Origin of the sequence: Acinetobacter sp. AM (assembly GCF_003105055.1) — a bacterium.
Taxonomy (GTDB): domain Bacteria; phylum Pseudomonadota; class Gammaproteobacteria; order Pseudomonadales; family Moraxellaceae; genus Acinetobacter; species Acinetobacter tibetensis.
The window spans coordinates 1-57,671 of sequence record NZ_QETG01000020.1 but is presented as its reverse complement, the minus strand read 5'-3'; the positions used below and the strand labels follow the sequence as shown (position 1 = coordinate 57,671).

The 57,671-nt window shown below is 40.2% G+C and carries 53 protein-coding genes, 1 other RNA gene and 1 pseudogene (1 of these 55 running past the window's edge); 22 read left to right on the top strand and 33 right to left on the bottom strand.

Translation table 11 applies throughout. The features are described 5' to 3' along the window. The 8 genes from DCO44_RS11735 to DCO44_RS11690 form a co-directional block, all read right to left on the bottom strand. Nucleotides 1-246, bottom strand: partial view of a TnsA endonuclease N-terminal domain-containing protein gene (locus DCO44_RS11735; protein WP_116762093.1) — the 5' end (the start) only. 2,469 nt of this gene lie to the left of the window's left edge; the window shows 246 of its 2,715 coding nt (coding positions 1-246); it begins with the start codon at nt 244-246; the stop codon falls past the left edge of the window. After that, nucleotides 239-2,179, bottom strand: coding sequence for a site-specific DNA-methyltransferase (locus DCO44_RS11730; protein ID WP_116762091.1), 1,941 nt, complete (start codon nt 2,177-2,179; stop codon nt 239-241). The genes DCO44_RS11735 and DCO44_RS11730 overlap by 8 nt, the downstream gene beginning before the upstream one ends. Further along, nucleotides 2,180-5,059, bottom strand: coding sequence for an ATP-dependent helicase (locus tag DCO44_RS11725; RefSeq protein ID WP_116762089.1), 2,880 nt, complete (start codon nt 5,057-5,059; stop codon nt 2,180-2,182). A gap of 106 nt (nt 5,060-5,165) precedes the next feature. Further along, entirely contained in the window at nt 5,166-7,007 is a 1,842-nt protein-coding gene (locus DCO44_RS11720) for a DUF262 domain-containing protein (protein WP_116762087.1), read from the bottom strand. Nucleotides 7,008-7,424: 417 nt separating this feature from the next. Next, a complete protein-coding gene (locus tag DCO44_RS11705) occupies nt 7,425-7,655 on the bottom strand; it encodes a helix-turn-helix transcriptional regulator (RefSeq protein WP_016167128.1) in 231 nt (76 codons plus the stop codon). 67 nt (nt 7,656-7,722) lie between these two features. After that, nucleotides 7,723-8,652, bottom strand: a complete 930-nt coding sequence (locus DCO44_RS11700; RefSeq protein ID WP_116762085.1) for a hydrolase or metal-binding protein — start codon at nt 8,650-8,652, stop codon at nt 7,723-7,725. Between the two features lie 142 nt (nt 8,653-8,794). After that, nucleotides 8,795-9,838, bottom strand: coding sequence for a YqaJ viral recombinase family protein (locus DCO44_RS11695; RefSeq protein ID WP_116762083.1), 1,044 nt, complete (start codon nt 9,836-9,838; stop codon nt 8,795-8,797). Nucleotides 9,839-9,982: 144 nt separating this feature from the next. Beyond that, the gene (locus DCO44_RS11690; RefSeq protein WP_116762081.1) at nt 9,983-11,029 is read right to left on the bottom strand and encodes a DUF932 domain-containing protein; all 1,047 of its coding nucleotides are present in this window, start codon (nt 11,027-11,029) and stop codon (nt 9,983-9,985) included. 674 nt (nt 11,030-11,703) lie between these two features. Here DCO44_RS11690 and DCO44_RS16860 point away from each other — a divergent pair. The 4 genes from DCO44_RS16860 to DCO44_RS11670 are packed head-to-tail and all read left to right on the top strand — an operon-like array spanning nt 11,704 to nt 12,875. Then, complete coding sequence (locus tag DCO44_RS16860) at nt 11,704-11,961, top strand: hypothetical protein (protein ID WP_116762079.1); 258 nt, start codon at nt 11,704-11,706, stop codon at nt 11,959-11,961. A 3-nt stretch (nt 11,962-11,964) separates the two neighbouring features. Then, nucleotides 11,965-12,096: a hypothetical protein gene (locus DCO44_RS16945; RefSeq protein WP_265735817.1), complete on the top strand. Its 132-nt coding sequence runs from the start codon at nt 11,965-11,967 to the stop codon at nt 12,094-12,096. Continuing rightward, nucleotides 12,093-12,317: a hypothetical protein gene (locus DCO44_RS11675; RefSeq protein WP_116762077.1), complete on the top strand. Its 225-nt coding sequence runs from the start codon at nt 12,093-12,095 to the stop codon at nt 12,315-12,317. The genes DCO44_RS16945 and DCO44_RS11675 overlap by 4 nt, the downstream gene beginning before the upstream one ends. 27 nt (nt 12,318-12,344) lie before the next feature. Continuing rightward, nucleotides 12,345-12,875: a hypothetical protein gene (locus DCO44_RS11670; protein WP_116762075.1), complete on the top strand. Its 531-nt coding sequence runs from the start codon at nt 12,345-12,347 to the stop codon at nt 12,873-12,875. Nucleotides 12,876-13,019: 144 nt separating this feature from the next. Here DCO44_RS11670 and DCO44_RS11665 read toward each other — a convergent pair whose 3' ends face one another. Both DCO44_RS11665 and DCO44_RS11660 read right to left on the bottom strand, forming a co-directional pair. Further along, complete coding sequence (locus tag DCO44_RS11665) at nt 13,020-13,325, bottom strand: hypothetical protein (RefSeq protein ID WP_116762073.1); 306 nt, start codon at nt 13,323-13,325, stop codon at nt 13,020-13,022. Between the two features lie 102 nt (nt 13,326-13,427). Then, nucleotides 13,428-14,297, bottom strand: coding sequence for a YagK/YfjJ domain-containing protein (locus tag DCO44_RS11660; protein WP_116762071.1), 870 nt, complete (start codon nt 14,295-14,297; stop codon nt 13,428-13,430). Between the two features lie 581 nt (nt 14,298-14,878). Between DCO44_RS11660 and DCO44_RS11655 the strand changes: the two genes are divergently transcribed. Next, nucleotides 14,879-15,853 (top strand): hypothetical protein, encoded by a 975-nt coding sequence (locus tag DCO44_RS11655; protein WP_116762069.1) that lies wholly within the window; start codon nt 14,879-14,881, stop codon nt 15,851-15,853. A gap of 83 nt (nt 15,854-15,936) precedes the next feature. Here DCO44_RS11655 and DCO44_RS11650 read toward each other — a convergent pair whose 3' ends face one another. Both DCO44_RS11650 and ssrA read right to left on the bottom strand, forming a co-directional pair. After that, nucleotides 15,937-17,073: a tyrosine-type recombinase/integrase gene (locus tag DCO44_RS11650; RefSeq protein WP_116762111.1), complete on the bottom strand. Its 1,137-nt coding sequence runs from the start codon at nt 17,071-17,073 to the stop codon at nt 15,937-15,939. Between the two features lie 182 nt (nt 17,074-17,255). Then, nucleotides 17,256-17,614: a transfer-messenger RNA gene (gene ssrA, locus DCO44_RS11645) on the bottom strand. A 129-nt stretch (nt 17,615-17,743) separates the two neighbouring features. Here ssrA and glpK point away from each other — a divergent pair. After that, the gene (gene glpK, locus DCO44_RS11640) at nt 17,744-19,228 is read left to right on the top strand and encodes a glycerol kinase GlpK (protein WP_116762067.1); all 1,485 of its coding nucleotides are present in this window, start codon (nt 17,744-17,746) and stop codon (nt 19,226-19,228) included. A gap of 46 nt (nt 19,229-19,274) precedes the next feature. Here glpK and DCO44_RS11635 read toward each other — a convergent pair whose 3' ends face one another. From DCO44_RS11635 to DCO44_RS11625, 3 genes are all read right to left on the bottom strand, one after another. Further along, nucleotides 19,275-20,798, bottom strand: coding sequence for a DHA2 family efflux MFS transporter permease subunit (locus DCO44_RS11635; protein WP_116762065.1), 1,524 nt, complete (start codon nt 20,796-20,798; stop codon nt 19,275-19,277). 6 nt (nt 20,799-20,804) lie between these two features. Next, the gene (locus tag DCO44_RS11630) at nt 20,805-21,938 is read right to left on the bottom strand and encodes an HlyD family efflux transporter periplasmic adaptor subunit (RefSeq protein WP_116762064.1); all 1,134 of its coding nucleotides are present in this window, start codon (nt 21,936-21,938) and stop codon (nt 20,805-20,807) included. A 274-nt stretch (nt 21,939-22,212) separates the two neighbouring features. Beyond that, entirely contained in the window at nt 22,213-22,710 is a 498-nt protein-coding gene (locus DCO44_RS11625) for a thioesterase family protein (RefSeq protein WP_116762062.1), read from the bottom strand. A 108-nt stretch (nt 22,711-22,818) separates the two neighbouring features. Between DCO44_RS11625 and hemB the strand changes: the two genes are divergently transcribed. Both hemB and thiO read left to right on the top strand, forming a co-directional pair. After that, nucleotides 22,819-23,832 (top strand): porphobilinogen synthase, encoded by a 1,014-nt coding sequence (gene hemB, locus DCO44_RS11620; RefSeq protein WP_044738220.1) that lies wholly within the window; start codon nt 22,819-22,821, stop codon nt 23,830-23,832. A gap of 16 nt (nt 23,833-23,848) precedes the next feature. Then, nucleotides 23,849-24,967: a glycine oxidase ThiO gene (thiO, locus tag DCO44_RS11615; protein WP_116762060.1), complete on the top strand. Its 1,119-nt coding sequence runs from the start codon at nt 23,849-23,851 to the stop codon at nt 24,965-24,967. A gap of 14 nt (nt 24,968-24,981) precedes the next feature. Here thiO and DCO44_RS11610 read toward each other — a convergent pair whose 3' ends face one another. Both DCO44_RS11610 and DCO44_RS11605 read right to left on the bottom strand, forming a co-directional pair. Further along, nucleotides 24,982-25,878, bottom strand: coding sequence for a TIGR01777 family oxidoreductase (locus DCO44_RS11610; RefSeq protein WP_116762058.1), 897 nt, complete (start codon nt 25,876-25,878; stop codon nt 24,982-24,984). Between the two features lie 67 nt (nt 25,879-25,945). After that, nucleotides 25,946-26,392, bottom strand: coding sequence for an ABZJ_00895 family protein (locus DCO44_RS11605; protein WP_116762056.1), 447 nt, complete (start codon nt 26,390-26,392; stop codon nt 25,946-25,948). Between the two features lie 307 nt (nt 26,393-26,699). Here DCO44_RS11605 and DCO44_RS11600 point away from each other — a divergent pair, with 307 nt between their 5' ends. The 3 genes from DCO44_RS11600 to DCO44_RS11590 all read left to right on the top strand — a co-directional run bounded on the left by DCO44_RS11600 (nt 26,700) and on the right by DCO44_RS11590 (nt 32,043). Further along, a complete protein-coding gene (locus tag DCO44_RS11600) occupies nt 26,700-27,077 on the top strand; it encodes a VOC family protein (RefSeq protein ID WP_116762054.1) in 378 nt (125 codons plus the stop codon). Nucleotides 27,078-27,183: 106 nt separating this feature from the next. Continuing rightward, a complete protein-coding gene (locus DCO44_RS11595; protein ID WP_116762052.1) occupies nt 27,184-28,437 on the top strand; it encodes an exonuclease SbcCD subunit D in 1,254 nt (417 codons plus the stop codon). A gap of 9 nt (nt 28,438-28,446) precedes the next feature. Then, on the top strand, nt 28,447-32,043 hold the full coding sequence (locus DCO44_RS11590; protein WP_116762050.1) for an AAA family ATPase: 3,597 nt from the start codon (nt 28,447-28,449) through the stop codon (nt 32,041-32,043). Nucleotides 32,044-32,149: 106 nt separating this feature from the next. Here the strand turns inward: DCO44_RS11590 and fur are convergent, their stop codons facing one another. Next, nucleotides 32,150-32,587, bottom strand: coding sequence for a ferric iron uptake transcriptional regulator (fur, locus tag DCO44_RS11585; RefSeq protein WP_116762048.1), 438 nt, complete (start codon nt 32,585-32,587; stop codon nt 32,150-32,152). A 114-nt stretch (nt 32,588-32,701) separates the two neighbouring features. Between fur and DCO44_RS11580 the strand changes: the two genes are divergently transcribed. Continuing rightward, a complete protein-coding gene (locus DCO44_RS11580; protein ID WP_116762046.1) occupies nt 32,702-33,100 on the top strand; it encodes an outer membrane protein assembly factor BamE in 399 nt (132 codons plus the stop codon). A 45-nt stretch (nt 33,101-33,145) separates the two neighbouring features. Here DCO44_RS11580 and DCO44_RS11575 read toward each other — a convergent pair whose 3' ends face one another. From DCO44_RS11575 to DCO44_RS11530, 10 genes are all read right to left on the bottom strand, one after another. Further along, on the bottom strand, nt 33,146-33,469 hold the full coding sequence (locus DCO44_RS11575) for an RnfH family protein (RefSeq protein ID WP_116762044.1): 324 nt from the start codon (nt 33,467-33,469) through the stop codon (nt 33,146-33,148). After that, complete coding sequence (locus DCO44_RS11570; protein ID WP_116762042.1) at nt 33,469-34,551, bottom strand: hypothetical protein; 1,083 nt, start codon at nt 34,549-34,551, stop codon at nt 33,469-33,471. Before DCO44_RS11570 ends, DCO44_RS11575 begins: the two co-directional genes overlap by 1 nt. A gap of 173 nt (nt 34,552-34,724) precedes the next feature. Beyond that, complete coding sequence (locus DCO44_RS11565; RefSeq protein WP_116762109.1) at nt 34,725-35,180, bottom strand: bacteriohemerythrin; 456 nt, start codon at nt 35,178-35,180, stop codon at nt 34,725-34,727. Between the two features lie 261 nt (nt 35,181-35,441). Continuing rightward, the gene (locus DCO44_RS11560) at nt 35,442-36,290 is read right to left on the bottom strand and encodes a class II glutamine amidotransferase (RefSeq protein ID WP_116762040.1); all 849 of its coding nucleotides are present in this window, start codon (nt 36,288-36,290) and stop codon (nt 35,442-35,444) included. A gap of 99 nt (nt 36,291-36,389) precedes the next feature. Next, on the bottom strand, nt 36,390-37,172 hold the full coding sequence (locus tag DCO44_RS11555) for a GNAT family N-acetyltransferase (RefSeq protein WP_116762038.1): 783 nt from the start codon (nt 37,170-37,172) through the stop codon (nt 36,390-36,392). 145 nt (nt 37,173-37,317) lie between these two features. After that, nucleotides 37,318-38,217 carry an acetylglutamate kinase gene (gene argB, locus DCO44_RS11550; protein WP_116762036.1) on the bottom strand — a complete coding sequence of 300 codons (900 nt, stop codon included), beginning with the start codon at nt 38,215-38,217 and terminating at the stop codon, nt 37,318-37,320. Nucleotides 38,218-38,229: 12 nt separating this feature from the next. Beyond that, the gene (locus DCO44_RS11545; RefSeq protein WP_116762034.1) at nt 38,230-39,654 is read right to left on the bottom strand and encodes a phosphomannomutase/phosphoglucomutase; all 1,425 of its coding nucleotides are present in this window, start codon (nt 39,652-39,654) and stop codon (nt 38,230-38,232) included. A 206-nt stretch (nt 39,655-39,860) separates the two neighbouring features. After that, the gene (gene dut, locus DCO44_RS11540) at nt 39,861-40,313 is read right to left on the bottom strand and encodes a dUTP diphosphatase (RefSeq protein ID WP_116762032.1); all 453 of its coding nucleotides are present in this window, start codon (nt 40,311-40,313) and stop codon (nt 39,861-39,863) included. Between the two features lie 34 nt (nt 40,314-40,347). Then, nucleotides 40,348-42,387, bottom strand: coding sequence for a UvrD-helicase domain-containing protein (locus DCO44_RS11535; protein WP_116762030.1), 2,040 nt, complete (start codon nt 42,385-42,387; stop codon nt 40,348-40,350). A gap of 147 nt (nt 42,388-42,534) precedes the next feature. Then, on the bottom strand, nt 42,535-43,182 hold the full coding sequence (locus DCO44_RS11530; protein ID WP_116762028.1) for an OmpA family protein: 648 nt from the start codon (nt 43,180-43,182) through the stop codon (nt 42,535-42,537). Between the two features lie 268 nt (nt 43,183-43,450). On the opposite strand from DCO44_RS11530, the gene DCO44_RS11525 reads away from it, so the two are divergent. The 6 genes from DCO44_RS11525 to DCO44_RS11500 all read left to right on the top strand — a co-directional run bounded on the left by DCO44_RS11525 (nt 43,451) and on the right by DCO44_RS11500 (nt 47,831). After that, nucleotides 43,451-44,389 carry an acyltransferase gene (locus tag DCO44_RS11525; RefSeq protein ID WP_116762026.1) on the top strand — a complete coding sequence of 313 codons (939 nt, stop codon included), beginning with the start codon at nt 43,451-43,453 and terminating at the stop codon, nt 44,387-44,389. Between the two features lie 4 nt (nt 44,390-44,393). Then, entirely contained in the window at nt 44,394-45,443 is a 1,050-nt protein-coding gene (locus tag DCO44_RS11520) for a preprotein translocase subunit SecA (protein ID WP_116762024.1), read from the top strand. A gap of 122 nt (nt 45,444-45,565) precedes the next feature. Next, nucleotides 45,566-46,294, top strand: coding sequence for a septum site-determining protein MinC (minC, locus tag DCO44_RS11515; RefSeq protein WP_116762022.1), 729 nt, complete (start codon nt 45,566-45,568; stop codon nt 46,292-46,294). Between the two features lie 65 nt (nt 46,295-46,359). Further along, nucleotides 46,360-47,172: a septum site-determining protein MinD gene (minD, locus tag DCO44_RS11510; RefSeq protein WP_016167269.1), complete on the top strand. Its 813-nt coding sequence runs from the start codon at nt 46,360-46,362 to the stop codon at nt 47,170-47,172. Nucleotides 47,173-47,174: 2 nt separating this feature from the next. After that, nucleotides 47,175-47,447, top strand: a complete 273-nt coding sequence (gene minE / locus DCO44_RS11505; RefSeq protein ID WP_116762020.1) for a cell division topological specificity factor MinE — start codon at nt 47,175-47,177, stop codon at nt 47,445-47,447. A gap of 96 nt (nt 47,448-47,543) precedes the next feature. Further along, complete coding sequence (locus DCO44_RS11500; RefSeq protein WP_116762018.1) at nt 47,544-47,831, top strand: PA4642 family protein; 288 nt, start codon at nt 47,544-47,546, stop codon at nt 47,829-47,831. A gap of 52 nt (nt 47,832-47,883) precedes the next feature. Here DCO44_RS11500 and DCO44_RS11495 read toward each other — a convergent pair whose 3' ends face one another. After that, the gene (locus DCO44_RS11495) at nt 47,884-48,774 is read right to left on the bottom strand and encodes an AEC family transporter (protein WP_228157551.1); all 891 of its coding nucleotides are present in this window, start codon (nt 48,772-48,774) and stop codon (nt 47,884-47,886) included. A 119-nt stretch (nt 48,775-48,893) separates the two neighbouring features. On the opposite strand from DCO44_RS11495, the gene DCO44_RS11490 reads away from it, so the two are divergent. After that, nucleotides 48,894-49,775 carry a LysR family transcriptional regulator gene (locus DCO44_RS11490; RefSeq protein ID WP_116762014.1) on the top strand — a complete coding sequence of 294 codons (882 nt, stop codon included), beginning with the start codon at nt 48,894-48,896 and terminating at the stop codon, nt 49,773-49,775. Between the two features lie 52 nt (nt 49,776-49,827). Here DCO44_RS11490 and DCO44_RS11485 read toward each other — a convergent pair whose 3' ends face one another. After that, the gene (locus DCO44_RS11485) at nt 49,828-52,905 is read right to left on the bottom strand and encodes a DNA translocase FtsK (protein ID WP_116762107.1); all 3,078 of its coding nucleotides are present in this window, start codon (nt 52,903-52,905) and stop codon (nt 49,828-49,830) included. Nucleotides 52,906-53,157: 252 nt separating this feature from the next. Between DCO44_RS11485 and trxB the strand changes: the two genes are divergently transcribed. The 3 genes from trxB to DCO44_RS11470 all read left to right on the top strand — a co-directional run bounded on the left by trxB (nt 53,158) and on the right by DCO44_RS11470 (nt 55,763). Beyond that, complete coding sequence (gene trxB / locus DCO44_RS11480; RefSeq protein WP_116762012.1) at nt 53,158-54,111, top strand: thioredoxin-disulfide reductase; 954 nt, start codon at nt 53,158-53,160, stop codon at nt 54,109-54,111. 82 nt (nt 54,112-54,193) lie between these two features. After that, on the top strand, nt 54,194-54,928 hold the full coding sequence (aat, locus tag DCO44_RS11475; protein WP_116762010.1) for a leucyl/phenylalanyl-tRNA--protein transferase: 735 nt from the start codon (nt 54,194-54,196) through the stop codon (nt 54,926-54,928). A 19-nt stretch (nt 54,929-54,947) separates the two neighbouring features. Then, entirely contained in the window at nt 54,948-55,763 is an 816-nt protein-coding gene (locus tag DCO44_RS11470) for an arginyltransferase (protein ID WP_116762008.1), read from the top strand. A gap of 49 nt (nt 55,764-55,812) precedes the next feature. Here DCO44_RS11470 and rimI read toward each other — a convergent pair whose 3' ends face one another. The 3 genes and pseudogenes from rimI to DCO44_RS11455 all read right to left on the bottom strand — a co-directional run. Continuing rightward, nucleotides 55,813-56,274, bottom strand: coding sequence for a ribosomal protein S18-alanine N-acetyltransferase (rimI, locus tag DCO44_RS11465; RefSeq protein WP_116762006.1), 462 nt, complete (start codon nt 56,272-56,274; stop codon nt 55,813-55,815). A 110-nt stretch (nt 56,275-56,384) separates the two neighbouring features. Next, nucleotides 56,385-57,260, bottom strand: coding sequence for a metal-dependent hydrolase (locus DCO44_RS11460; protein WP_116762005.1), 876 nt, complete (start codon nt 57,258-57,260; stop codon nt 56,385-56,387). Nucleotides 57,261-57,573: 313 nt separating this feature from the next. Beyond that, a pseudogene (locus DCO44_RS11455) lies at nt 57,574-57,671 on the bottom strand (elongation factor Tu); the annotation flags it as partial.

Here is a 57,671-nt window from a genome sequence, read left to right as displayed (position 1 = left end):
AATTTGTTCGACTTTTGCGTTATTCAGAAACTCCTTTAAAAATACATAAGTTTCCAATGCTTCAAACTGCGGTCTACGTAAAAATGCATCTTGACGATTATTTGGATCATTATAATCGAGGAATTTTTTACTGAGTTCACGATAACTTTTTCTGATCGCTCCCTTATTTTCTTCGTAAAATGCCCATAGATAATTAAAGAATGCAAAATCTAAAGCAGCAGAAGAGGTTTGTTTAGACTTAGCCATTAGCCAACTCCTCAGCGGTTAAATCTCGTTCTAACGACTCAGAAAGAAGGTCAGTAATTTTGATTCGAATCGTTCCCGCATCTTTAGGAATGTAATAACTACGTTGTACAAGTTCATTCTTAGCTGGGATGTCCGTGAGTGCTGGTTGGAATACAGCGCCATCATAGTTCCAATCAATCATGATACTTTCAACCATTTCTCGCCAATCAGAAACGGTATCCTTGGTTTGAGATAGCTTTTGCAGTAAATTCATCGGATAGAACTTATCTACGATGAGTTTCCCTTCTTCAACTTTAAATAACGCTTCTGAGTCACGTTTAAATTGAAGATCAGAGCGATCACGCAGAATATCAACAACTTCGACATCAAGTTTATAGCCAATCTCATGCTGAACAAATGCGGCCAAGTCTGGCTCATGCCCCATACAGATTAAAGTAATTTTTTCGACAGGTTGATTTGGCTTTTCTTCTTTACGTTTTTCAAAAGCTTTGTAATCTACGCCGTGAATTAGATCTGCCACGTCTGCTTTAGTGGCAATATGATTGACTGGCATAAGCTTAACCATACGGCCATCTTTTTCACCATCGTAAACACTGTTAGGTATTGGCTGAATATCCAAAGCTTGAATGAGTAATTCTTTTGCTTGAACAGGATTACGGAATACATCATAGTGATTGACGTTATAAACCTCAAAATTCATATATTTGTTATATTTATCTGATCTACCATTCAGTTCTTTGAAAATATTTAACAATCTTTTAGTAGTAATCTGAACTGCACCTAAATTAATATCTGCACCAATAAAACGTCTACCAAGTTTCATAGCCACAGCTTGTGTAGTTCCTGACCCCATAAAACAGTCAAAAACAATGCTTTCAGGATTTGAAGATGTCTTGATAATCCTTTCTAATAATGCTTCGGGTTTTTGAGTTGGGTATGATAGTCGCTCATTAATAGAAGCCCCCATTCCTGCAAGACTATTAATATCATCCCATACATCTTGTACAGGCCTGCCAGGCATTTCATCCAAGAATCTTTTGTATTTTGGTACAGTTCCTGACGCAGTTTGAACGATTCGACCTTCTGCAATCAGTGCTTCCATTTTTTGCTTACTGTATCTCCAGTATCTTGAAACTCCCATTACCTCATAGAATGGGTTACCTTTTGAAGCTCCACCTGGTCCTTGAATATTATCCAACCAATACCTTCTTCCAGTAACTTCATCAATAAACTTATAATATTTATTAATATATTCTTCTGAATAAGGAGTGTACTGTTGATTAAAAATTACTGCTTCCGTCTTCTTATAATGTAATAAATATTCATGTAATCGACCTAAGTGTTTTGAACCTTGTTTCGAGTCACTATGAGCATGTCCTCTTTTCCATACTATCTGATTAATAAAATTATCTGCGCCAAAAACTTCATCCATGATAGATCTTACGTAGTGATTTTTATGCCAGTCACACTGAACATAAACTGATCCTTCTTTTGATAATAATTCTTTAATTAAAATTAATCTGTCATAGAGAAACTGTAAATATCCATCGTTATGCCAAATATCAGTATATTGCTTTTCTTCAAATGCACTCTGATCATTTTCAGCATTAGCTGATTTCAATGTAATTTTTTTCTTATAATCGGCTTTAGAGTCAAATGGTGGATCAATATAAATCAAATCTACTTTGCCACGAAACTCTCGTAACAAATGTGACATCACCTGAAGGTTATCTCCCCAAAAAATCTTATTTAACCAACCATTGACCGATTCACCATGCTGTTCTTTTAATTGTGCTGGGTAATAACGAGTTGAAGTAAAAGGTCGCTTACCTTTCCAATTCAACATCGGATAGCCTTTAATTGGCTCGAACTTAAATACACCTTCTTGAGAGTTTTCTTCAGGCAAATCTAAAGTAATATTTTCAGTCGTCATTTAAAGACTTTCCTTCACAAAATTCCAATTCTTACGGTCGCAGTAAAAGCGCATGTCACAGTTAGGGCAAAGCTTATCAGGTCTACAACTCATCCCATAATCTTTAGATTCAATACGAGCTACAACTTGATCAAACTGTTTTACTGTTTTCTCAATTTGATCTGTTTTCTTTTCAAAACTAACATACGGAGATCCATCTGATTCACCCGTATAGTACAAGTGCATCCGACTTACAACCTGACCTGTCTTTTCTTCTAATAAATGTGCATAGAGTTGAAGCTGACGCTGATAAGTTTCCAATCTAGATTTTTCTTTTTCTAAATCTGGCTTACGTTCAGATTTAAAATCAATAATCTCAACAGTTCCATCTTCTCCTCGAATCAGATCAATACTCCCTTTTAGAATGTACCGATCCTTCACCAAGGAAATTTCAACTTCAGCTTCCTGCAATCGATGCAAATGTTGCTTTTCACGATCGTAGTAATTCAGTACATGTTTCTCAATAGCCTTAATCGTACTCGGCGCCAAGAACTGTCGTTCTTTTTTAGACAGATAAATATAGTTTGTATTCAACCAGCTTTGAATTTGCTCATGCGTAACCAAATGGCTTTCATTACGCAAAACTGCTTTATGAATATCTTCAATCGTTTGATGTACGAGCGTACCGAAAATCTGAGCACCCGCACGAACAGGGTGAAACTCTAATTCTTTAAAAAATCGATATTGCTCAGGACATCCTTCAAATAAAAGAATATGAGAGGTGAACGCATACTCTCTCTTTAAATTCATCTCCTTCACCTGAGCAAACTTAATTTTAGAAAGATCTAACTCGGGATGTTTCCAACTCACCAAGCCATCAACCACTGATCTAAAATATTTCGATGGCGAACTACCTGCACCTTTTTTTATTTCCGCTGAAAGTACTAATAAATTTTGAGCACGTGAAAATGCTGTGTAATACAAACGCCAAAAATCAAAGTTCTTGATCAGATCGAATGGCTCATAAGGTGGCTTACTGAAATAATTATTTTCGAGTATTTCATCAAGATGATCATGACTCTTTCTAGGAACACCTTCCAAGCTACATGTCACCACAACTGGATATTCCAATCCTTTAGATTGGTGAATCGTCAGGAATGATACACAACCAATCGGTGCAAATTCAGAGTCATCTTCATACTCGCCAATCCCTCCATCCTTCAAGAATCTGAAATACTGGTTAAACAAATCTGTTAAGTATTTATCTATAAACTCTTTAGAAATGATCGTCACATAATGCAGATGCTCGAACTTCGCCAACAATGATGAAAACTTTGATAAGTTACGTGCCGCACGCCCCTTATCTAGACCATTTAAAGCTTCATCTGAGAAATATCGGCTAAACAACGGAAATTGTAAGGCTTGATAAAATAAAGCGGTAAAGCCATAGTCAGTGTTTTCAACTAACTGATGGTGTGTTCTCGCACGCTCTTGTGCCCACTTCAATAGATCTTGGTTTTCTACCTTTTTGAGTTCTTCCGAGATGAAAGGAATACACTGCTGATCGTAATAGTCCCAGATAGCTAGTTTTAGATTGTCAGTCCACTTACGGATTGCAAAATATTGAGGGAACAAAAAGATGAATAGACCAATAATCAGTTTAATCTCTTCACGGTCAAAAAATTGGTTCGAACGCGGTGAATAAACTGGAATACCCTTTTCTTCTAAATAATTTGCAAGTCCTACTGCACGATCACTTTGTACTGAACGAAATAAAAGTGCGACCTGATTCCAATCTTCTAGCCCATCATTTTTCAAAGACAATAGAAATTGGTAGTTTTCCTCATACCACTCTTCACGACCTTCAGCTGTCACTTTAATTACAGAAGGCACTTCTGGAAAATCATCCTCACGTGCTCGAATGTTCTTATCATAGCGGTATCGGTTTACGCCTGTTCCCCATTCCAATCTCTGCATCCATTGGCCAAAGAAATTCACGATATCAGGATGAGATCGATAGTTGGTGGTCAGTTGAATCTGCTTACACTTGCCTGAGTCAAAGTTTTTAGGAAACTCTAAAATATTTCGAATCGTCGCACCACGGAAACGATAAAGACCTTGGTCATCATCACCAACCACACAAAGGTTCTGTGCATCTCCCATGAGTAATTTTAGAATTTTTTCCTGAATAGTATTCGTATCTTGATATTCATCCACCATCAGATACTTCAGTTTAGATTGAAGCTCTTGCAATACTTCAGGCTGATTTTCTAAAAGCTTCAAGGTCTCATATTGGATAGTAGCGAAATCTAAAGCATTATTTTCTTCAAGCAATTCATGATATTTTTTCAAGCAATAGCCTAGAATAGAAACTTGTATATCTCTCGCTTCTATCAACTCGTCAGTAGTCAAGGCCTCCTCTGTGACCTTATTTAATAGACCAAGCAACTGATTTGCCTGATTCCATCTTGATTGCTCTTCTTTGATGAGCAAGTGAAAATTTTCAAGCTCGGCAAACTCTTTCATCTTTTTGTAGAGTAAGAATTGCTGATCAAACTGATCATACAAAGTAAAGCTACGCTTAAGACGGGTATATTGTTGGTTCTCTTCTAATATTCTTAAGCAAATTGAGTGAAATGTACCCAAGTACATTTCATTAAGATTGAGATCAATCTTAAGTTCTAAAAGTCTATTTGAAATACGTGTTGTTAATTCTCTTGCCGCCTTTTCAGTAAAGGTAACAACAAGAATTGATTCAGGTTGAACCCCTTTCACTTGAATGAGCTTCACAATACGCTCAACTAGGGTAAATGTCTTACCTGAACCAGGACCAGCGATAATTAGTACTGGCCCATCTAGCGTGTTAAGAGCTTCTTGTTGAGCTTTGTTAATGTTGGACATTTTCCCTCATCTTGCTTTTAAGGCATTCTTATTTATATTTTCATAGCTTTATAAGACCATCTTGAATGGCCTTATATAAAGTATCTGGCTAATCTAATCGCTATAATCATGCTACTTCTGATTCCTCAATCATCTCCTGAGCCTCATCTTCTACAAGATTATCCTGAGGTTGATAATATGTTTTAGGATTCCAAGTACCCTCAATAAACTCAATAAGTACTTTTTGACGTTTTTGAATTGACTCTATTGTCCAATAAAACACTTCTTCCTTTTTAAGAGCATACTTAGTTAACTCTCCTTGACTAAGGAATGTAGAGTTCGTACTAAGGGCTTCTAACTTGTCAGAAAAATCATAACAGCCTTTAGAAGAGTTAGCTGAAATAGAATCAATCACTAAATTTCCAATTCTGTGAGTCGCAACTTCGTAAAAGTGTTTAGGTTCACCCTCATCCCACTCAACTACCATTTCACTGATAGGATTTTTTCTTGCTGCAATATGCTCTAAACTCAATTTAGTCGCATTATCTTTAGGCTTTAAGTAGTGCTTCCAAGAAAGATGCTCCACTTTACGACCCGTTTGTGAGCGTAAATAGTTTTCATAACGCCAAAGAATATACGTAGCATCAATACGGTTTTGATTATAAAAAGTAGGGCTTTCTATACTATTACTAAATCGATTTTCCATATCCCACCACGAGGACATCGAGAATAATAAATCTTGCAATTCTATATAGTCACCATCGAAATCTCTTGCCTTAGCATAGAGTGTTGATAAGCCAGCATCTGAGCGAATACCACTCAAAGCATATCCTCTCACTGCAAACACTTCCATAAGACGCGTAGCTAAACAAAATTGATCTTTCATAGCTGTTTTATCCAACACAAATGTTTTAATCACAAGTGGCCAGAATACTGCCATCTTTTTGACCATCAGCAGGTGTGTAAATTCAGTATAGGTATCAAGACTATTAAATAGTTTTGTGAAAACTTTGTATGTTTCTTCAAGGTTCGATACAAACTCTATTACCCAATCTTGAATGAGTTCAGGCTCCATCTTTTGAATAATTTTTTTGACTAATTCTTTAGGGTGTCGCCATTCATCTGAGTGCCAATTCAAATAGCTTACGGCATGATATGAAAGAATTGAGTCTTCATTCGGAATAAGCTTATTTTCCAACTGCGTTTCAATGTGGCGATAAATGTTAGAAAAATGGGTTTGTACTACAGACAGACTATCATTGGGATTTTTAGCATGCAGATATACTAAATGCATTAGATAGCTTTTAAGCGCTTCTAAATCAGTTAAACGTTTACCTCTATCATTTTGTAGTTCAAAAATAAGCGTTGCATCTGCTGAATCCTGTACCGAATAGACCATTACTTTTGCATTGATTAAAACTTTGAGCAACCTGATCCATTCACCTGCTTCTACTTCATTTGTAAAATAGTCATAAGCATCTTTTAATCTTCTAGATGAAGGGGAGCTTTCTGTGATAGCCCCTTTAGTCGTTCTCAGAATAGCCGTTCTAAAAAACGAATTGTCCTCTTGAATTGTATTGAATTTATGAACTTCTTCATCATCATCAAAGATAAAGTTTCTATATAGCGATTTAATTTTCAATGATGGATCATCAATAAATTCTTTATTGTTTTCTAAAAAATTTAAGGCAGCGGCAATAAAAATTACTGAAGTTGTCAATCGTTGTTGACCATCAACTACATGAATGTTTTTATCATTATTGAGTGGATCAACTTGATGAAGTAACAGCGTTCCTAAAAAATAACTCTTATCTTTATTACGTTCTGTAGCAAACGCCTGTTGTCTTAGGTCATCTAAGTAAGTGGGTAATTGCTTATCTTTTTCCCAAGCATAGGCTCTCTGATACTGAGGTATACTAAACACAGAAATTTTAAAAATATTTTGCAATGTATGGATGGTATTTTCCATTATGATTTTGCTCGTTCAAATACAAAGTTTTAAGTAATAAAGATTTATTATACAGCCCAATAACTTCAATAATGTCTTTAAAATTTATGAATAAAAATTTACCATATCTTAAATTAATATTTTGTATTCCCTTAACTTTTCCAAAATAAAAAGTTGTTTTTCACCGAATGGATATAAGCCTACTCTACCACACCATACGACCGCTCTTTGTCTGTCAGGAACCCAAGCACAGAAACTCGCTCTACAATAACTCTGCTAGAAAGGGTTGATAAAGTGTATATCTACATGTAACGTAGCTTGACTAAATTCTTCTGCATATTGATTATAATAATCTATTGTTTTCATATTTTAGGCTTAGGCTAAAGACTAAGATCAGTCTACTAAAAAACAAAAAACAAGGGAGCGAAAGCTCCCTTCCTATTCACGGCTAGCCAACTTACTTTCAATCCATTGATTAATCTCGTAAGCTGACCAGCCGATACGGTTTTGAGTAATTTTTACTTTTTTGGGAAAAGTCGGATCATAGTAGGGGGAATATTCATCCATCATCTCATATATTGTCGATCTACCTACACCGACAAATTTAATGACTTCTTTTATACTAATAAGTTGATTCATTTGAAAAGTTTGTCCAACAAACGCATTCATGAAATTTACTCCAAATCAATAATGCGAGCGTTACTGCTCAAATAATCAGGAGGTCTGTAAAAATTAACTAATTCACTACCCTCACACTCCCCTGTAACCCTTTCTGTATTTCCTGTACAAATCCATCATCTTGATTGAGCTTAGCTTTAATTTTGGCTTTCGAATCAATAGGCTGTTGCTCAGCTTCAGAGGATTTTTCTACGAAAAACTCCTCCACCAAATCCAACCCTTCCTCCGCATTCACCTCAAACTGTGCATTCGCATAACCCTGCCGAGCTACCTGATCTAAAGCCACTTGATTAAAACCACACAATTTACTTTTCTGGTCAATCTCCTTAGCGGTTAGAATCTCTTCTTGTAAATGAACGCCATCCCGTAGCGTTAAATCCACGTAATACACAAGCGTACGATAGCTTTGTGTGGTGCTTTTACCTCTTAAAGTGAGTTGCAATGGCAAACATGACAACAAACCGTTGGATGCAGCATGGTAGTAAGACAATCGAGCAGCCAAAGTTCGAATACTGTTAAAGCCTGTAGTTCTAAAGATGAATGTGCCAAGTTCATCTGACTCATCCAAATTCACATACAAACGCCCATACGCTTTACACAGTCCACCTTGCGCCAATGGACAGAGATCAGGCGATGGGCATGGATGATGTTCTACCCCTTGATTGGTCAGTCGTTGGCAAGTTTCACCATTACCCACACAGACATGGCGTCCTGTCTGACGATCAAATAAACTGTACTCTGCTCGTAGATTGAGTTCAGGATCATTAAAGATCATACGGACTGGGATTGAACGGAGCTTTTGATTCGGTGCTTTGGCTCGAAGTTGTTCATCCAGTGGATGTTTCACCCAACCCTCTTTATTTTGGATTTGACTGGTAATAGTAAATTGATCGTCTTTTTCAGGGATACGCTTACCATTCTTTTCCACCATCTTACCGATACTGATTCGCCCTAAAATAGGCGGTGTGATGGCTAAGCCTTTGATCATGGTGATTTCCTCTTCTGTTTAAATGAGTTTCGGTATTTGCTTAAAATGAAATTGCTATAAAAAAATCCCATGTGCTGAGGCATGGGATTGCTGAGTGGAGCTTGATGTTCTGCTTGTGAATTACACTTAGGCTAAAGCAGCTTCAATCATCCTTGCTATAGATATTGAAACGTCTTGAACCTTGCTTAGTTTGTGGGAACTGATTCAGATATTCAGGATGTGATTTGAGTAAAGCCTTGCTGTCTAAGCTGGTCGAATCTTTAGCCTTTTTCCACGTCACTGAACCTGTTAAGAATGTTGCTCTTTCAGCATCTTGCATCTTGGCTTGTAGCTGATGCTTCAGCAGATCGAACTGCTCTTGATGCTTTTCAATTTGGCTTCGAGCTTGAAGCAATTGCTCAAATTGTTGATTGGCTTGCCCATCCTCTGATAGATCCGTGGTACTGAGAGGCACATGTTCAGGATAGAGGAGCTGTAAGGCTTTAGCTGCCGATTCACTGGCATCAGCTTCAGGCGGCGTATCATTTTCAACACACTCCCAGAAGTAACGCTCTGCATTGACGATATGCTGGATCACCGATTCAGAACGAGTGACTTTAAAAATCTTTGTTTCATGCCCACAAAGTAAGACACAAATATGCGCTGCTTGCTTGCCTGTGACTGCCAGTTGGTGTTGTACCTGACAGAGGACGTATAAAGGCACGCCATCTCGCCACAGTTTGGCCCCATATTCCCCTGCAGTTTTACATTCCAGAATTTGAACATCTGCACTCCCCACGACTGAGTAATCCAAGTTGGCCAACATGAAATGCTTGTCAGGTTCAGGGTGTTGTAGCACAGCATTGACTCGACGTACTTTATAGTTGGTGTGCATGCTGTAGTATTCAGCCACTAAAGGTTCAAGCTGTTTACCCCAGTACAAGGGTGCATATCCCTCGCTTTCATCTTCAATCGATTGTTGAATCCGTCCTGTTTTAATCATCCACAGTTCCAACATCGACATATAAGGATTGAGTCCACAGGCTGCGGCACAATCACTGCTACCGATACCTTGTCGACGTACTTCGAGCCATTCGGCTTGAGTCATATTCTTAGTCTCGACAAAACGTTTTGCTGTAAATAGTTTCGGACGGTCAGCATGAAGGTTTGGTCTGGTATGAGTTGGGTGAATCAATGCTGAGTTCATAAATAATTTCCTGTAATTGTTAAATTTTGGGCATAAAAAAAGCCACATCTGGAGATGTGGCAAAGAGGTGTCTGGATTGAGAGGGTTTTACAGGATCATATTGATCTCATGTCCTCATGTTAAATCTGGAATCTGAATCTAAACTTAAACAACTAAACGGAGTGCTTGTTCGAGTCCGCGTTGCTTAAGCCCTGCGCCTGCACCGAACCATGCAGAGTCCAATCGATGATCCTGACTCATAGCACGACGTTCGTGATCAGCAAATTCGGTGATACTGCATAGCAAACCATAAGCGGTATCTTTAGCTGAACTCAGTTCTGCCCCACGACCCTGTCCATTAAACATGCTCATGACTTTAGACATGGCACGTCCATTCGGTTCAGTTTTGTTTTCAGCTTTGATTGTGTGGTTGGCTTGTGATGCTACATTACGGTAGAACTGAATAATGCCTTCGTCCTGTTCGATTGGACTCAGGCTGGTATTGTTAAACACAGCATCGAAATAAGCTGCGGCTTCAGTCTGTGTAACTTTACGCTGACTGAGTTGTTTCATTTCATACATGTGTTCATCCCATGCACGGACTGAAATACCCAATTGCTGTTTGATCTTCTGGGCATCGAACTTGGTGCTGTGTGGCACTTTGACTACCCCTGCACTTGAGTTTTGTCCCTTTAAAGCAATCGCTAAAGTGTTATTACAAACCACGCGAATACTGGTGAATTGTGCTGTTGTAGCTAAGGTGCCATCGCAGGCAGTGGCTAAGAGAATGTAGCCATTGCTCACATCTTTACCTTTTAAGGCTGAGCTTTGTCCCGTTTTAGCCAATGCCCAGAATTTCTTCCCGCCTTTCAGTACCCCTGCGGTTTCTAATTCAAAACCTGATTGCTCAGTAAGATCACGATAGAATTCTAAAATCTGTTTCGGTTGCACTTCCTGATAACGCTGACTCACTACCGATAATGGTGCATGAGTATCAGAACGATAGAGTACTCGCTGTTCTTCATAAGGCATGATGATGCTTTGTCCACGATCATTTTTAGCCATATAACTGACATCTGACGATTCAATCCGCCAGTCCATACCCGCTTGTTGTGCCCAGACTTCAATGGGTTGGTTTTGGGTGAGTTGATTACCTAAGCCATGCCAAGGGGTTGCACCGACATAAGCCATTTGTTCAAGTTGATGTGCCATGATGTTTTCCTTTAAATCAAATGAATGCTGAACGTTCTTCAAACTAAATTTTGGGGCATAAAAAAGGCCTGCTGAGGGAGCAGGCCAAAGGGTTAATCCATTTCACTTGTAAAGTAAGATGGAGATTCATGTGGATGTTATATATCTGAAATTTATTTAATTCATGTCCATAAATTTTGACATCTTTTAATCGAAATCTACGACCAATCATTGACCCCTTTAAACTCTACGATTATGATTTGGGTGCTGGCCTACATTGCCAGTCGGTTTTAGCAGACCGTTTCCTAAGTGCACTAAAAGATTTTTTCTTTTGGTGTGTGCCCTCGTGCTCCCCTCTGCGGTAGGACGGGAGGGGGACACCTTCGGGTGTGCTGATTCTTAGGTTCAGTCTGCTAACCCCTTCTCGTTCTGCCACCATTATTTAGCAGTAATTTGGTAGAACTTCTTAAATACCTAAGGAGTCATAACCATGACTAAGCAGTACCTCTCACTTTTATTTTCTCTTAAGCCTTTGAATACCATCCCTTGGTCCTCGGCCTAAATTATAGATCCTATTTCAGCTTAATTTGCGCTAAAGACAGTTCCGTCCTTTGGATGGTCTACACTCGCCTTTTCTTTATGCAATCGGCTGAATCGATCTATTTCAAAACAGAACAATAAATTTGGGGGAACAAATGAAAACCTCGTTACTCATTACATCCATCACTTTCTCAGCACTCTTATTCTCAGGTTGTGCCAGTAAATCTGAACGGCAATTTATTAGTGGTTGCCAATCCACAGGAATGGAGCGTTCTACCTGTAAATGCGCGTATAAGAAGCTTGAAAGTAAATATGGTGAGGATGAACTCAAGAACAATCTTTACACCCTTCACCAAAGTGAAGCCTTTCAATACGACCTACTCCAAAGTGGTTTGCAATGCATGAAGGAGTAAGTCATGAGAACACTCGCTGGCATCATCTGCATCATCGTAGTCGTCTGTTTTTTAGGTCTGCCCTTTATTGCAATGATGATTGTATTTGGGTTGTTTTGTTTACTGGCTCAATTTGCATTTGGGGAAAATAAATGAATCCATCCATTAAGAGTTGGCTGATCCGTGGATACTTCATCATTGGTCTGCTCTTCACGCTCTATCAATCCATTTGGGGACAATACAGCTATAAGTCATTTGCCTATCACTTAGGGCAAGGTGTCATTTGGCCTGCTGTCATGTTTCCGTCGGTGGGCAAATTGATCGGTGGCATTTTGCTTCTATTAATTATCGGCGGTCTCGCCTTACGTTCCAAATAATGAAATACCTTTAAAATGAGAAACATCATGAATAAACATATCATCGCTATATTACTCACAACTTTTACAACTTCTGTTTTTGCTACTGATCACATGAGCATTAATGGAAAAACCGTAACCACGAGTGATACACGCTCAACACTCATTCAGAAATTTGGTCAACCTGAATCAGGAACAGCGCAATTCAGCAACTGGACCATCGGAAATCTAAGCCTTTATGCTAACTATAGTAAGCAAGGTCTAGCCCAGTTCAGCGTCAATCAGCTGAATACCTCACCAAGCAAAAATTTCATTAATATCGAAGGCAAAACGGTTTATCTAGGTAAGGACACCATCAAAACAGCAACGAGCAAATTTAAACACGCTTGTTTCAATTTTGATGAAGGTCGCCAAGGCTCAACCTATACCATGACACCTAAGACTACGGTAAAAAATAAACTCAATATTGTTCTTGAAACTACGGGCGATGCTTATGATGTTAAGACAATTTCCAATTTACCAATCAATGGGTTCTCGTTCACTCAAGATGCTGTAGCAGCGAATCATGGCTGTAAGTAAGTTAACATCGCTCTTTGATGAATTCTGAGTTAAAAAAGAAGTTGGTTGCTTTACCACTCACAATAATTTTACTTAGCTCATAGATAGGCCGATGAGAAATCATCGACCTATTTTTCTATTTGCCTAGAAAATCAACCTGCCTGCTTAATGATTAAAGCTACGTTGGCATTGTTCGCAATAAAACCCAATGGCAATTCCCGAATCAGAATGAGCCCGTTGCGTTTCCATCCAATATAAATACATCCCCTTCATTAAAATTTCAGCCAGTCCCAACCACCATGGCACAAAAGGTGGTCTTTTACAGAGTTGTTTAAACACTTGTATACCTAGCCCAAATTGAGCAGTAAACAAAGGTTGAGTATTCAACTGAGATGAAGGCTCTTTCGGGTGAGAGATAAACATACGATGTACGCGAGTAGACTGACAATAAGGACAATGCTTAAGCATCATTTACATCTCCAATGAAAAGTAAAAAAGGGCCTATATTCATAAGCCCCTGATCATTTGAACCATGATCTTCATGTGGATGATGTATGCCTGTATTATTTTCTATTAGCTAAAAGTCCGCATACGCTTTTTAGTTTTCACTCTTAAATGCTGCGATTCTTTTTCAGGGCGTACCAAATACTTCACGGTATTCAACATATTATTCACTTCATCCGAGTCTTTACGATGAATCATCCCAATGCCTAAACGGTTTCGATCTGAGAACTGCTTAAGGTACTCTGATGTGTGACAGTTAAAATGACAACCTAAACCCTCTGTAATATCACTCCAAAGCTTTCCAACTTGATCAGCAATCCAATATGCATTGCGATAGTCACTCCCCTTATAAACCAAGAGCAAATGACAATGATAGCCTTTGTCCTCTCCCTGCTCTAATGCCCATGCGGATGCAATCAATTTTTTAAAAACTGTATCCTGATCACGAAGTCGAGTGCGCAGTACATCCATATCATCCTTAAAATCCAAGATACCAACCTGATCTTGGAATTTAAGCGGATAAGCTAAATCAACACGGACCACTAAAATTCGTGAATATTTATCACTGATTTCTTGCATACGCTTAACAAGCGTCTTGGTATTTTCTGACTCACTATAACGATGATGACGTAATTGACGTTTATGTCTACGATAATGCCACTTGAAATCACGTTGAATATCTTTAAAAGAGATTTTTATTAAGCGCTCATATAAGCATTCAGGCTCATCTAAATACTCACCTAAATCCAATAACAGTTCACTCAGAGCCTCTATTGCAGGTACATAAGAATAATCAGGATTATAAATTTGATTTAACTGAATAAGCAGTTCTGTTAACTGATTATAAAAATTACGAGGCTTACGTTTCCTGATAGAGATATTTTCAACAAAATTTTCAATTTCGATCAAGATCTTTGATTCATTTACTGTATGGCACATGAGTGTTCCTTTTAATGGTTTAAAGCATAAAAGGAACTCTTCTGTAATTATTTACCATCAAGCAAATAAGTTAAATATAAATAATATTAATAACCACCAAAAAAATAACCAAAAAACCTAAGACTACCATATCAAAGATTTAAAAAAAATAATTAAATTGAAGCAATTTTTATCCGCACAAAATCAAAAATTAAAACCACATGGCTTAAATTCTATTAGATTATATAGTTCTTGAATTTTAAAGACCCATTTTTTCCATCCAACACATTTAACTCTTTATGAAAATAAGCATTCAAGAATATTTACTGTAAGTCATGAATTTTGTAGTTTCATCATACCCAGATCCTACCCTCCAAAACTGAGTAGTTCCGTTATCACATCCTCTAGCACTTCAAAGAGTACAAGAAACTTACTGTTAATCAGGAATTACTAAGAAATTTTAACAAAAAAAAGAGCAATTTTATCCATAAACTACTATTGAATATGCACTCATTCAAAATTTAAAACACTTAAAACACCACAAAAATTTATGTATAATTACTCTAAAAATACTACAAGATTTGCTACACAAGGAGATATAAATGTCAGGTTTTGAGTTAGATATTCACGAAGTTAAGGGTCTAGATATTCAGGATGAGGACGTTGAAAAAACTATTGATAAAATACCAGACGAAGAATTGACGAAATCGATTAAGGCAACCCTAGGAAAATATCGTGATGAAGATCTTATTTGGATTTCTATAGAATTTCTGCGCTTTAAAGAAGACATTAAACATGGCCCCCAAAAAAAATATACTAAGCTTAATGATTTAAAACACTTTTCTAGTTTCGATGAAATTAAAAATAATCTAATTAACTCAATAAAAAAATTAAAATCAAAAGAAAATATCGAGAATTTTCTAGAAAAAATTAATAATAAGAAAGATACATTCTCAAAAATACTCACTGACATCAAAAAAAATCAAAGATTATGTATGTTCGCATTCAATTATGTAAAATCTGATAAAAAAGATTTTTTTAATTTTGAATATGAGAAACCAATATATCTCCATCTCGCACACTGGTATTTTACAAACAATCTCAACACATATAGGAAAGATCGAAAACTCGAAAATGCTATTGAGTATTTCAACAATGAGATTTTAATAAAAGAAAAAAACTGCTCAAAAAAATTCCAAGATGAAACTTTCCTCAGTTGGGCATACTTATATTTAAAAAGAGTTGATTATTATTTTAAAAATATAAATTACATACCGACAAATAAAAACCATTACCAACTGTTAATAACAGCATATCTTGATTATTTATTCTTCTATGATTATATCCTACATGAAAATACAATCAATAAACTTAATAAGGCATGGAGTCAAAAAAAATTTAGAGACGGAGATAAAGTAAGAAAACCTCACCATCTACCTCTAACAAAGAAGGCTAAGGCAGAACTTGAAGAACTATCAGCTTTCAAAAAACTGTCAGAATCTGAGATGTTAGAGCAACTCATCCACCAAATATTTCTTAAGGAAATGTGTGACGAGAAAGAGAATTGTAAATATTAAGTGTATATTTGATTTGGTAAAATTTTCAAAATATGTAGAGACTTTTATGTTCAAAGAGAGTCTCTACATGAATTTCATCCTTATTAAAAACACCACTTTCTTACTTGTTCCCCATACCACTCCATAATTTTTATACGTTCATCCCAATATTGCGCACGATTATAGGCTGATCGAATTCTATTTTGAGGGACATGGGCAAGCTGACGCTCAATCGCGTCAGGATTAAACAAATTAGACTCATTTACGACTGTACTAAATAGTGATCTAAATCCATGTGTAGTCATTCGACCGGCATAACCTGAACGCTTAATAACTGCCAAAATAGATTCACTACGCATCGATTCTTTATTACTTAGACGATGAGGAAAAAGTAATTCCTGATTATGGGTAAGTCTTAAAGCTTTCAGTACCTCAATCATCATGTCTGTCAACGGCACACGATGCGGAAGACGATTCTTCATACGTTCTTCAGGGATATCCCACTTACGGCCTTCCAGATCAAATTCTTCCCAGCGTGCTTGCAGTAACTCACTTACTCGAACGCCTGTAAGCATAATTAGGACAATGGCATGGTGTGTTTGAGCATCAGCAGGATAAGCCTTAATACGTCTGAGAAACTCAGGCATTTCAGCGGCAGATAAAGAGGCTAAGTTTTTAACCCTTTTATTCTTAAGGGCATAAACCAAATCACCGGCAGGATTATCGTAACGATAGCCATGAGCAATGGCATATTTCATCACCATCCCACAACGAGATAAAGTACGTTTGGCTACTTCAAGTGAGCCTCTCGCCTCAATCTTTTTTATGATCTGCAAAATTTCAGGTGCTTGAATTTGATTAATACGCTTATTTTCTAATGAAAGATATAATTCATCCAGAGATGCTCTGACATTGCTAATATGTTTTGGTGACCACGTTTCCTTCTGATTCTCAAACCAATCTTCAGCTACTTCTTTAAAGAAAGGCTTTATATCCTCATGAAGTACTGATTTTGAATGTTTATACTTAAGTTCATAAGCCATTTCTCTAGCTTTTTTCAAACTAAGTTCTGGGTATGGTCCTAGTGACTCAGATTGACGCTGCCCATGAACGGTATAGCGGACATTCCAATACTTCTGACCTTTAGTTGTAATAATCAGTGATAAACCATGTGAATCTGATAGACGATATTGCTTGTCTTTCGGTTGAGCTTTTCTACATTCTGCATCTGTGAGTGACATATCTTTAACCAGAATTTGTTGTGTTAATTTCTGGGTAAATTTTGCCAATTTTTACCCACACAAAGCAAAAATAGGATCAAATCGCTTAGGACAGTATCGGACAATACAGCCAATAAAAAAGCCCTTAAACATTGAGTTTAAAGGCTTTTTTAGATTCCGACGGATTACTTCGGAAAGAATTTTGGTGGAGGTGGCGGGAGTTGAACCCGCGTCCGCCAGCACTACGCTCGAGAATACTACATGCTTAGATATCGTCTATTGTTTTAACTCTTTGTGACCCGACGAACAGGGTACAAATCGCGATCCTCTTAATTTAGTACAAAACCCCGAGGCTTGGTTTTATACGGACTTGTGTGCGTGCGCTTCAGTCGGACTCTCTAACCACAAGTATTCGGAGAGGCGGACAAGCTGCCCTTAGGCAGCTAGAGCGTATGATTCGTCGTTTGCGACTAAAAAATGCAAATTTGATTTACGAGAGAAAATGCGCTCTCGACATGCATCTATGAGTTTCATCACCAGCGTCGAAGCCAGAAACACCCCCAAAGTGTATAGCAATCATAACATAAATATCGAAAATTACGAGGTAATTTCACAGTATTTACAGAAGCAACTGCGTTCTATTACATTATTGCGGTAATCTTTCATATTTCAAGAGTTAAAAAATAAAAACATGAGCTATTTACTTGCACTTGATCAAGGAACAACCTCGAGTAGAGCCATTATTTTTGATGAACAAGGAAAAATCTACGCAACAGCTCAACGTGAAACTCAAATTCGTACCCCTCATTCAGGTTGGGTCGAGCAAGATGCCCAAGAAATCTGGAGCACTCAAATTGCTGTGGTGCAACAAGCCATCGCCTCGGCACATCTCTTTGCAAAGGATATTAAAGCCATTGGGGTAACTAACCAACGTGAAACGACTGTGGTTTGGGACAAACGTACTGGCATTCCACTTGCACCAGCCATTGTTTGGCAAGACCGTCGTGCAACTGCATGGTGTGATCAACTCACCAAACGCAACTTGTTAGCCATCATTCACAAAAAAACAGGCTTAAGAATCGATCCGTATTTTAGTGCAGGTAAACTGGTTTGGTTACTTGAAAATGTCGATGGCTTAAGAACTCTGGCAAATCAAGGACATGTTGCTTTTGGCACGATTGATAGTTGGCTGGTTTGGAATCTCACGCGTGGCGCAGAACATGTGATTGAAGCCAGTAACGCCTCGCGTACCATGCTCATGAATTTGGCAAGCCAACAATGGGATGAAGAGTTATTAGAATTATTCAACATCCCTGCTTCAGTGCTTCCAACCATCATTTCGTCAGATCGTTACATTGCCAATACTGCCTCAGGATTATTGGGTGCAGAAATTCCAATTGCAGGAATTTTAGGGGATCAGCAATCGGCACTGTTTGGACAATCTTGTTTTGAGGCAGGCACTGCGAAGAATACCTATGGTACAGGTTGCTTCATGTTGTTTAATACGGGTGACCAAATTCAATACAGCCAAAATCAATTGCTCACCACACTGGCTTGGCAATGTCACCAACAAAATACCTTTGCACTGGAAGGCAGTGTATTTATGGCAGGCGCGATTGTGCAATGGCTCAGAGATGGGCTCGGGATTATTCAGCACAGTTCAGAAGTTGAAAAACTTGCCTGCCAAGTACAAGATTCTGACGGCGTCGTGTTGGTTCCTGCATTCACAGGATTAGGCGCGCCACATTGGGACAGTAATGCGCGTGCATTGCTCTGTGGTATGTCACGAGGAACCTCAAAGGCACATATCGCCCGAGCTGCATTAGAATCCATTGCCTTTCAGGTTTCTGATGTTCTAAATGCCATGCAAGCTGATATCACACATCCCTTAAAAGAGTTAAGAGTTGATGGTGGTGCCAGTCACAATGATATGTTGATGCAATTTCAAGCCGATATGCTCAATGTCCCTGTGCTACGCCCTAAAATGCTGGAATCTACGGCATGGGGTGCGGCTGCAATGGCAGGATTGAAGATGGGGATTTTTTCTAATGTTTCTGAGGTTGCTGCATCTTGGCAATTGGATCGAATGTTCGAGCCTAAAATGTCGGAAGATCAGCGTCAGCAACATTTACATCAATGGCGTACAGCATTAAAACGAGCAAAATCTGAAATTTAGATTTTTGAGCACCGCGAATATTCTATTGCGGTGCTCGGGCTAAAGCTTAATGACTCGGTCCTGTGACTTTGGTTTTCGGTTTAGGTGCAAGCCAAATCAATAAACTTGCCACAACAAACACCAAGGTTAAGATAAAGAAAACATGATCGACCGACATGGTCATGGCTTCTTTGTCGACCAAGTTAGAAATTACTCCTAAAGCCGTTTCATGAGTCATACCATTTTGTATGAGCGTATTTTGGACTTCACTGGTGTGCAAATTTGCGACCATTTCAGTCCGTGCCACTTTGGCATGGTCATCCCAAATGGTTACGGCGATGGAAGCCCCAATGGCACCTGCCATGGTTCTTAAGAAGTTCATTAAGCCGGCAGCCGAAGCCATTTCTTGTGGCAAGACTGAACCCAGTGCAATATTCGACAATGGAATAAAGAAGAATGGTACAGCAAAACCTTGTAATATCTGAGGCATTGCCAAAGTCATAAAGTCGGCATCGGTCACCCAAAAGGCACGCATCAAGGTTACAATCCCCATCAGCAGCAAGCCAAAACTGGCTAAAGCACGCGGATCATGCTTGTTTGCCAGTTTTGCCACAATCGGTGACATGGTCAAACTACCAAAGCCCATGGTGGCAGTCAGATAACCCGCCCACGTCGCGGTGTAGCCCAAATTCATCTGTACCCACTGTGGAATTAAGACAATACTGGCAAAAAAGCCACCAAAAGCAAACGCCAAGGACAACACTGAAACGCTAAAACCGCGATAACGGAAAATTGCAATATTCACAATCGGGTGCTGCTCAGTCAGCTCCCAGATGATAAATGCGATTAAACCAATGACCGTAATGACTGCAAGGAAGCAAATAAAAGTACTGTTAAACCAGTCATTTTCATGCCCCAAATCGAGCATGAGCTGTAAAGCCCCAATCCAGAGCACCAATAAACCTAAACCTATGGCGTCAATCGGCAAACGGAATTTATCTGTTTCTGCAGGTTTTAATAAACGTATTGCCGCTAAGGCACAAATAATACCGACGGGAATATTGATAAAGAAAATCCAGTGCCATGACCAATTATCACTAATCGAACCGCCCAGAATTGGACCTAAAATTGGACCGACGACCGTAGTCATGGCCCACATACCCATCGCCTGAGATTGTTTTTCAGGTGGGAAAATACGCATGAGCAAGGTCTGACTGAGCGGCATAATCGGACCACCAAACAGCCCCTGACCAATACGGCAAAACACCAACATTTCTAAACTGGTGGATAATCCACACAAAACTGAAAAAGTGGTGAAACCAATCAGGCTAATCACAAATAATCGTACTGTTCCGAAACGTCCTGCCAGCCAACCAGTCAAAGGCACACAGATTGCTTCTGCAACTGCATAAGAGGTAATCACCCAAGTGCCCTGCGAGCTTGAAACGGCCAAACTCCCAGTAATATGCGGAACCGAGACATTGGCAATGGTCATGTCGAGCACCACCATAAAGTTCGCCAATGCCAGTACAAAGGCAGCGAGCATTAAGCGGCTACCTTGTAAATCACCAAAAGGACGATACTGGTTCATAAGAAATTACTTCGAACGCAAATCGATTTTGGCTTCCATTGAAAGTCCAACACGTAGCGGATGTTTCGCCAACTCTTGTGAATCAAGGGCAATTCGGACAGGTAAACGTTGTACCACTTTAATCCAGTTACCCGTCGCATTTTGCGCAGGAATGAGGGCAAAAGCAGCACCCGTTCCGCCAGAGAATCCCTGAACCGTACCGTGAAACTCAACAGCATCCCCATACAGGTCAGAAACTAAACTGACTTTTTGCCCTGCACGAACTTTTTCTAACTGGCTTTCTTTGAAATTGGCATCGACATAGAGTTGTGACACAGGTACGACCATCATCATCACAGTACCAGGGGCAACACGTTGACCCACTTGAATATTTCGGCGTGTCACTACCCCATCAAGCGGAGCTTTAATTTGAGTACGCTCTAAATCCAGAAGAGCTTGTTTTAATTTGGTTTCGGCAATCAATACATCAGGGGTTGAGTTCTCATTACTGTCCTGAATCAAGGCATCATTAGCCGCCAAAGTACTTTGTGCTGCTTTTTGATTTGATTTTGCTTGGGCCAAAGTCGCTTGTGAAACCACCAAACTTGCTTGTGCATTTTCTACTGCAATTTGTGCCGTACTTAATTCTTCTTTAGAAATAGCACCCGAAGTACTCAGTTGTTGACGGCGTAGCAATTCTTTTTCCGCCTTGCCTAAATCCACTTGTGCCTTTTGCACCTGTGCCTCAGCGCTGTGAATACCATCATCACTCACAAAGACTTGTGAATTCAATGCACTACTGTTGGCGCGGGTTTGCTTGTATTGACGTTTGGCTTTGGTGAGTTCTGCCTGTGCTGCGGCAACTGCGATTTTGGCATCGCGATCATCAATTTGAACCAGCACATCACCTTGTTTAACAGTTTGTGTATCTTTAACCAAAACTTGTTGTACTTGACCATTCACCATTGAGGTAATTGAAGCTGTTTCTGCACCAACATAGGCATTGTCCGTACTGACAAAATGGTTTAAAAATAATGCCCAAACTGCATAAACCACGGCAATAATCGCCAGTATTGTTCCAAATATCGCAAAGGACTTTTTACGTTTAGCTTGCATATTTGCGGCATTCGATTGTGGTGGAATCGTTGAAGCTTCTGTCATCGTTTCTTCCTTCAGCCAGACAGACTTGGTCACCACAAAATCTACAACTCAAACAGTTTTTTACTTATTTTTAAAAACTGAAGATTCGTGTCGATGAGAAAGTCATTTCTTTAATATAAATTTGGCTGGGAATTTTAAATAAAAAACTCATGATATGAGAAATGATTTTTTAGACTGATTGGTTTATTAATTGATTTAAGCCACCATTATCATGGCAGCTTAAAACTTATTTTGAGAGAACTGTTCAAACAAAATAATTTACTTTTCAACTACTTTAGAACGCATAAGACGCTATCGCCGTCGCAATTTCTTTATCTTCATCGTTTACCAAAGTCATACGCATGGTGCAGCCTTTACGCCCTAAGCGTAAGGTTTCTGCACGGGCAACAAAGAATTTACCGCGCCCAGGGGCTAAATAATCGACTCGCATATCCACAGTTGCCAAACGCGTCACTTTCTTAATGGTGTCAGGCAATTGCTCAGGTTCAGCGCGTTTATACAGCTCACCCATTGCCACGATTCCCCCAACGCTGTCTAGAATTGTCGCGGCAACACCACCATGTAGAATTTGAAAAGCGACATTTCCAATCATGTACGGCTGCATTTCAATATAGCCTTCAATCTGCTGATCGACCACGCGCATCGTCATACCATTATGGGAGAAAAATGGCGAACTATTAAAGGCATGACACAATTGCTGTAAGACCACATCAATATCAACTTTCGAACCCAAGTGGATCCCTCCCGTCCATTTCTTTTCCATATCGCTCATAAATTACTCAAACACCTAAAATTTTGAAAAAACGACCGCATTTTGCCCCTAAAGCTATGTGATGGGTCTACAATACTGCCTAGTTTAATACTGATCAGTGAGATTGTTATGACTTATACGTTCAATCGCCCAGCATTTCCTGCCACCCGTATGCGTCGTATTCGAAAGAATGACCAATTACGCGCCATGGTTCGGGAAACTCAACTCACGACTGATCACTTGATTTATCCTGTATTTGTACTGCCAGGTCAAAACCAAACCCAAGATATTCCAAGCATGCCGAAGATTCAGCGCCTTTCTGCTGATCTATTATTAAAAAAAGCGGAAACGTTATTAGAACTGGGTGTGTCTAAATTGGCACTGTTCCCTGTTACGCCACAAGAAGATAAAAGTTTAACGGCTGAAGCAGCATGGCGCGACGATGGCTTAGTGCAAAATACCGTTCGCTTACTCAAAAAAGAATTGCCTGAAATGGTGCTGATTACCGATGGTGCCCTCGACCCCTACACTACCCACGGACAAGATGGCATTATTGATGACACAGGTTATGTTCTGAATGACGAAACCGTCGAATGCCTCATTAAACAAGCTTTGAGTCATGCAGAAGCAGGTGCAGATGTCGTTGCACCGAGTGACATGATGGATGGTCGTATTGGTGCTATTCGCCATGCTTTAGAGGCCAATGGACATATCTATACCAATATCATGGCATATTCGGCAAAATATGCATCGAGCTTCTATGGTCCATTCCGTGATGCGGTTGGGTCTGCCAGCAACCTAAAAGGTGGCAATAAATACAATTACCAAATGGATGTCGGTAACCGCGCCGAAGCCTTACATGAAATTGCACTGGATATTCAGGAAGGTGCAGACATGGTGATTGTTAAACCAGGAATGCCGTACTTAGACATCGTGCGTGAAGTCAAAGATACCTTTGGTATTCCAACTTTTGTTTATCAAGTCAGTGGTGAATACGCGATGTTAGCGGGTGCCATTCAAAATGGTTGGTTATCCGATCAAGTCATTATTGAATCCTTGATGAGCTGTCGTCGTGCGGGTGCTGATGGGATTTGGACGTATTTCGCGGAAGAAGCAGCGCTTAAACTCAAAGCCATGAACTAATCGATCTCAAATTTTTATGAATATCGTCATTATTGGTGCTGGCATTAGTGGCCTATTGTCAGCTTTAGAACTGGTCGAACAAGGCTGTCAGGTCAGTATTTATAACCAAAGCTATGCAGGGCAAGCCTCATGGGCAGGTGGCGGTATTCTTTCCCCAATGTATCCTTGGCGCTATCCTCGTGCGGTCAATCACTTGGCGCAACATGGTAAAGCCCTATACCAAACATGGAATGAAAAATTACAGCCAGTCACAGGGATTGATTTTCAGATTCATGAAACAGGCATGTTAATTTTGGATGAAGCCGATTTTGAAGTCGGTTTAAATTATAAAACTCAATTCCAAGACCCCATGCAGCACTGCGAATACTTGCAGCGTGAACAATTAGAGCTAGTCAATCCGCAGCTTTCCGAACAGTTTCAACATGCGATTTACTTTCCAGAAATCGCCAATGTACGCAATCCTCGACTCTTACAATCTCTGCGGAATTATTTAGAACAACATCCGAAGGTTCAATTTTTCGACCAAACACCGATTCACAAGTTTCAGATTCAACAAGACAAAGTTCAATATGTAGAAACTGAAACAGGACAAAAAGTCTATGCCGATCAATTCGTGCTAACAACAGGTGCTTGGTCTGGTTTATGGTCAGCACAACTGGGTTTGGAACTACCCGTTCGCCCAGTACAAGGGCAAATGGCGCTGATTAAAACTCCTGCCCACTGGTTACCAACCATGTGTATGAGTCGAGTCATGTATCTCATTCCACGGATGGATGGTCATATTGTCTGTGGTTCCAGCATGCAAGAGTGTGGGTTCAATGCCGAAACCACTGAGCAGATTCAACAGAATATTTTAGAAGCTGCTTATGAAATGGTGCCTGAGTTAGCCCAATTCCCTGTAGTGCAAAAATGGGCTGGTTTACGCCCAAGTTCACCCGAAGGTATTCCCTATATTGGTCAACTACCTCATCTCAACAATGTCTGGGTCAATTTGGGACATTTTAGAAACGGTTTATGTATGGGGCCTGCTTCGGCACAACTGTTACGTCAGCTTATGTTGAAGCAGCCAACATATGTGAATGCGGCGACTTATAGCCCTGCACAATTGCTCAAACCTGAAATAATGACCAGTTAAAACACTGCTCCACATCAAAGCAAATCATTTAATGCTTCTTTTAAAGTCGGAAACTTGAACTCAAACCCTGCTTGTTGAAGGGCTTTGGGTTGCACAAATTGACCATTTAAAATCAATTGTGATTGCTCCCCCAATAGACTTTTAAAAACCCAAGCGGGCATACTTAGCAAAGGATGTCGTTTTAAACTGACTGCTGCAATATTCACAAATTGACTCTGTGTCACTTTTTCTGGCGCTACCACATTAAAGACTTTTTGTTCAGTCTCATGGGTCAGAATAAACTCCATCGCACGTAGTACATCCTGAATGTGTACCCAAACCACGGGCTGCCGCCCATGGCCAATACGTCCGACCAGATTCCACTTAATTGGAAACAGCATTTTGGGCAAAATGCCACCGCCACGTCCAAACACAATACCTAAACGCATAATCTTGGTATTTTGTTGAGTATCTGCCAACGCTGCCTGTTCCCACTGTTGGCAAAGTTGCGACATAAAAATGTTTTGAGCAGGTGATTCTTCTGTACAAACTTGCTGCCATTGCTCCAAAGCATCAATACCGTAGTATCCCACCGCAGAACCCGACAAAATACATTTCGGGAAAATTTGCCGTTGTTGTAAATAACGGTACAAGGCTTCTGTCATTTTCACTCGACTTTGAATTAACTTCTGCTTACGTTGTTCACTCCATCGACCTTCGGCGATACTTTCCCCTGCCAAATTGATGACATAATCAATGGTTTGATGTTGCAGTTCATCAAAGTGCTGAACCCAACTTAAATCAGGATGCGTTTGAGCTTGTGGTTTCCTTGAAATCCCAATGACTTGAAAATCTCGTTTTAATAAATAAGGCACTAAATAAGAACCAATAAACCCAGAAGCTCCAGTAATCAACACCACAGGCTTGTACATAAAACAATCTCTTGGTTAGATGATTTATCTATAAATGAGAAAGACAATAAATACAAGCTTATGTGCATTAACCCAACATTTTGTCTACCATACGTTGTGCTTGAGCACCATAAAACCAATAAGTTAAAAGATATAATGGAATGGCAATCAGCAAGAACATCATCAATACCACTGCCATAAATTGCGGTTGTTGCAAATACAACAACAAGTCTTGCCAAATCGTTGGATTGCTACGTGAGAAGAAATAAATTCCGCCCAGTAAACCCAACAAGTTATAACCCCAGAAAATCAGACTAAAACCTAGCGTCAACTGTTTACGTTCTGCTTGCGTTGGAGCACGCTTTTGCTGTTTCAGGAATTTAAATAATACCCAGATCATTGCCACCAAATAAGGCACTATGGTAAGTATACTCCCCATCCCTCTTGGCATTAATGCTGCCAACACACCGCAAATACATGTGAACAGAAAGCACAGTACAAAAAACCAAATAAAATAGCGGCGCAGTGGTATCATGAGTACAGCTCAACAAGGGCAAAACGCTATTATAAAAAAAAATTCAAACTTTTTTCATTTTCTTGTCAACCAATTCAAACTTGTCCACGTTATTAAGAGTACAAGGTTCGAAACCGTCAATTTGTACCGGCATCCACAATATTTTCGGCGACCTTCTACCAAAAGCAATAAGCTTGGCGTGAACGTTAAACTTTTAAAACAGCAGCTTAAAAGTTTGATGTATCCACCGTTTTTTGACCGACGATTTCATCATCACTCGAATCGTCGGTCTTTATTTTTCAGAACAATAAAAATAGGAATGAAGGTCATGCAACCTTTGGTCTACTTTGAAATTCAATCGTCAAACCCTGAACGTGATCTTCAATTTTACCAAGCGATCTTTGGTTGGACATTTACCAAGGTTGCAGGTCTACCCATCGAATATTATCAAATTGATACAGCGAATCTACATGGCGGTTTATTAAAGCGTCCCGTGGAAACGCCACCGACACATTGTGGTACCAATGCGTTTACGTGTTCCATTCAAGTCGAAGATTTTGATGCAACGGCTGAAAAAATCTTGGCGCTGGGTGGACAAGAAGCCATGCCCAAATTCGCTATTCCAAATAAATGCTGGCAAGGCTATTTTATCGACCCAGATCACAACACTTTTGGCTTGGTACAACTCGATCCAAACGCGGCTTAAAGGATGATTTTCTTGCGACTAAAACCGTCGCCTTAATCATCTACTGCATATCTGGGCATGTAAAATATGCTAAGTTATACACGGTATTTTCACGCTTTGAGATCACATGACTGTTCGCTTTTTTCATACTTCTGACTGGCACTTGGGACAATTTTTTTATAACCACTCCCGTCAGTATGAACACGAACAGTTTTTAACGTGGTTAGTCGATCAAATTAAATTAAAACAGCCACATGCACTACTTATTGCAGGGGATATTTTTGATGTGATTAACCCCGCATCCAGTGCGCAAAAGCAACTTTATCAATTTTTGGCAGATGTACATGCGGTGGCTCCGCACATGCAAACCCTCATGATTGCAGGGAACCATGACTCGGGTTATCGTATTGAACAGGTGGAACCACTGTTATCTAAATACAATGCCAAAGCTGTTGGGGTCATTCATAAAAATACCGAAGGACAGCTCGATTTAAATCGTTTACTCATTCCAATTTATAATGAACAACAGCAGATTGTGGCTTGGTGCTTAAGCCTGCCATTTTTACGTCCTGCCGAAATTACAGGAATCAATGAGCAAACCAGTGACAGCAAAGCTGCTATCACCCATTTACATCAACAGCTCATTTCGGCAGCCAAACAACGTAAAACGAATGATCAGGCCCTAATCCTGATGTCGCATGCCCATATGCAAGGTGCGGAAACCTCAGACTCAGAACGCCCGATTATTATTGGCAATGAAGAAGCACTTTCAACGGCGCTGTTTGATGAGGTAATTGATTATGTGGCATTAGGTCATTTGCATAAACCGCAAAAGGTTGGACAAGACCATATTCGTTATAGTGGCTCTCCCATTCCATTGTCCTTCAGTGAAGTCAATTACAAACACCAAGTCTTAGAAATTACCATCGATCCACAACTCGAACCTCCAGAACGTTTACAGCTTGAAGTATTGCCTATTCCACGCAGTATTGCTCTCCATCGCATTCGCGGCGAAATGCATGATGTATTGCAACAACTTAGCAATTTAGCGACAGGTGAAATAGAAGATATTGATCAACGTGAATATGTCGACATTGAATATCATAGCTTGACGCCTCCACCTCCCAATTTACGCCAGCAATTTGAACAGGCGTTACCTGAAAATCGCTATCGTTTGGTCCGAATTTCACGCCAATATTTATCTTCAGAACAAGATGCCTCGAATGCGCAAAGCATACAGCTTGAACCGCCGACCCCTGTACAACTGTTCCAAAATGTATGGGAAAAACAAGGTTATGCTGCCGATGATGATGTCCTAAATGATTTTATGAGTTTGGTACACGAAGCAGAAAAAACTTTAGAAGACGAACAAAACGGTTAAAGGGTTGCCATGAAAATTTTATCTATTCGAATTAAAAATCTGGCATCTCTCGCGGGTGAACATCTGATTGATTTTGATGCTGAACCGCTAGCCAGTGCAGGTTTAATCGCTATTGTAGGTAAAACAGGTGCGGGGAAATCTACTATTTTAGATGCCATGTGTTTAGCGCTATTCAATAAAATTCCACGCCTAAAAGACAGTGATGGTAAGTTACTCGATAGTGATGGCTCAGAATTACTGACCAATTCGCCACTCACGGTTTTGCGTCGTGGTACGGGGCATGGTTTTGCCGAATTATGTTTTATCGCACAAGACCAAAAATGTTATTTGGCACGATGGGAAGTCAAACGCGCACGTGAAAGTGCTTCGGGCAAACTTCAAAATGTACAACGCTATTTAAAATGCTTAACTGACAATGTGGTGATTGCCGATAAAAGTAAAGCGGTAGAAACCCATATTCAACAGATTACCCAACTCAGTTTTGAACAATTTACCCGTGCAGTGTTATTGGCACAGTCTGAAGTGACTGCTTTTTTAAAAGCCCGCGACAATGAGCGGGGCGAATTATTGGAATATCTAACCAATTCCAGCATTTTCGGTAAAATTGGACAACTGGCTTATGAAAAAACCAAATCGATTGCAACACAACGCAAGGAACTGGAAAATGTTTTAGGTCATATTGAAATTCGCTCCGAAGAAGAAATTACAGCGCTACGCACTCAATATGAAACTGCACAACAGCATTATCAAAAACTCGAGCAGGAAAAATCACAGTATCTTCAACAACAGCAATGGTTTACGCAACTGTATAAATTAGAACAAGATATTGTGCTTAAACAGCAACAGTATGAAACCCAACTACAAGCACATACAGCCTTAGCACAAGATCGCCAACAACTGAGCCAACTCGAAACTTTTTCTGCGATACGCCCCGTTGTCTTTCAGCAACAACAAATTCTAAACAGCCTGCAACAGCTTGAACCACAAATTCAGCAACAACAACAGCACTTTACTGCCCTAGTCACTCAATTTGAACAAGAGAAAAATCAGTTTAACCAAGCTGAAACAGCATTGCACCAATTACAAGATTTCGAACGACAACATCAGCAAGAACTGGGTGATGTTCGTAAATATGTACAAGAACGTGACTATATTGCCGATGAATATAAAAAGACCAAAAGTCGTTTGCAACAATTGGATATGCAGCAGCAACCTTTACTCGAACAGCAACAGCAATTTGAACAACAATTACAACACTTGATCACACAACAGCAATTTTGTGCAACTCAACTGCAAAATAGCGATCAGTTTGCAACTTTAGATCAAAGTTTAAATGCTCATCTTCAGCAACTCATGCAATTTATTCAACACTATCAAAAAGTTGAAAATACTTTAGGCAATATCCTGCAAGCACAGCAACAGCTTGATCAAGACAAAATTCTGCTACAAAAATTAGTCGCAGAATTTGGGACGACGGCTCAAATTGAAACGCAACGAGAACAACAACAGAAAAACAAAGAGCAACAACTCTCTCGACTCAATCAACTGGATTCAACTCAGCAAAAACTGGAGTATTTCTTTACCTTAACCGATGAAATCCTGAATCTGACGGACAAATTGCACAGCATTCAACAACAGCAGCAACAACTTCAGCAAAGCACCAAACAAGCAGAAATCGAGTTTCAGGCGGCAAAAGAGGAACGAGAAAAATTACAAAGTTTCTTACAACAACAGCGCTTGTTACATACCGAAAATATTGAACATTTACGTGCAGCATTAACACAAGGGGAAGCCTGCCTCGTCTGTGGCAGTACAGAACACCCCTATCGTGATGATGAAAATCTAGTCTCGAAGGCATTGTATGAACTGCAACAACAGCAAGAACAACAGGCGATTCAACAGGAACAACAATGTCTACAGCTTTGGCAAACAGCTCAACAACAACTGACTCAAATGAGCGCCGAGCACGTCCAACTGCAACATTCATTACAACAACTCAATGAAAAATCAGAACGACAAAAAAATGAATTACAACAACATCTCGCACTATCCGAGCTAGTTCTAGATTTAACTCATCCTCAACAGGAAATCTTGACTACACTACAACATTGCCTTGCAGAAAGTACTCAGCTTAAACAGCAGGCGGAACTGGATTTACAACGGCTCAATCAAGCACATAAAGATCAGTCGCAACTGGCACAACGTATTCAACACAATACCCATCAACTGGCATCTGTACAGCAATGGCAACAGCAAATTCAGCAGATTATTGATTGTCTAGCGCCACATGAACAAGCTGCATGGGTCGAGCATCCGCTGTCTACAGCACAACAAACAATGCAGTATTTACAACAACGTGCGCAGCAAATTGAACAGCGTGATCGCTTCAATAAGCAAAAAGAACAAACTGAACAACAACTGAATATTCTCAAAGTAAATCTCAGCAGTTTGACTGTTCAGCACATCGAGTTCGGGCAACAACTGAAAGAGGTTGAAGCCAAAGGGAAGCACAATGCTGAAGCAGCTCGGCAACTCATTATCAACATGACTGGCTCAACCGAGCTTAAAGCCAATGAATGGCTTCAGCAGCATGATCAACAACGTCAACAGCTACAACAGCAATACCAACAGCTCAAACTCAGTTTTGAACAGGCGCGTCAAAACTTCGAACAACACAAAAATGCCTTGGAACAATTGAAAGCACAACAGCAGCAACAGCTCCATGCACTGGAGCAAGCTCAAACAGAAATTTCAAGGTGGTTAACGCAGCACAGTGAATTTTCCGAGCCTCGCTTAAAAATGCTGCTTGCGATTTCCTCAACTCAGGAACAACAACTGCGTTTATCCTTGCAACAGGCAGATCGTCAATTGAGCGAAGCTGCCTATGCATTGAAAACACTGCAAAACCAATTACATGAACATCAGCAATATCAATCCAAGACCAATCATGATCAATTGTTGCAGTTACTTGAACAAAATGCTGTGCAATTACAACAACTAACTGAACACCGTGATCAACTCAAATTATCACTGGAATTACATCAGCAAAATTTAGCCAAGCAGCAGCAATTCGCAGCCCAAATACAACAAATTCAGCAACAGGAACATCGTTGGGCTAAAATTTCGGGCTTGATGGGTGATGCCACAGGGAAAAAGTTCCGCGATTTAGCACAACAATATCACCTCGATATTTTAATCGAATATGCCAACCAACAATTGGCGCTACTGTCACAACGTTATACCCTAAAACGCTTGGATAACTCGCTCAGTCTCGCCATTATTGACCATGATATGGATGGTGAAACTCGTTCGGTTTCTTCTCTTTCAGGAGGAGAATCTTTCCTGACCGCTTTGGCTTTATCCTTAGCTATTGCCAATATGGCGGCAGGCTCGATGAAAATTGAATCGCTATTCATTGATGAGGGTTTTGGCACTTTAGATGCTTCATCTTTACACATGGTGATGAATGCATTTGACCAATTACAAAATCAAGGACGCAAAGTGGTTCTCATTTCACATATTCAAGAAATGCATGAGCGCATTCCTGTTCAAATTCAGGTACAGCCAATAGGTTCTGGTTCTAGCCGTATTCAAATTGTGTCTTAATTGGCTATGCGTAACCTTCTGTCAATTTAAAATTTACTCCCATCAAACAATAAAAAAGGCTTCATTTAGAAGCCTTTTTTTATGTTCATCAAGTGATTAAGTTACATTACTTTTTACGTAATGCATCCTGACATTCTTGCTCATCACAGTAGCCATACAGATTTAATGAATGACCTGTTAAAGTAAAGTTATGTTTTTCTGCCACTGTATGTTGTTCATGTTCAATAACTTCGTTAGTAAATTCAACAACTTTATTACAATTTTGGCATACAAGGTGATCGTGGTGATCATCTTGCATAATTTCAAAAACAGAATGATTATTTTCAAAATGGTGACGCTGAATAATACCAGCAGCTTCGAATTGCGTTAACACGCGATAAACAGTTGCTAAACCGACATCTTCACCCTGTTCGAGTAAAGTCTTATAGATATCTTCCGCGCTTAAATGATGTTGTTTTGAATTTTCTAATAATTCTAATATTTTAATTCGTGGAAGTGTAACTTTAAGTCCAGCTTTGCGTAAGTCTTGGTTTGAAATAGGCATGTAAAAAGGTCTCTCTCAACAAATTTAAAGTTGGAATATGCAACAAAGTTAAGATGCAGTATGATCTATCCGTGGATCAAATGCATCAAAATTAATTTGGGATAGTGTAGCAAAATGCAAAAAATCATGTTGACGTTATTCGTCACTTCACTGCTCGCGGGCTGTTCGACCTTGGGCGTTTATAAAGTAGATATTCCTCAAGGAACACCATTAACACAAGCCCAAGCCTCAAAAATCCAAGTCGGCATGAGTCACCAACAAGTGCGTTTCTTACTCGGTAGTCCAACGATTACAGATCCATTGAATCCATTACGATGGGACTACGTCTACAATTATATCCCAGGAACTTATGCTAAAAAAGCCAAGATTCCAGCAGCGCATGGTCAGCATTTGAAAATTTACTTCGATCAAAACGGTATTGTGAACAAAATTGAGGGTCTAGAAACGATTCCAGAATCACAACCTGGTTTACCTGGATCGAAAGAAGCGATTTTAACTGCGCCCCCACTATAGACGCTTTAAAATAAAAAGAAACCCCTCATTGAGGGGTTTTTCATATCATTTCAATTTTTTAAAGCGATTGCCTTTGGCATAGCGTCCCACAGGGTTATTGGCTGCACGGTTACGTCGAATATCCTTTGGATTGATGGTCAACGCCCGATAAATTTCAACCCGATCACCCGCTTGCAGCAATTGTGTAGCTTCTTGCAAACGTACACCAAAAATCCCCAACTGCAAAATTTCAGGTAGTTCAATTTGCTCTCGAATTCCACTTTGCTCAATTGCATCTAATGCAGTCATACCTGATTGAAAGGGAACTTCCAGATGAAACTGTTGTTCCGAGGTCGCATAAGCCACCCAAACTTTGGCTTGCTCCGTCATCAGATCAATTGCCCTAATACCGACACAATTGCAAGAATGATAGACAGTGGCAGCACAATACGCACCGCAATACGCCAAATATTGTAAAACAGCTCATTACTAAAATTCATGGCTTTACGCAAATGGCTGATTTTCATAATCCAGCCCGCAAAAATGGCATAAATTAAGCAAATCACTAAACCCCAGAGTACCAATACAATATGAAAAACTGGCGTGATTTCTGGAATTGCCCACACCAAAACTGTAGCTACAATGATCGCCCATTGCACAGCTACTATCATCTGACGTTGTGCCAGTTGTTCACGTGCCAGTTGTAGCAGTAATGCCGCCCCTGCAACCGTTGCAACCAATAAAGCAATTACAGGTAATTGTGCAATCAAAGCAAAATAGGCGAATGCCAACACGGCAAGCAACTGTGCAACCCAAATCGGCAATACAGTTTTGCTTGCGGCAGTATCTTGTTTAGCTTGAACTAAGCTGGTCTGCCAATACAGTCCTAAGCCTAAACCACTCGCCACCAATGCCAATACAGTCGCACTGCCCCACTCGCTAAACTCAAGTGCAGTCATTTGCCAAGCAGGAAAAGCTGTTCCACTGACTTGTGAAAAAATCAGCGCTGCAATGACACCGACAGCGGTGATTAATGCCAAAATCATGCGTGGTGCTAAAGATAAAATAACTGCTGCAACAGCGGATCCCACAAACAGATATTGTGGGGCAACGCCTTGAGCCACCCATTGTGCGCTGTATTGACTGACACTAAATAACATCGCACCGGCTAGAAATGGTATAAACACCACCGCCATCCAGCCAACTAAACGCCATCTTGGAGATGCATCCGCATCACGTGTTAAATTAGACAGTGCATTTAATGCTGTAGTTTTCGAACGTTTTGCTAAAGCAATTTCTAAATAGCAAATTGGCAAAGCCAAAACCAACATAGTGCCTAACCAAAGCAACCAGAAATCGAGTTGACGCTCTGTTTGTATTCCCACTATTGGTGCCACAGTGGCAATAATGATGAATGACAAACAAAAAGCCATCAGCGGCGATAACCATCGTGACATAGCATTGTCCTGCATGATGCATTCCTAATAAAAATCTATCGCTATTTTGCCTTTCTCATGCGTGAAAATCAAAAAGAAAAGCAAACCACCGCATTCGATGGCTTGCTGCGCCAATACTTTTATTTCTTTTTTAACTTTTTAATTCTTTTGCACAGCATGTCCTTGCTGAATTCTAGACCTTACTGTACTTAAGAGAAGAAGCGAGCAAACCAATTCTTGCCCTTTTTCTTTTCTTTTTCTTTAATAATTCCCATCATGTTCTCTTTAACAGCGCCAACATAATCCGCATCATCGTGTTGGATATGGTTAATCAACCATTTCGCTAAGACTTCATGTAATTCAGCTTCAATCGAGTGCCCCATTTCAAAACGGTCACGATACGATTCAATTTTTTTAATAAATAAATCATGCACACGTTTATGCGGCACACGGTATTTATAACCCGCTTCTTCTTGTAGAGATTCTTCAAAAGTAAAATGCGATTGGGTGTAATCAATAATATTATCGAGAATCTGTTTAATGCGGTCACGCTCTGTGTGAAGAGCAATATCATTAATTTCATTAATATAATCAAGGATTCGCTTATGCTGATCATCAATCACATCGATACCAGTATTATATTCTGGAACCCATTTCATCTTGATACGCCCCCATTTAAAATTCATCATTCGTTACTTGAAAAGGATAGTAACGGTATTAAATTTAAATAAAAAACAAGTAAATCAGTCTGGATTCAGGTTTTTAGCGAAAATTATAGGCTAAGACAATGATATGTATATATTAATTTGTTTATACCCGACTAAAAGAATAAGATATTTTTTAACCAAAATTTTATTTTTTCTTTAATTATGAAAATGTTAATTTTAACAATCAAGTTGCATCATTTTGCAATTCTCGCGCCACTCTCAATATTGATCAGCGCGAGTAATTCGTTTTAACGTCGGATTGGCTTGCTCACGAACTAAGCGCTCGACCTGAGTAAATGCACGCTGAATGGGTTGTCCGTATTGGAATAAAATCATTTCGCCAGGTTGAAATGCCTGCCAAACTTCATTCTGCGTCAACGGTTCAGTCGTAATGACGGCAACGCGATCTTCAGGAGTGGTCACTTGACTAAAATCGACTTCGACATCGAGATCAATCAACTGTGCAGGTTTAAATGGATATTCACGTACCAACCAATGCAATTTGGTAATGGCATAACTAAATAATGCCTGACCATTGGATAAGCAGAAGTTAAAAGTCCCGTGTTCTGCAATTTTTGGCGCAATTTCTAACAGTAACTCAAACACTTGGGTTAAAGATGGCTCGACATAACCAAATTTAGCGACCAATTGATCCAATAGAAAACAAAATGCACGTTCACTGTCCGTATTACCAATTGGGGTGAAATGTCCAGTTAATGGCGGATCAAAATCAAGTAAGTCACCATTATGGGCAAAAATCCATTGACGCCCCCATAGCTCACGCATGAACGGATGTGAGTTTTCTAAGTTAATTTTGCCTTGAGTCGCTTTACGAATATGCGCAATCACATTGCGTGATTTAATCGGATAATTTCGTACCAATTCCGCAATTGGAGATTCAACCGCAGACTGATTATCCACAAATAAACGACAAGCTTTGTCTTCAAAAAAAGCAATACCGAAGCCATCACAATGATCTGAAGTAATGCCCGCACGCTGTGAAAAACCACGGAAAGAGAAGGTAATATCCGTTGGGGTCGCACAATTCATTCCGAGCAACTGACACATAAGCAACTATAAACACTTTAATAGATTATGGGTTTATTGTGCATGACGACGGTAAGGCTTGTAAATCTTAATCTATGCTAGGTTCAGTAATTTTAATGCTTAACGCTGAATCGGCTTTTTCATGACAAAACTCTTCGCCATTTTATTCACTTCGAGTAAAACAAAATAATCCAGACAATTAAATTCACGATCATAAAATGCTTGCTGTGATAGTTTGGCGTGCATTTTTAAATACACATCAAACAATTTTGGAATTTTTTCATCTTGCGCAAAACTGTATTCAGGATGTGTCGGCTCATACGCCATTTGGGGTTGAATCGCACAGGTCTGTGTAGGACTGAGTTGTTTTAAATATTGATGCGTGTAGTAAGCACGTGCCTGATTGCCTTGTAGGCGAATACTGACACAACCAATCAAATATTTCGCCCGCATCTCCCAAAGTACTTTAGGAACGAGATTGAGCCATAAAATGGATAAGGCACGACTAGAACGATAGCGATGATGTACACAAGTTCGTCCAATTTCTACAATATTAGATAAATGCCCCAGTTCATCAATAATTTTAAATTCTTGCGCGCTATAGCTCTGTGCCAAATCTTGTCCTTGCAAGAGTTTTAAGCGTGTATAGGCCACAATTTCATTGCTGTATTTATCACGCAGTACTGCATGTTCACAGCCAAAATCATACAAGTCCTGATCGATGTTTTGATCGAATGTAATTCCGAATTGTTGGGAAAATTGTGCTGCTCGGAATTTCTGGACTTCATGTAATTGTTTTAAATCTTCCACCCATTCAAAGCGGTATTGATGCGTTTGTTTTTCAGCTTTTTTTTGTAATGGAAAAGTAAAGTTTTGACGATATAGATTCAACTTTTCAAACATTGTTATGCGCTCTTCTGGCTTTTTTCATACACTAGGCAATGCAGATGACAATACAATGACCAAAAAATGACGACTGTTAAATAATCTCTACAATAAAAAACCAGCCCTTAAGGACTGGCTTTAAACACAAGATAAACCGAATGGATTAGTGTTTGGCACGATTGGTAATTAATGTACCCACACCATGATCGGTAAAGATTTCCAACAAGGTTGCATGTGGAACACGACCATCCACAATATGTGCACTCACTACACCACCTTTAACAGCATCTAAGGCGCAACCCACTTTTGGAATCATGCCGCCATAAATCACGCCTGTTTCAATCAGACGGTCGACTTCCTGCGTGGTTAAGCCCGTGAGTAAGTTTTTATTTTCATCCAATACCCCTGTGATATTGGTGAGTAAAATCAGCTTTTCCGCACCCAGTGCTTCAGCCACTTTGCCTGCTACAAGGTCAGCATTGATATTGTAGGTATTGCCTTGATCATCGACACCCAATGGGGCAATGACGGGAATAAAATCGCTTTGGGTAAACATTTCCAGTACATCAGTTTTCACACCAACGACTTCACCCACCAAACCTAAATCGATTTCTTTTACCGAACCATCTTCTTGGTTTTTCTGCATCAACAATTTACGTGCGCGAATTAAATTGCCATCTTTACCTGTTAAACCAATGGCACGACCGCCATGTTGGTTAATTAGGTTCACAATGGATTTATTCACACTGCCGCCCAACACCATTTCTACCACTTCCATGGTGGCAGGGTCAGTTACACGCATACCATCAATACGGTCAGACTCACGACCCAATTGTTTTAGGAAAGAGTCCACTTGAGGGCCACCACCATGCACCACAATTGGGTTTAAACCGACGGTTTTTAACAACACAATATCACGTGCAAATGAGCTTTCTAGCTCTGGATCGGTCATTGCATTGCCGCCATATTTTACGACCAGCGTTTTACCCGAAAAACGTTGAATATACGGCAAAGCTTCAGTCAAAATTTGTGCTTTGTCGATGCCAGTCTGCTGATGTGGCATTCGCCTCTCTCCTCAATGAGCATTTAAAATGTCGTGCGCGATTTTAGGATATCGATCACTTAACATGGAAACAAATGATTGCCGAATATCATTTAAACGAGCAGGATTATCCGCATCAAAACGAACAGTAAAATATTCGCCAGTATTGGATGCTCGAATAATGCCAAAACCATCTTCAAAATCAAGCCGTACACCATCAATTTTACTCAATTGAGCAGCGATGTGATGGCTCTGGACTTCGATATCGGCCAATAATGTTTTAGGATCAGTACTATAAGTACTGATATAGGTATCTTCGGTACTACAACGCTCAGGATATTTGGCTAGTGCTTGTGAAAGCGTGAAATCTGGATCTTGACTTAAAAATTCAAGTACACGTAATGCCGCATATAAGCCATCATCATAACCAAAACCACGACCATCATTAAACACATAATGTCCAGCGTATTCCCCACCAAACACCGCCTTTCCACGCGATTGCATGAGATATGTCTTTAAGAAGCTACTGCCTGTACGAATCATTTTGGCTTGCCCACCCAATTCACACACGGTATTGCGTACCATGGTCGAGCATTTCACATCAAATACCACTTCATGCTGAGGATGCGTAGCAAGACACATTTCGGCAAATAAAGACAATAAACGATCCGCACCAATAATACTGCCATGCTCATCGACCAATACCAGTCGGTCACCGTCCCCATCTAGCGCAATGCCAATATCTGCGTGTTGCTGTCGAACTGTTTCGGTCAAAGCAATTAAATGACTGGCTTGCGATGGATCAGGGGCATGATCAGGAAAATCTCCATTAGATTCACAACGCAGTGCCGTCACCTGACAACCTAACTTTTGTAAAACCAAAACGGCACAGCGCCCTGCCGAACCATGTAAACCATCAATCACCACATGGAAAGGACGTTTCAGTTGAATATCTTCTAAGATCGCTTGCTGATACTTCAAACAATAGCTCACATCAAACTGATGCTGAACATGGGTTAAAGGGACTTTACGTTGAGGGGAAAACTGTAAGCTCGCGACATAACCCACTTGTTGGATCATTTCAGGGCACGGCGGTTCGCCTTGCATAATCCACTTGATGCCATTGTCACTTTTCGGATTATGACTTGCAGTCACCATAATACCATTGCCTGCAAATTGGCGCGCAGAGTAATACAACATTGGGCTAGAGCAACAACCCACATTCACGACATGAAACCCTTTCTTCTCAAATATTTTTTGTATTATTTGGGCGTAAGCTGGGCTACTCAGTCGAGCATCATAGCCAATCACCACAGTGGTTTGAGCGGCTTGTTGGTACTGGCAGGCCAGACCATGAGCTATCGCTTCAACCAATTCGGGTGTTAATAAGGTTACTTTTCCACGGATATCATAGGCACGAAAGACTTGCCATGGAAATATAGGTTGTTGAATATTCATATATTTGTAACTTCTGAATCCAACGAACACTTTAAAAATTCGTCTTATTCATACAACGTAAATGTTTTAAAATATTTCTAGTTTATATCTGAATAGAATTGAACTGTTAATACTATTTAAGTGTTGTGGACAACTTATAAATTGAAATTAAATAAAATCTTTTATATTTCAGAATGAAAGAGCCCGAAGGCTCTTTCATATCAACATCAGTTTTTACCTGTATGCCCAAAGCCACCCGCACCACGCTCAGTCGCCACAAATTCATCTACTTGTTCAAATTCTGCTTGCACCACTGGAACAAGTACATACTGTGCTAAACGTTCACCAGGTTCCAAGGTAAACGCGTTTTGACCACGGTTCCATACCGAAACCATCAACTCACCTTGGTAGTCTGAGTCGATTAAACCCACCAAATTACCTAAAACGATACCGTGTTTATGTCCTAAACCTGAACGCGGTAGGATCAGACCTGCAAAGCCTGTATCTTCGATATAAATAGCTAAACCTGTTTTAACCAGTACCGTTTGACCCGGCTCAATGACAGTGGGTTCAGTCACACATGCACGCAAATCTAAACCAGCAGAACCTTGCGTTGCATAAGTTGGCATTGGCCATTCTTGTCCTAAACGTGCATCTAGAACTTTAACTTGAACCTTCATATTGTTTCCTACTGTTTCAAAATTAATATCGCAATCAACGCTTAATTAAAGCGCGTAAATTTTCGAGGTAGTGTTGTGCTTGCTGCTTCGGATCGACATTACCCGCGAGCTTTTTCTTGCGTCCCAACCACTCCAATTCATCTTGTGGCAATTCATCTAAAAAGCGGCTTGGAGTCATTTGACGCATTTGCCCACCCGCTTTACGTTGCTCTGCCAAGGTAATGGTTAAACCTTGACGTGCTCGAGTAATTCCTACGTACATCAAACGGCGTTCTTCTTCAACCGTTTCAGCCGCAATCGAGTTTTTATGAGGCAGTAGTTCTTCTTCCAAACCAATCAAATACACGAATGGAAATTCCAAGCCTTTCGAAGCATGCAAAGTCAACAAATTGACCTTATCGGTGTCTTCTTCTTCCTGTTGTTGCTCTAACATATCCAGCAACACCATTTTGCGAATTACACTTTCAATGTTGCGCTCATCGACATCTTCTGCACGATTAATCAAACTTTGAATACTGGTATACAGCACTTCAATATTGTCGAGCTTGGTTTTTTCCTGTGCAGGTGTAGCAGCCGACTCTTTGATATAGTCGATATAGCCTGCTTCAAACATCATTTGTCGAATAATCGGTACAGGCTCATCATCTTCCAGCAATTCGCGCGTAAAATTGGCAATAAATTCGGCAAATTCAGCCAATTGCGTGGTGGCCTTTTTCGGAATAACCATGGTCAAGCGTTGGTCGCCCGCTGCCGTCAATAAAGACAAATGATTTTCTTGTGCAAATAAACCGAGCTTTTCTAAAGTAACAGGTCCAATGGCGCGTTTTGGCGTATTAATAATACGTAAAAAAGCACTGTCATCTTCAGGATTAATAATTAGACGTAGATAACTCATGATATCTTTGATTTCTGCACGGGCGAAGAAGGACTGACCACCAGATAACTTATAGGGAATCTGCATTTGACGCAGTTGTGTCTCTAAAATACGTGCTTGGAAGTTACCCCGATATAAAATGGCATAATCTTTCCAATTTTTCCCATTCATCAACTTATGCGTGATCAGATCTTTAACGACCCGTTCTGCTTCATCATCATCATTACGGCAGGTAATCACACGAATGACTTCACCATGGCCTTTATCTGACCAAAGCTTTTTATCAAAAATATGCGGATTGTTACCAATTACAGTATTCGCCGCTTTTAAAATACGACTGGTCGAACGATAGTTCTGCTCCAGTTTAATCACTTTTAAATTGCGAAAATCTTCATTTAGCAAAGCCATATTTTCTGGCTTCGCCCCACGCCATGCGTAGATCGATTGGTCATCATCGCCCACAGCCGTAAACTGCCCCATCACACCGACCAAGAGTTTCACCAAAATATACTGTGCTGTATTGGTATCTTGATATTCATCGACTAACAAATAGCGAATGCGATTTTGCCAACGATCTCTTACTTCTTGATTTTCTTGCAACAAGCGTGTTGGCATTACAATCAGATCATCAAAATCCACTGCATTATACGCCCGTAAATTACGCTCATACAGTTGATACAAGTGCGCAAACTGAACATCTTCAGCGGTTTCACAGGTAATGTGTGCCTGTTCAGGTGGAATCAAATCATTTTTCCAGTCTGAAATCATCTTCATGGCTTTGGCAATCAGCTCTTTACTTTCAGCACCAGATAAATTGTCACGGTGCATCAAGTCCATCAAAATACGCTTACAGTCATCTGCATCTAAAATAGAAAAATTATTTTTTAATGGTGTGTGTTTCAGCTCTAAACGCAACATGTTTAGACCGAAGGTATGAAAGGTCGAAACCGAGAGCCCTTTTGCTTCTTCACGCGACAACAACTTTGTCACACGTTCTTTCATTTCACGTGCGGCTTTGTTAGTAAAGGTCATCGCGGTAATGCGATAAGCAGGAATCCCGCAGTGTTTGACCAAATAAGCAATTTTACGGGTAATGACTGAAGTTTTACCCGAACCAGCCCCTGCAAGTACTAACAAGGGTCCTTGAGTATATTTCATGGCTTCAAGTTGCTTGTCGTTTAACTGACTTGCCAGCGACATAGTGTTTCCTCTTTTTAATCCGAACTAGATTATAGACATCAAACCCCCAGATGCCTAACCTAAAATGACGATTATCTGTTCATAAAAAAAGCCACCTTTAGGTGGCTTTTTCGAAACTCAATGATTTCTAAGCAAACAAAATATTAATTATTTTGTTTCATACACTGTAATTTCTACACGACGGTTTTGTTCACGACCCGCAGCAGTATCATTGCTCGCGATTGGTGAAGAAGAACCGTAACCACGTGCAGTCATACGTGAGCTTGCAATCCCTTGAGAGGATAAATAGTTCAACACAGAGTTCGCACGGTTTTGAGATAATGGATTATTAATCGCATCTGTACCAGTGTTGTCAGTATGACCATGAATTACAAGTGCAAGTTTGTTCGCTGTACCATCTTCACGTAATACACGCGCAACATCATTCAATGCTGTTTGGAAACGCGGTTGAATGGTAGAAGAATTGGTTGCAAAGGTAACACTTGGCATAACCAAGTTAATCGAACCATCTTGGTTACGGTCTACATCAACACCAGTACCCGCAAGTTCTTCACGAAGACGTTTTTCTTTTTTGTCTAATAACAGACCAGCACCACCGCCCACTACAGCACCAATCGCTGCTGCTTGGCCCATTTTATCTTTGTCTGCATTTGAATAAGCAAGACCTGCACCCAATAATGCACCTAGACCTGCACCGATTGCCGCTTTGTCATATTCCATACCATTGCCAGTAGATTGACAACCTGAAAGAACTAACGCCCCTGCTACTGCTGATGAAATTAATAGTGCACGCATGACATGCCTCCATTTTGTGTGTTTTGTTTATGTTTGAAATGGTGTCCTAAAAACATGGCTTAGACCATTGATTTTTTGTAAATAATCGCTTGTATGGTTACATTTTGTAATAATCAATTCCAACTCTGAATGTACATTCATCACATTCCCTACATGTTTATTAAATCATGAGAGATAATTTACCCAATACAACGCTTGTTTTATTTTCAGAATTTGCAACTATATTCAATAACGATAATGGATGATTTTACTCAGGATTATTTTTTATATGTCATCTCAAGCAAACAAACAACCCATATTAAAAAAAATCACACGTGGACTCACTGTTGGCTCTGTCATGACAGGCAGCACTTTTTTTCATGGACCACCAGTACTCGCACTCGGTTTAACTAAATTAGTTAAACAATCGCAGAAAGTCGATAAAACCAATATTCAAATTACCAATAGCTGGTTAGGCGTCAATAACTGGCTCATTGATCATGTCCTACCCCATCTAAAATGGGACATTACGGTCGATAGAAATCTCGATTTGAGTATGCAAGGTCGTTATTTAATGACCTGTAATCACCAAAGTTGGGTCGACACGACAGTGAATCAATATTTTGGACTCACGCGTATGCCATTAACGCGGTTTTTCACCAAGTGGGAACTCATTTTTATTCCCTTTGTTGGACAAGCCTTCAAAATTTTGGGCTTCCCGATGATGAAGCGACATACTAAACAAGAAATTGAGAAAAATCCTGAGCTTAAAACCCGAGACATGGAAGAAGCGCGTAAAGCCTGTGAACAATTGTTAAGCCAACCTTTTACCTTACTGAATTATTTGGAAGGAACACGATTCACTCCTGAAAAACATCAGCAACAAAACTCACCTTACCAAAATCTCCTTAAACCCAAAGCAGGCGGACTTGCATTGGCCTTGAATATTTTAGGTGATCAAATTGATGCGTTTGTGGATATGACGATTGTTTATCCAGATGGTGCACCAGGTTATGGCGAATTCTGGCTAGGTGAAGTGGGTCGTATTGCTGTGAATTTACGCAAAATCGAAATTCCTGACTGGGTTCTAGGCGGAAACTATGAAGATGATGATGAATATCGTGCGCGCTTCCAAGCATGGGTCGATCATCTCTGGACTGAAAAAGATCAGTTAATTAGTCAAATGAAAGCGCAATATTTAACAACTGCTGAAATGAGTCCGGTGTAATCCTATGAAGCAGAACAAGTCAGTACCCAAATCAAAGTATCATCGTGTCGATCCACAGAGCTGGTCATTCAAACTCTATCTGATCTATGACACCTTCATGGTATTCCTGATCATTTTTAACTTGTTCTGCTTAGCTGCCAATTTTTTCTTAATGAGCAATATTGGTGGCTGGTTCCTAAATTCGATTCATTTAGATGAAGTGCTCAATTTTTATCGTACTCATCTACATCCGTGGGTCATTACCACCGAAGCTTGGTTTATTTTGTTCTTAATTACTGAGCTTGTGGTGCGTTGGGTGATTGCTATCATTTATCGCCATCATCGCCGCTGGTTTTTCTTTCCGTTTATCCATTGGTATGAAGTACTGGCAATTATTCCACATCTGCGTTTCCTACGATTATTTCGTGCGGGGATTATTATTTTTCATCTACATGAATTGGGTTATAACGTTATTCCTGAATCCATTCAAAAAAGAGCAAAATTTTATTACCGTGTGATTATGGAAGAACTGTCTGACCGAGTGGTTATTACGGTATTGGATGGGGTAAGACATGAACTGAATACCAGTTCAACCCATAAAAAAATCATTCATGATTTGGTCGATCATCATCGCACCCTATTTGCTCAAGTTTTAGCAGAGCTGTTACAAGAGTCACTGGCAACGGAATTACAGCAACGCCAAACGTTGATTGCTCAAAATATTGGCGCCATTGTGAATCAAGCCATTGAAGATACCCCTGAACTCACTCAACTATTACGCTTAATCCCGATTGTCGGTGGGCGAATTGAACATCAAATTCAGAGCATTGGGCAACGTCTCGGAGAAAATATTACCTATGGAATATTGGATCCGCTGATATCTGGCAGCCCCGAACAGCCCAACCATACCTATAAACTGATTGCTGAAAAAGTCAGCGAATTAAATATTGATAATCAGGCATTAGAACAATTGGTTGAGTCTGCTGTATATGAAAGTTTGGACGCTATTCGCAAGCAAGTGAAAGTAAAACAATGGTTAGAAGACCTTGAAGAGCTCGATCAAGCTAAAGAATAAGCATTAAGATAAAAAAGTTACAAACTTGGCTAGAGAATTCAAAGAATTTGTTCTAGGATTTGCTCTATTTACAACATCGCTTCGGCATAAAACCAATAGCTTCGAAGTCTTAAGGATAAAATATGGCTGATATTCGGATCACCGGTAGAATGGTTAACTTTAGTAGATTAACCTTCGACACAAATGACCATAATGCCATTCGTCAACAACTGACCCAATTACTTCAAGACAGCACAACGCATGGTGCTCTGGTGATTTTAGACAGTACTGTTGAACAAGAGCTGATTGCCCTAATTCAACTGCTGCTCGATTTAGATTTACAACCCATGGCGGTGATTGAAGGTTTACTGGGGGATGAAGCACGTGCGATTCAATTTCCAGTACTTCCTGCCGACAGTAAATCGTTACAACGTATTAAAGCCACTCAAGAACAAGTGGTTGAAACGGCTGTGCAAGCACCAGAAGCAGCAATCGAAAATACACAAAAGGCATCTCCATTTCCACGTAATATTGGACATATTACCTCGTATCACGATGAAATCTTACGAACAGGCCAATGTTTAATCCAAGATCATGGCGATATTATCGTCAATGCAGGTATAAATAGCGGTTCAGAAGTAATTGCTTCAGGAAATATACATATTTATGGCAGTGCTCGTGGTAGAGTTATCGCAGGTGCTGGTGGAAACAGTGCTGCTCGCATTTTCTGTCACTCACTTGAAGCCGAATTGGTTTCAATTGCAGGGACATATTGTGTTGCCGATGATATTCCACCCCATGTCGTAAAGAAGTCCGTACACATTTATTTAAATGAAAACCAAGAGCTCGAATTCAAAGCTTTGGAATTTTAATGTATAAATAAACACCAAAACCCCGCTAATTAAAGGGGGGATTTACCATAACAGGAGTGGATTCGGTGGCGAAAATTGTTGTCGTAACATCAGGCAAAGGTGGCGTAGGAAAAACTACGACCAGTGCATCTTTTGCAACAGGTTTAGCCCTTCGTGGTCACAAAACTGTTGTTATCGATTTTGACGTAGGTTTACGTAACCTTGACCTCATTATGGGCTGCGAACGTCGTGTTGTGTATGATTTTGTGAATGTTTTAAATAACGAAGCACGATTACAACAAGCACTTATTCGTGATAAAGATATTGAGAACTTATACATTTTACCGGCATCACAAACGCGCGATAAAGATGCGTTAACCGATGAAGGTGTTGCACGTGTAATGGACGAATTATCTCAAGAATTCGATTACATTATTTGTGATTCTCCTGCGGGGATTGAGCGTGGTGCAATTCTAGCCATGTACCATGCAGATGAAGCGATTATTGTGACCAACCCTGAAATTTCTTCAGTCCGTGACTCTGACCGCATTATCGGTATGTTGGACAGTAAAACTAAAAAAGTAGAACAAAATGAAGGACGTATACGCAAACATTTGTGTATTACTCGCTTTAACCCTGAACGTGCAGACAAGCAAGAAATGCTCACCATTGATGACATTTCGAAAGACATTTTACGTGTACCTACACTGGGTGTTGTGCCTGAATGTAAAAGCGTTTTACAAGCATCTAACGAAGGTAAACCTGTCATTTTGTTCCAAGATGCAGAAGCTGGACAAGCTTATGAAGACTTGGTTGCACGTTTCCTTGGTGAAGAACGTCCTTACCGTCACATCACAGTCAAACCTAAAGGCTGGTTAGCACGATTATTTGGAGCGTAAATATGGCAGGCTTCTGGAGTAAATTATTTAGTAATGACGAAAAACCTTCAAGTGCACAAATGGCAAAAGACCGTTTGAAAGTCATTGTTGCTTCTGAACAAGGCTTAGGTAAACGCTTAAGCCAAGATAAAATTGACCAAATGAAAAAAGAGATCATGCAAGTGGTCAACCGCTATGTTCGTGGGGTCGATGAAGAACATATCCAAATGTCTGTTCGCTCAGAAGCGAATATTGAAATGTTGGAGATGAATATCAATTTGCCTGAAGAGCGATAATCTGAAATCTGATTAGTCAAGCAAATGGATTCAAGGCAAAATAGTGTCAGCTATTTTGCCTTTTTAGTTTGAAAAGAATATACCAAGGAGTTTGCGATGGCATTATCTCAGCCAGCAACGTTTAATGAAGAATGGTCGGATGAGCGCGTTTTTGCCTATTTAAATCAGCTTCCTCCTGCAGGAGTTAATGCTGACTTTCATGTTCTTTACCACGCATTCAAACATATGCGCCCAACGGACTACCAACGTTTGTTAACTCAATTTTTCGCAGATGGTCGCAATGTCAATGCAACCAATCCGCAAGGTCAACGGATTCATGATGTGATTGCTGAATACCCACGTCAATGTGATGGATTCTTAGAAGTCTTGGCAAAATTTGCTTAAGCCTTAAAGCCTACCTTGTGTAGGCTTTTTTATGATCTTCAACCTAAAAAAATTAGAACAATAGCTGCATCAGCAATGGAAAGCTCAATGCGAATAAAAGGGTTTGTAAGCTAATAATGGCCGCCATGAGTTGACTGTCCCCTTGAAAATAGCGCGTTAAAATATAAGATGCCGACGCTGTGGGTAAAGCAAAGAAAACCACCAAGACCGCAATATGTAAGGGTGCTAAGTCAAATCCTTGTGCCACAAAATAAGTCAGTATAGGTGCCCCAACTAACCGCGATACACTATTTAACATGACACGCCCGAAATCGGGCTTGAGCTGACTAAACTGTAATGCCGCTCCGACTGAAATCAGACCTAATGGCAGACTGCTACTCGCTAATAACTTCAATAATTGCGATATGCCCTCTGGCATCAACAAGCCAGAGCAATTAAATACGATACCCAATAAGCAAGCGGCAATGAGCGGATTCTTCACAATCGACATCAGCGTAAAACGCAACTGCCCCTGTGCACTTTGGGTAAATGAGCAAACTGAAACAATATTGACCAACGGAATTGCCACAGCAATGATCATAGAGAATAATTGCATACCTGTTGTGCCGAACATTAAGCTCATCAAGGAAAGCCCAATATAGGTATTGAATCGAATCTGGCTTTGAATATAAACCCCAAAACGATGCACGGGAATGTGGACATAAAACTTCAGTGCCCATAACAACACACTGATCAACATAATGACCATGATCAGTACAACATAAAGCATGAGCATAGAACCTAAATCTAGCTTTACGCTAGAAAGATTGCTAAACAATAAAGCTGGGAAAAGAATGAAATAATTTAATTTTTCAGAGTTTGCCCAAAACGCCTCCTGCAAAAAACCTGTCCGCTTAAACACATATCCCATTCCTATCAGAAAAACCAACGGAAAGAGTGCCATGATCATGTTCATTCATTTCTTCCAATTACTGCACATCAGTCAGCTTTGACTCATTTTGGAAACAGAATATAATCCTTATTCGCCCTCATAATAAAATGAGTATTTACTCATACCCTCAAATGACCTTTAGCCAACTTGAAATCTTTTTACTGGTTGCTAAACATCAAAGTTTTAGCAACGCAGCCAAGCAACTCGGGATTTCTCAATCTGCGGTTTCGCATGCCATTAAAAGTCTGGAGCATTTTTGGCGTGTACAACTGTTTAGCCGTGAACAAAATAAGGTGGTGCTGACCGAGATAGGACAACAGCTTCGTATCCATGCGCAAGAAATTTTAAATACAGCACAAGTCATGCAACAGCAAGTTGCCGCAACACATGGACTGCAACAAGGTACTTTAAGAATCGGTTCATTTGGGGCATCCGCATCGATTCATCTTCTGCCTGAACTACTGCAAGCCTTTAGGACCGAATACCCTCAAATTGAAGTTTTTGTGGAAGAGGGAACGGATGATGAAGTCACGCAATGGATTTTAAACCAACAGGTTGATGTCGGATTTGCCGTTTTACCCAATCATCAATTGGATACTTTTCCATTGATTAAAGATATTTTTATCGCACTTATTCCCAATTCTTACCCGATTGCACAAATGAGTCAGGTGGATATTACCCAACTGAAGCACTACCCTTTTATTTTGACCAAGGCGGGCAGCCAGACGCATATTGAAAAACTCCTCAAACAATATGATATACAGCCCAAGATTCAGTATCAACTGTCGCAATTATTAACGATTCTGAATATGGTTAATCAGCATGAAGGCATTTCGATTGTGGCGGATATGGCCATGACGCCAGAACTGCTCGCACTACATCCGAATGTGGTGAAACGCCCTTTGCTGCCGAATACACAACGTGAAATTGGACTCGCAGTCCGCAATCAAAAACTGATCAGCCCTGCAACGCGAGCCTTTATCGATTTGGCACAAACCATGTTCTATTATTAAATTGAACCACATAAAAAAGCCTGCGCTCAGGCAGGCTTTTAACAGATAAAAACTAGACGAGAATATCCCGCTTACCGTTCGCGCCCATCGCACTCACAATCCCATTTTCTTCCATCTGGTCGATAATACGTGCCGCACGGTTATAGCCCAAACTGAACTTGCGTTGTAAAGATGACGTCGAAGCTTTACGCGTTTCTAAAACAAAGGCCACACATTGATCATACAGAGCATCACGGTCTGAACCTCCATCACCATCTTCAAAACCACGTGAAGTCGGCTCTTCGTCATACGGAGTCAAAATTTCATCGATATAATCTGGATCACCGCGTTCTCGCCATGCATCACAAATTCGGTTGACTTCATCATCGGAAATAAAGGCACCATGCACACGTTCAGGTTCAATTTTACCAGGCCCTAAAAACAGCATATCGCCATGACCCAACATGTCTTCCGCGCCACCTGCATCCAAAATGGTTCGAGAGTCAATTTTGCTGTTTACACGCAATGCAACGCGCGTAGGAATATTCGCTTTAATCAAACCTGTAATGACATCTACGGATGGGCGTTGGGTCGCTAACAGCAAATGAATACCAGCAGCACGCGATTTTTGTGCCAAACGTGTAATCATTTCCTCAGCTTTTTTACCCACCTGCATAATCATATCGGCAAATTCATCTGCCACAATGACAATCGAAGGTAACGGCGCTAAGCGTGGTGCACGCTCACCCACAACAGAGTCACTGGCTTTCCATGTTGGATCAATTAAGTCTTCCCCATTCGCCAATGCTTCTTCAACCTTACGGTTATAGTCCGCCAGTTTACGAATTTTAAGGAATGACATGAGCTTGTAACGCCGCTCCATTTCATTCACACACCAATTCAATGCACTGACAGCATCTTTCATGTCTGTTACGACAGGGGTGAGTAAATGTGGAATATCATTGTAGTTGGCCAGTTCTAATTGTTTAGGGTCAATCATAATCAGGCGCAATTGATCGGGTGTATATTTCAACAGCATCGATAAGATCATCGAGTTCACAGCAACAGACTTACCTGAACCTGTGGTACCTGCAACCAACATATGTGGCGCCTTGCCTAAATCGGTAATCACAGGATTGCCCGAAATGTCTTTACCCATGGCCATTGAAAGTAAACCCGCAGGATCGCGATAAGTCGGAGTTTCCAATAATTCGATAAGACGCACCATTTCACGTGCACTATTTGGAACTTCAATTCCAATGTAAGGTTTACCCGGAATTACTTCTACTACACGCACCGAAGCCATCGACATCGAACGTGCCAAGTCCTTCGAAATATTGGTGACTTTAGAGGCTTTAACCCCAGGTGCTAAATCCAATTCAAACCGCGTCACGACTGGCCCAGGTTGAGCTTCCATTACTTTGGCTTTAACATTGAACTCTTGTAATTTAATTTCGAGTAATTCTGAAAGACGTTCCAATTGTTCAGCAGTGAAGTTGACTTTTTTATTCGGATCGACACGATCAAGCAAATCCAATCCAGGTAGCGTAGACAAATCACGACGTTTTTGTGCGACCTGCATAGCACGAGACATGGGTCGTCCTGAAGCATCCGTCAATGGTGCATCAAAATCAAACTCATCTTCCTCTTGAGGTTTACCTGCAGTTTCTTGCCAAGCTTCAATGAAGGCCTCTTTAGACAACTCAGCTTTGCTCTGTTCAGTAAAACGCTCTGACACCTCTACAGCAGTGTGCTGTATTGGCGTTTGCACAAAGGCTGATGATTGTGCATAAGAAGATGCTGTACGCTGCTCGACCACAGTGGACTCTGCATGTTGTTCTTTTGCATCAAAATCATCCAGAAAACGATCTAATTCATCGTTCAATAAGCGTGCCTTAACAGCCTCTTCTGCAACCCCTGCTACAGCAGGCATACTCAAAATTGAAGCATCTACTACAGCGAGATCAGGTATTGTTGTAGGCTGAATAGCTTGAACTTCGCTACGTTGGAATGGGCTATGTACATCCGAAGCCACCTTACCACTAGGTACCGCAGCAAGTAGCTCATCAAAAATCTCATCATCATCCCAATCAAGATTATTTTTGACTGGTTTTGGAGAAGGTTCAAGTTGAACATCAACAGGATATTGACGCTCTACGACAGAATTGAAATCATGCTTAGGAATAACTGTTTCATCTTCAGCGGCTTTTAATAATGCCTCAATATCTTGTTTATGTAGTTGATCATTATTGGTATTTAAGGCACGCCAAACTTCACCTGTGGCAATAGTGCGCTGGCTGTCTTGTTCAAGTTGATGCGCTTTGGCGATGGTTTTTTCAAACTCTTCATCGTCGTCTAAATCGAACTCATTCGGTTGATTCAATTGAGACTCTTTCTGTACCATATCATCAAACAAACGCTCAGCCGCCACACCTGCAATAAATGGTTGTTCCACAGGGGTTTTAGATAGATTGGTATCCTCTAATTCGGTTTGATTTGAGACTTTACTTGGCGCGACTGCAATCACCTGTTTTTTGACTTGAGGTGTGGTACGGTCAAAATCAGATTCACTCTCTGGTACATTTTTATAAAATAAATCTTGTAAATACGCAGGCGTAGCTCGCAAGGTATCCCATGTTTTGTTCCACTTTACCCCAAAGGCCAAAGTAAATAACACCAGCCAAAACACAATTAAGAACAGCACAGCGCCATAAATAGTCAGAAGTTGGCTCAGGCTTTGCCCCAACTCATAACCAATAATGCCACCAGAGGCATTGGCTAAAGTATCTGCAGGCACTTCCCAAAATAAAAATAATAAGGTTGCTGTCGCCAACAAAATAAAAAATTGGGCAGCATAACGAAATGGTCGGTTCAGAAAACTGCGCGGCCACCACACCTGAATCGCTTCAATAAATAAGAAGAGTGGGATGAGCAGACTTGCCCAACCTAAAAATCCAAACAATAAATCTGAAATCCATGCTCCAGCGACACCACTTGCATTGGAAACCTGTTGGGTATCACTGGAGATATGCATCCAACCTGGATCAAAAGGTGTATAAGTGACTGTTGCAAGGAACAGATAAATCCCAAATGAGACTAAAAATAATGTCATCATTAAGCGCTGTGCATAAGCACCTGACACCGCAGTCATACTCTGTCCTGTAAGCATTTTTTCATTCATGTTTTTTTGGAAAACAACCTGAATTTGTTTCTTAATAAAACCTGATATTATGCACCTGTTCACGTAAAAAAGATGCAAGATTATGAGGGCTTGTTGTTAACTTTATTCTATATAGCTCAAACCGATTTGCATGATCAATATTACCCACATTGAACACACACAACTGTTATACACTTTCACGTATAATTTCATAAATTTTGAAAGAAAAAAAGGATGTCGCGAATGAGCGCTCGTCACTCACGATTAATTATTTTAGGTTCGGGTCCTGCAGGTTACAGCGCTGCAGTTTATGCTGCACGTGCCAATTTAAAACCAATGCTGATTGCTGGCTTACAATTGGGTGGTCAATTAACCACGACAACGGAAGTGGATAACTGGCCGGGTGACCCAGAAGGTTTAACGGGTCCTGCTTTAATGGAACGTATGCAAGCCCATGCAGAACGTTTTGGCACAGAAATCGTCTATGACCACATCAATGAAGTTGACCTGAGTGTTCGCCCATTTGTTCTTAAAGGCGATATGGAAGAGTTCACTTGTGATGCACTGATTATCTCAACGGGTGCAACTGCACAGTATTTAGGCTTAGAGTCTGAAGCAAAATTCATGGGTCAAGGGGTCAGTGCTTGTGCAACCTGTGACGGTTTCTTCTATAAAAACCAGAAAGTCATGGTGGTCGGTGGTGGTAACACTGCGGTCGAAGAAGCACTCTACCTGTCTAACATTGCTTCACACGTGACGCTTGTGCATCGTCGTGACAGCTTACGTTCAGAAAAAATCCTACAGGACCATTTATTTGAAAAAGAAAAAGAAGGCAAAATTAGCATTCTTTGGAACAACCAAATTGATGAAGTCTTAGGTGATAACACAGGTGTAACTTCGGTACGCTTAAAATCAACTGTAGATGCAAGCACACAAGATATTGATGTCCAAGGTTTATTCGTGGCGATTGGTCACAAACCAAATACAGGCATGTTTGAAGGTCAACTCAACCTACGTGATGGCTACATTCAAGTGCAAAGTGGTACCTCTGGCAATGCGACTGCAACATCGGTTGCAGGTGTATTCGCAGCAGGTGACGTTGCTGATAGCATTTACCGTCAAGCAATCACTTCAGCGGGTTCGGGCTGTATGGCTGCACTTGATGCTGAAAAATATTTAGATGCGCTAGGTTCATAAGCTTTTGCATCTATTAAAACCGTCCGAAAAGGGCGGTTTTTTTATGTATGATAACGTAAAGAACAACTCCCAGAACTCAATCATGCAGCATACTTTAGCACCGTCCGAATACTTATTTCCCGATCCGATTGATTCAGATCCAGAAGGACATGGACTGATTTGCATTGGCGCAGATCTCTCCCCTTCTACCCTCTTTGAAGCCTATACCCACGGTCTTTTCCCATGGTTTTCTGAAGGTGAACCTATTTGCTGGTGGTGTCCCGAGCCACGCTGCATTATTCGACCTGAGCAATATCATCCGAGTAAATCCCTGCTGCGCAATATGAAAAAGCATGACTATAAAATCACCATTAATCATGCTTTTGAATCAGTCATTCGCTCCTGTGCCCTGCCTCGCAGTTATGCAAATGACACGTGGATTTCCGAAGATATCATTCAAGGTTATTTAGGTATGTTTTCAGCAGGTTATGCCTATAGTGTGGAAGTGTGGGAACAGGATCAGCTTGTCGGTGGGCTGTATGGTGTGAGCATCGGCAAAGGCTGCTTTGGCGAATCGATGTTCAGCATCCGTACTGACGTGTCTAAAATGGCATTCTATACCTTAATGTTACTTGGACAAGAAAACCAACTGGCTTGGATTGACTGTCAATTGGTGAATGATCATTTGCTTAGCCTTGGCGCTTGTACAATTTCTCGACAAGTGTATTTAAATTCGTTACAAGATATTATAAAACAACCCTCTCTCGATTGGAAAAAGTATCAAGAGGGTGTATTTTCAAGTAAAAGAATAGCGTTATCTTCGCAATTAATCGAATGAAAACAATAGAGGGATCTTTATGAATTCATATCACCCGAAGTCCCTGTTAAATGATTTACAGTACTATATTACGCCACCACATGAATGCAGTTATCTTGAAAAGAAATCTGCCCGCATGGTTTTTCTAGATCCTGCACATCGGATTGATGTCGTGACCTTGTCTGAACTTTCACGCGTTGGTTTTCGTCGTAGTGGAGACTTTGTTTACCGTCCCGAATGCCATTTATGTCGTCAATGCTTGTCTTGTCGCGTTCCTGTCCAAGAGTTTCAAATGAACAGCAAGCAAAAAAAAGCATGGAAACGCAATCTGGATCTGACAGTCAAAATTACTCAACCGAAAGATGCGGGTGATGTACATTATGCTTTATATGAACGCTACATTCGTGAACGCCATGCCGACGGTGATATGTTTCCCCCCAGCTACGACCAGTTTGAAAAATTTCTGATTCATACCTGCACTGAAAGTTTTTTTCTGGAACTGTGGAAAGATGAGCAGTTGCTCTGCGTTTCGACCTGTGACCAACTTGATGATGGTCTGTCTGCGGTATATACCTTTTTTGACCCCGATGAAAATCGCCGCTCATTAGGGGCTTTTGCCATCATGAAACAAATTGAATATGCACAACAACAGCAATTGGACTATGTCTATTTAGGTTACTGGGTGCCACATTCCAATAAAATGAATTATAAGTCTCAATACACGCCTCTAGAATTATTGCTCGATGGGCAATGGCGTCGTATTAATCGTTCACTCAGTGCAGAAGAGATTCAACTTTTGGGAAACTCATTAATGACCACACTCCCCTCTGGTTGGAACAATTCAATCATTAAATAAGCTTGATATGTTGATGGAGTCGATTCACCCCATCGCATAAGTATTTAAATCATGATTTGAATAACTGAGAAAAATCGTCCGTACAAGCTTTAACCATAATAATGGCATGCTCACGCCCACCATTTGGGCTTGGATAATAATTTTTACGCAAATCAATCTGATGAAAACCTGACTTCTCATACAGAGCTATTGCAGCTTGATTGCTTTCCCGCACTTCCAAGAAAATTTGTACGGGTTGATTCTTCAGTAAAGCAATTGATTCATCTAAGAGCCGATAACCCAAACCCTTGCCCTGCTGATTAGGATGAATCGCCATCAATAATAAATTTGCTTCGTCCAAAACAGGTTGTAAGATACAAAAACCAACCACCTGCCCTTGCTGTTCAATCACGGTACTGTGATAAGAATCTATCGATTCTTTAAATTGTTGTTCCTTCCAAGGATGGGTTTGAACCAGTTGTTCAATTGCGGTCACTGCCGCGAGATCAGAGGGATGCATTGAACGTATCATGTGTAGAAACAACTTTTTAATTCAGTCGCTTATATTATAAAACATCAACTCACAACACAAATACAAAAAAAGGGCAATTTTGTTTGCCCTTTTCAATATAAGTACTCGAATCAGAATCCCAATTTTAGTTTCCAGTCTGCCAATAACTGATCTGTATTGCTATCATTTGGATGAAAATTAGGGCGGAAGAAATCTAATAGCTCAGGAATTTGGCGAGTGATAAAACCTTTACCGCCATACATAAATTTCAACATGCGCTTACTGTCTTTCAATGTCAATTTTCCGTCAGTTTTCATTAATTGAGCGGTAAAATAAGATTGTGTTATAAAAATGAGTGTCATAGCAAGAATCATTGCTGTTGCACGCATTGCATATGCTTTCAGACCACGCCCATACATTGCTGTATAAACATCAAACACAACTGCTTTATGTTCATTTTCTTCAATTGCATGCCACATCCATAACTGATACATGGTTTTATTGTTAAAAATGGCCTGAACATCTTCATTTTGTAATAATTCAGCAGCAATGACTGCGGTAAAATGCTCTAACGCACACGTTCCTGTTAAATCAATCATTTCCTTGCTAAAACCAAATGGCTTTAGTAATTGAGCAACGACTTTTGTGCCTGTTTTAATGACTTTTGCTGTCTGATTTTCCATCGTTCTAACATCATAGCCATATGCTTGGGCAGAAGAATTAAAAGCCAAATGCTCTTTAGAATGCATAGCCTCTTGGCCAATAAAAGCACTGATTTCCTTTTGTAAATCAGGATCACTGAGTTTTGGATTTTTGCGTACCGCACGAGTACTATCCACAAAAAACTGCTCACCTTCAGGAAATAAGGCAGATAATGCCGTCATAAAATGCGTAAGTCCCGCATCACCGCCTGCCCAATAACGTGCCACTTCACCAAATTCAAAATCCATGCGACGAACAGGAAAACTTGCACCCGCACGATTTGAAATATTTACTTTAGCATTCATCCTGAGACTCCTACAGACCCATAAGGTCTAACTATCTTTATGTTTGTTTTTTCTTAATTCTAATATTACGGTTTTCACCACAAGCGATAAGGGCAGATAAGGTCAAGGAAGTATCAGTTAAGGACAGTTTTACAGGTGAATTGTCTAACAATTTTATGATTCTATTTTTATCTCAATAGAAACCTATTGATCTATCGGTTGTATGGGTACACGCAAAAAATATCTCATGCAGAATAGAAAAGCCTGGAATTTATACATTTTATAGGCATAAAAAAAGCGCCCCAAAGGAGCGCTTTTTTCACACAATAAGTGATTATGCAGTTACTTTCGCAACAACACCAGCACCAACTGTACGACCACCTTCACGGATCGCAAAACGTAGACCTGGGTCCATTGCGATTGGGTGGATTA

Excerpts from the sequence above, each read along its gene's own strand:
- aat (WP_116762010.1), top strand. The coding sequence starts at position 54,194 with ATGCAGCATACTTTAGCACCGTCCGAATACTTATTTCCCGATCCGATT.
- DCO44_RS11635 (WP_116762065.1), bottom strand. The coding sequence starts at position 20,798 with ATGAACCAGTATCGTCCTTTTGGTGATTTACAAGGTAGCCGCTTAATG.
- DCO44_RS11545 (WP_116762034.1), bottom strand. The coding sequence starts at position 39,654 with ATGAATATTCAACAACCTATATTTCCATGGCAAGTCTTTCGTGCCTAT.
- fur (WP_116762048.1), bottom strand. The coding sequence starts at position 32,587 with ATGCCTATTTCAAACCAAGACTTACGCAAAGCTGGACTTAAAGTTACA.
- glpK (WP_116762067.1), top strand. The coding sequence starts at position 17,744 with ATGAGCTATTTACTTGCACTTGATCAAGGAACAACCTCGAGTAGAGCC.
- DCO44_RS11530 (WP_116762028.1), bottom strand. The coding sequence starts at position 43,182 with ATGCGTGCACTATTAATTTCATCAGCAGTAGCAGGGGCGTTAGTTCTT.
- DCO44_RS11580 (WP_116762046.1), top strand. The coding sequence starts at position 32,702 with ATGCAAAAAATCATGTTGACGTTATTCGTCACTTCACTGCTCGCGGGC.
- DCO44_RS16945 (WP_265735817.1), top strand. The coding sequence starts at position 11,965 with ATGAGAACACTCGCTGGCATCATCTGCATCATCGTAGTCGTCTGTTTT.
- DCO44_RS11675 (WP_116762077.1), top strand. The coding sequence starts at position 12,093 with ATGAATCCATCCATTAAGAGTTGGCTGATCCGTGGATACTTCATCATT.
- DCO44_RS11660 (WP_116762071.1), bottom strand. The coding sequence starts at position 14,297 with ATGTGCCATACAGTAAATGAATCAAAGATCTTGATCGAAATTGAAAAT.
- argB (WP_116762036.1), bottom strand. The coding sequence starts at position 38,217 with ATGCCACATCAGCAGACTGGCATCGACAAAGCACAAATTTTGACTGAA.
- DCO44_RS11665 (WP_116762073.1), bottom strand. The coding sequence starts at position 13,325 with ATGATGCTTAAGCATTGTCCTTATTGTCAGTCTACTCGCGTACATCGT.
- thiO (WP_116762060.1), top strand. The coding sequence starts at position 23,849 with ATGAATATCGTCATTATTGGTGCTGGCATTAGTGGCCTATTGTCAGCT.
- minE (WP_116762020.1), top strand. The coding sequence starts at position 47,175 with ATGGCAGGCTTCTGGAGTAAATTATTTAGTAATGACGAAAAACCTTCA.
- DCO44_RS11525 (WP_116762026.1), top strand. The coding sequence starts at position 43,451 with ATGTCATCTCAAGCAAACAAACAACCCATATTAAAAAAAATCACACGT.
- DCO44_RS11725 (WP_116762089.1), bottom strand. The coding sequence starts at position 5,059 with ATGTCCAACATTAACAAAGCTCAACAAGAAGCTCTTAACACGCTAGAT.
- DCO44_RS11535 (WP_116762030.1), bottom strand. The coding sequence starts at position 42,387 with ATGTCGCTGGCAAGTCAGTTAAACGACAAGCAACTTGAAGCCATGAAA.
- DCO44_RS11470 (WP_116762008.1), top strand. The coding sequence starts at position 54,948 with ATGAATTCATATCACCCGAAGTCCCTGTTAAATGATTTACAGTACTAT.
- trxB (WP_116762012.1), top strand. The coding sequence starts at position 53,158 with ATGAGCGCTCGTCACTCACGATTAATTATTTTAGGTTCGGGTCCTGCA.
- DCO44_RS11500 (WP_116762018.1), top strand. The coding sequence starts at position 47,544 with ATGGCATTATCTCAGCCAGCAACGTTTAATGAAGAATGGTCGGATGAG.
- minC (WP_116762022.1), top strand. The coding sequence starts at position 45,566 with ATGGCTGATATTCGGATCACCGGTAGAATGGTTAACTTTAGTAGATTA.
- DCO44_RS11700 (WP_116762085.1), bottom strand. The coding sequence starts at position 8,652 with ATGATCAAAGGCTTAGCCATCACACCGCCTATTTTAGGGCGAATCAGT.
- DCO44_RS11655 (WP_116762069.1), top strand. The coding sequence starts at position 14,879 with ATGTCAGGTTTTGAGTTAGATATTCACGAAGTTAAGGGTCTAGATATT.
- DCO44_RS11695 (WP_116762083.1), bottom strand. The coding sequence starts at position 9,838 with ATGAACTCAGCATTGATTCACCCAACTCATACCAGACCAAACCTTCAT.
- DCO44_RS11555 (WP_116762038.1), bottom strand. The coding sequence starts at position 37,172 with ATGTTTGAAAAGTTGAATCTATATCGTCAAAACTTTACTTTTCCATTA.
- DCO44_RS11625 (WP_116762062.1), bottom strand. The coding sequence starts at position 22,710 with ATGAGCGATATGGAAAAGAAATGGACGGGAGGGATCCACTTGGGTTCG.
- DCO44_RS11720 (WP_116762087.1), bottom strand. The coding sequence starts at position 7,007 with ATGGAAAATACCATCCATACATTGCAAAATATTTTTAAAATTTCTGTG.
- DCO44_RS11560 (WP_116762040.1), bottom strand. The coding sequence starts at position 36,290 with ATGTGTCAGTTGCTCGGAATGAATTGTGCGACCCCAACGGATATTACC.
- DCO44_RS11670 (WP_116762075.1), top strand. The coding sequence starts at position 12,345 with ATGAATAAACATATCATCGCTATATTACTCACAACTTTTACAACTTCT.
- DCO44_RS11460 (WP_116762005.1), bottom strand. The coding sequence starts at position 57,260 with ATGAATGCTAAAGTAAATATTTCAAATCGTGCGGGTGCAAGTTTTCCT.
- DCO44_RS11590 (WP_116762050.1), top strand. The coding sequence starts at position 28,447 with ATGAAAATTTTATCTATTCGAATTAAAAATCTGGCATCTCTCGCGGGT.
- DCO44_RS11520 (WP_116762024.1), top strand. The coding sequence starts at position 44,394 with ATGAAGCAGAACAAGTCAGTACCCAAATCAAAGTATCATCGTGTCGAT.
- DCO44_RS11495 (WP_228157551.1), bottom strand. The coding sequence starts at position 48,774 with ATGGCACTCTTTCCGTTGGTTTTTCTGATAGGAATGGGATATGTGTTT.
- DCO44_RS11490 (WP_116762014.1), top strand. The coding sequence starts at position 48,894 with ATGACCTTTAGCCAACTTGAAATCTTTTTACTGGTTGCTAAACATCAA.
- DCO44_RS11690 (WP_116762081.1), bottom strand. The coding sequence starts at position 11,029 with ATGGCACATCAACTTGAACAAATGGCTTATGTCGGTGCAACCCCTTGG.
- DCO44_RS11630 (WP_116762064.1), bottom strand. The coding sequence starts at position 21,938 with ATGACAGAAGCTTCAACGATTCCACCACAATCGAATGCCGCAAATATG.
- DCO44_RS11570 (WP_116762042.1), bottom strand. The coding sequence starts at position 34,551 with ATGCAGGACAATGCTATGTCACGATGGTTATCGCCGCTGATGGCTTTT.
- DCO44_RS11600 (WP_116762054.1), top strand. The coding sequence starts at position 26,700 with ATGCAACCTTTGGTCTACTTTGAAATTCAATCGTCAAACCCTGAACGT.
- rimI (WP_116762006.1), bottom strand. The coding sequence starts at position 56,274 with ATGATACGTTCAATGCATCCCTCTGATCTCGCGGCAGTGACCGCAATT.
- DCO44_RS11730 (WP_116762091.1), bottom strand. The coding sequence starts at position 2,179 with ATGACGACTGAAAATATTACTTTAGATTTGCCTGAAGAAAACTCTCAA.
- DCO44_RS11595 (WP_116762052.1), top strand. The coding sequence starts at position 27,184 with ATGACTGTTCGCTTTTTTCATACTTCTGACTGGCACTTGGGACAATTT.
- DCO44_RS11605 (WP_116762056.1), bottom strand. The coding sequence starts at position 26,392 with ATGATACCACTGCGCCGCTATTTTATTTGGTTTTTTGTACTGTGCTTT.
- DCO44_RS11485 (WP_116762107.1), bottom strand. The coding sequence starts at position 52,905 with ATGACTGCGGTGTCAGGTGCTTATGCACAGCGCTTAATGATGACATTA.
- hemB (WP_044738220.1), top strand. The coding sequence starts at position 22,819 with ATGACTTATACGTTCAATCGCCCAGCATTTCCTGCCACCCGTATGCGT.
- DCO44_RS11575 (WP_116762044.1), bottom strand. The coding sequence starts at position 33,469 with ATGACGGAGCAAGCCAAAGTTTGGGTGGCTTATGCGACCTCGGAACAA.
- DCO44_RS11610 (WP_116762058.1), bottom strand. The coding sequence starts at position 25,878 with ATGTACAAGCCTGTGGTGTTGATTACTGGAGCTTCTGGGTTTATTGGT.
- DCO44_RS11705 (WP_016167128.1), bottom strand. The coding sequence starts at position 7,655 with ATGAATGCGTTTGTTGGACAAACTTTTCAAATGAATCAACTTATTAGT.
- DCO44_RS16860 (WP_116762079.1), top strand. The coding sequence starts at position 11,704 with ATGAAAACCTCGTTACTCATTACATCCATCACTTTCTCAGCACTCTTA.
- dut (WP_116762032.1), bottom strand. The coding sequence starts at position 40,313 with ATGAAGGTTCAAGTTAAAGTTCTAGATGCACGTTTAGGACAAGAATGG.
- DCO44_RS11650 (WP_116762111.1), bottom strand. The coding sequence starts at position 17,073 with ATGTCACTCACAGATGCAGAATGTAGAAAAGCTCAACCGAAAGACAAG.